32 protein-coding genes, 2 pseudogenes and 1 riboswitch are annotated in these 47,643 nt (G+C 74.6%); of the genes and pseudogenes, 8 read left to right on the top strand and 26 right to left on the bottom strand.

Going from position 1 to position 47,643, the window contains the following annotated elements; all coding sequences use genetic code 11:
* Positions 1-75 precede the first annotated feature (75 nt).
* Positions 76-2,634 carry an ABC transporter permease gene (locus tag SM793_RS29365; protein ID WP_320441333.1) on the top strand — a complete coding sequence of 853 codons (2,559 nt, stop codon included), beginning with the start codon at positions 76-78 and terminating at the stop codon, positions 2,632-2,634.
* 381 nt (positions 2,635-3,015) lie between these two features.
* Here the strand turns inward: SM793_RS29365 and SM793_RS29370 are convergent, their stop codons facing one another.
* From SM793_RS29370 to SM793_RS29400, 7 genes and pseudogenes are all read right to left on the bottom strand, one after another.
* On the bottom strand, positions 3,016-4,392 hold the full coding sequence (locus tag SM793_RS29370; RefSeq protein WP_320441334.1) for an NAD(P)/FAD-dependent oxidoreductase: 1,377 nt from the start codon (positions 4,390-4,392) through the stop codon (positions 3,016-3,018).
* Positions 4,393-4,820: 428 nt separating this feature from the next.
* A complete protein-coding gene (locus SM793_RS29375; RefSeq protein ID WP_320441335.1) occupies positions 4,821-5,762 on the bottom strand; it encodes a Ppx/GppA phosphatase family protein in 942 nt (313 codons plus the stop codon).
* Positions 5,763-5,905: 143 nt separating this feature from the next.
* Positions 5,906-6,439: pseudogene (locus tag SM793_RS29380) on the bottom strand (DUF501 domain-containing protein); the annotation flags it as partial.
* Positions 6,411-6,923, bottom strand: a complete 513-nt coding sequence (locus tag SM793_RS29385) for a septum formation initiator family protein (protein WP_320441336.1) — start codon at positions 6,921-6,923, stop codon at positions 6,411-6,413. The pseudogene SM793_RS29380 and the gene SM793_RS29385, both read right to left, overlap by 29 nt.
* A 126-nt stretch (positions 6,924-7,049) precedes the next feature.
* Positions 7,050-8,336 carry a phosphopyruvate hydratase gene (eno, locus tag SM793_RS29390; protein ID WP_030398007.1) on the bottom strand — a complete coding sequence of 429 codons (1,287 nt, stop codon included), beginning with the start codon at positions 8,334-8,336 and terminating at the stop codon, positions 7,050-7,052.
* Between the two features lie 313 nt (positions 8,337-8,649).
* Entirely contained in the window at positions 8,650-9,483 is an 834-nt protein-coding gene (locus SM793_RS29395) for a transglycosylase family protein (RefSeq protein ID WP_320441337.1), read from the bottom strand.
* 5 nt (positions 9,484-9,488) lie between these two features.
* A riboswitch (cyclic di-AMP (ydaO/yuaA leader) is annotated at positions 9,489-9,637 on the bottom strand.
* A 232-nt stretch (positions 9,638-9,869) separates the two neighbouring features.
* Positions 9,870-11,156, bottom strand: coding sequence for a cytochrome P450 (locus tag SM793_RS29400; protein ID WP_320441338.1), 1,287 nt, complete (start codon positions 11,154-11,156; stop codon positions 9,870-9,872).
* A gap of 261 nt (positions 11,157-11,417) precedes the next feature.
* On the opposite strand from SM793_RS29400, the gene SM793_RS29405 reads away from it, so the two are divergent.
* Positions 11,418-11,840 carry an SDR family NAD(P)-dependent oxidoreductase gene (locus tag SM793_RS29405; protein WP_320441339.1) on the top strand — a complete coding sequence of 141 codons (423 nt, stop codon included), beginning with the start codon at positions 11,418-11,420 and terminating at the stop codon, positions 11,838-11,840.
* A 70-nt stretch (positions 11,841-11,910) separates the two neighbouring features.
* Here SM793_RS29405 and SM793_RS29410 read toward each other — a convergent pair whose 3' ends face one another.
* Positions 11,911-12,990, bottom strand: a complete 1,080-nt coding sequence (locus SM793_RS29410; protein WP_320441340.1) for a MazG family protein — start codon at positions 12,988-12,990, stop codon at positions 11,911-11,913.
* A gap of 131 nt (positions 12,991-13,121) precedes the next feature.
* Positions 13,122-13,772, bottom strand: coding sequence for a hypothetical protein (locus SM793_RS29415; protein WP_320441341.1), 651 nt, complete (start codon positions 13,770-13,772; stop codon positions 13,122-13,124).
* 302 nt (positions 13,773-14,074) lie between these two features.
* On the opposite strand from SM793_RS29415, the pseudogene SM793_RS29420 reads away from it, so the two are divergent.
* A pseudogene (locus SM793_RS29420) lies at positions 14,075-14,638 on the top strand (phosphatase PAP2 family protein); the annotation flags it as partial.
* A 132-nt stretch (positions 14,639-14,770) separates the two neighbouring features.
* On the opposite strand, the gene SM793_RS29425 reads toward SM793_RS29420, so the two are convergent.
* The 5 genes from SM793_RS29425 to SM793_RS29445 form a co-directional block, all read right to left on the bottom strand.
* Entirely contained in the window at positions 14,771-15,499 is a 729-nt protein-coding gene (locus SM793_RS29425; RefSeq protein ID WP_320441342.1) for a response regulator transcription factor, read from the bottom strand.
* Positions 15,500-15,506: 7 nt separating this feature from the next.
* Positions 15,507-16,937: a sensor histidine kinase gene (locus SM793_RS29430; protein ID WP_320441343.1), complete on the bottom strand. Its 1,431-nt coding sequence runs from the start codon at positions 16,935-16,937 to the stop codon at positions 15,507-15,509.
* A 110-nt stretch (positions 16,938-17,047) separates the two neighbouring features.
* The gene (locus tag SM793_RS29435; RefSeq protein ID WP_320441344.1) at positions 17,048-18,724 is read right to left on the bottom strand and encodes a protein kinase domain-containing protein; all 1,677 of its coding nucleotides are present in this window, start codon (positions 18,722-18,724) and stop codon (positions 17,048-17,050) included.
* Entirely contained in the window at positions 18,721-19,548 is an 828-nt protein-coding gene (locus tag SM793_RS29440; protein WP_320441345.1) for a hypothetical protein, read from the bottom strand. Before SM793_RS29440 ends, SM793_RS29435 begins: the two co-directional genes overlap by 4 nt.
* A 227-nt stretch (positions 19,549-19,775) precedes the next feature.
* Complete coding sequence (locus SM793_RS29445) at positions 19,776-21,986, bottom strand: N-6 DNA methylase (protein WP_320441346.1); 2,211 nt, start codon at positions 21,984-21,986, stop codon at positions 19,776-19,778.
* 215 nt (positions 21,987-22,201) lie between these two features.
* On the opposite strand from SM793_RS29445, the gene SM793_RS29450 reads away from it, so the two are divergent.
* Complete coding sequence (locus SM793_RS29450) at positions 22,202-22,891, top strand: DUF4352 domain-containing protein (RefSeq protein WP_320441347.1); 690 nt, start codon at positions 22,202-22,204, stop codon at positions 22,889-22,891.
* A gap of 187 nt (positions 22,892-23,078) precedes the next feature.
* On the opposite strand, the gene mfd is transcribed toward SM793_RS29450, so the two are convergent.
* Positions 23,079-26,708 (bottom strand): transcription-repair coupling factor, encoded by a 3,630-nt coding sequence (mfd, locus tag SM793_RS29455; protein ID WP_320441348.1) that lies wholly within the window; start codon positions 26,706-26,708, stop codon positions 23,079-23,081.
* 715 nt (positions 26,709-27,423) lie between these two features.
* Between mfd and SM793_RS29460 the strand changes: the two genes are divergently transcribed.
* Complete coding sequence (locus tag SM793_RS29460) at positions 27,424-28,740, top strand: nucleotide sugar dehydrogenase (RefSeq protein WP_320441349.1); 1,317 nt, start codon at positions 27,424-27,426, stop codon at positions 28,738-28,740.
* 142 nt (positions 28,741-28,882) lie between these two features.
* Here the strand turns inward: SM793_RS29460 and SM793_RS29465 are convergent, their stop codons facing one another.
* From SM793_RS29465 to SM793_RS29495, 7 genes are all read right to left on the bottom strand, one after another.
* Complete coding sequence (locus tag SM793_RS29465; RefSeq protein ID WP_320441350.1) at positions 28,883-30,343, bottom strand: hypothetical protein; 1,461 nt, start codon at positions 30,341-30,343, stop codon at positions 28,883-28,885.
* A 266-nt stretch (positions 30,344-30,609) separates the two neighbouring features.
* Positions 30,610-33,297: an SUKH-4 family immunity protein gene (locus SM793_RS29470; RefSeq protein ID WP_413816057.1), complete on the bottom strand. Its 2,688-nt coding sequence runs from the start codon at positions 33,295-33,297 to the stop codon at positions 30,610-30,612.
* A gap of 102 nt (positions 33,298-33,399) precedes the next feature.
* Positions 33,400-34,401 carry an SMI1/KNR4 family protein gene (locus tag SM793_RS29475; protein WP_320441352.1) on the bottom strand — a complete coding sequence of 334 codons (1,002 nt, stop codon included), beginning with the start codon at positions 34,399-34,401 and terminating at the stop codon, positions 33,400-33,402.
* 220 nt (positions 34,402-34,621) lie between these two features.
* Complete coding sequence (locus tag SM793_RS29480; RefSeq protein WP_320441353.1) at positions 34,622-35,737, bottom strand: DegT/DnrJ/EryC1/StrS family aminotransferase; 1,116 nt, start codon at positions 35,735-35,737, stop codon at positions 34,622-34,624.
* 148 nt (positions 35,738-35,885) lie between these two features.
* Positions 35,886-36,998, bottom strand: coding sequence for a DegT/DnrJ/EryC1/StrS family aminotransferase (locus tag SM793_RS29485; protein ID WP_320441354.1), 1,113 nt, complete (start codon positions 36,996-36,998; stop codon positions 35,886-35,888).
* A gap of 149 nt (positions 36,999-37,147) precedes the next feature.
* A complete protein-coding gene (locus tag SM793_RS29490; protein WP_320441355.1) occupies positions 37,148-38,128 on the bottom strand; it encodes an NAD-dependent epimerase/dehydratase family protein in 981 nt (326 codons plus the stop codon).
* Positions 38,125-39,393, bottom strand: coding sequence for a Gfo/Idh/MocA family oxidoreductase (locus SM793_RS29495; RefSeq protein WP_320441356.1), 1,269 nt, complete (start codon positions 39,391-39,393; stop codon positions 38,125-38,127). The genes SM793_RS29490 and SM793_RS29495 overlap by 4 nt, the downstream gene beginning before the upstream one ends.
* A gap of 428 nt (positions 39,394-39,821) precedes the next feature.
* Between SM793_RS29495 and SM793_RS29500 the strand changes: the two genes are divergently transcribed.
* Both SM793_RS29500 and SM793_RS29505 read left to right on the top strand, forming a co-directional pair.
* A complete protein-coding gene (locus SM793_RS29500; RefSeq protein WP_320441357.1) occupies positions 39,822-40,286 on the top strand; it encodes a YwqJ-related putative deaminase in 465 nt (154 codons plus the stop codon).
* 82 nt (positions 40,287-40,368) lie between these two features.
* A complete protein-coding gene (locus SM793_RS29505; RefSeq protein WP_320441364.1) occupies positions 40,369-40,920 on the top strand; it encodes an SUKH-3 domain-containing protein in 552 nt (183 codons plus the stop codon).
* A gap of 82 nt (positions 40,921-41,002) precedes the next feature.
* Here SM793_RS29505 and SM793_RS29510 read toward each other — a convergent pair whose 3' ends face one another.
* A complete protein-coding gene (locus SM793_RS29510; protein WP_320441358.1) occupies positions 41,003-42,274 on the bottom strand; it encodes a histidine kinase in 1,272 nt (423 codons plus the stop codon).
* A gap of 370 nt (positions 42,275-42,644) precedes the next feature.
* On the opposite strand from SM793_RS29510, the gene ppc reads away from it, so the two are divergent.
* Positions 42,645-45,443, top strand: a complete 2,799-nt coding sequence (ppc, locus tag SM793_RS29515; RefSeq protein WP_320441359.1) for a phosphoenolpyruvate carboxylase — start codon at positions 42,645-42,647, stop codon at positions 45,441-45,443.
* 109 nt (positions 45,444-45,552) lie between these two features.
* Here ppc and SM793_RS29520 read toward each other — a convergent pair whose 3' ends face one another.
* The 3 genes from SM793_RS29520 to SM793_RS29530 all read right to left on the bottom strand — a co-directional run bounded on the left by SM793_RS29520 (position 45,553) and on the right by SM793_RS29530 (position 47,375).
* Positions 45,553-45,849 carry a hypothetical protein gene (locus SM793_RS29520; RefSeq protein WP_320441360.1) on the bottom strand — a complete coding sequence of 99 codons (297 nt, stop codon included), beginning with the start codon at positions 45,847-45,849 and terminating at the stop codon, positions 45,553-45,555.
* 246 nt (positions 45,850-46,095) lie between these two features.
* On the bottom strand, positions 46,096-46,677 hold the full coding sequence (gene pth, locus SM793_RS29525; protein ID WP_320441361.1) for an aminoacyl-tRNA hydrolase: 582 nt from the start codon (positions 46,675-46,677) through the stop codon (positions 46,096-46,098).
* A gap of 107 nt (positions 46,678-46,784) precedes the next feature.
* The gene (locus SM793_RS29530) at positions 46,785-47,375 is read right to left on the bottom strand and encodes a 50S ribosomal protein L25/general stress protein Ctc (protein WP_320441362.1); all 591 of its coding nucleotides are present in this window, start codon (positions 47,373-47,375) and stop codon (positions 46,785-46,787) included.
* Positions 47,376-47,643: the final 268 nt, after the last annotated feature.

Genomic DNA, 47,643 nt, shown 5'->3' on the forward strand with positions numbered 1-47,643 from the left:
GCCAAGGGCCGCACCAGCTGACGCACCACGCGCCGCCGCCCGTCCCTTCGCAGACCCCAGGACCCAGGAAACCCCATGTATCGCACCGCACTGCGCAATGTGCTGGCCCACAAGGGCCGACTGCTGATGACGGCGCTGGCCGTCATGCTGGGCACCGCCTTCGTGGCCGGCACCATGGTCTTCTCCGACACCTTCGGCAAGGCCATGCGGGAGAACAACTCCAAGAGCTACTCCGACGTGTCGGTCCAGGTCGTCGACTCCTCCGCCGGCGCCACCGCGTCCCTCCGGGAGAAGAGCGACAAGAACGCGGTCACCCTGACCGACACCACCCTCCAGCAGCTCGCCGCGCTGCCCGGCGCCGCGAGCGTCCGCGGCGTGGTCAGCGGCTTCACCGGGGTGGGCGACAAGAAGGGCGAGCTGATCGGCCAGGCCTGGACGGCCAAGGGCGCCAACTTCGCGCCCGGCCCGGACGGCAAGGACGCCCGCTACCCGATGGCCGAGGGCCAGGGTCCGAAGAACGGCAAGGAGATCGCCCTCGACCGGAAGACCGCCGAGGAGGGCGGCTACAAGGTCGGCGACACCGTCCGGATCGGCTCCAACGGCCCGGTCGTCGAGGCGAAGCTCACCGGCGTCTTCACCACCGACGACCCGGTGGTGAACAGCGGCGGCACGCTCACCCTGTTCGACCGCGCGACCGCGCAGCAGATCCTGCTGGAGCCCGGCCGCTACAGCAGCATCGTGCTCGCCGCCAAGCCCGGCACCAGCCAGGACGCCCTGCTCGCCGAGGTGAACCAGAAGCTCCGGCCGGAGCAGCAGATCGAGACCCGCACCGGGGCCGAGCTCAAGGCCGAGGAAGAGCGGATGATCACCGCCGGCACCGACAGCCTGCGCACGATGCTGCTCGCGTTCGCCGGTATCTCGCTCTTCGTCGGCATCTTCATCATCGCCAACACCTTCACCATGCTGGTCGCCCAGCGCACCAAGGAACTCGCCCTGCTCCGGGCGGTCGGCGCCAGCCGCAGGCAGGTGACCCGCTCGGTGCTGATCGAGGCGTTCGCCATCGGCGCCGTCGCGGCCTCGGCCGGCCTGCTCGCCGGCCTCGGCATCGGCGCGGGCCTGCAGTCCCTGATCGCCTCGCTGAACGACAGCCTCCCGACCGGCCCGCTGGTGGTCAAGCCGCTGACCGTGGTGGTCACCCTGGTGGTCGGCGTCCTGGTGACGGTGCTCTCCGCGCTGCTGCCCGCCGTCCGCGCCGCCCGGATCGCCCCGGTGGCCGCGATGAGCAGCGGCGACCAGCCCGCCACCCAGAAGTCCCTGGTGGTCCGGAACGTACTCGGCTCGCTGGTGGCCGCCGCCGGCATCGCCCTGGTCGCCTTCGGCGCCTCGAAGGGCAACGCGGACGGGCGGATGCCGGTCGCGCTGGGCGCCGTGCTCGCCGTCCTGGGCGTGTTCGTCCTGCTGCCGCTGCTCTCCCGCCCGGTGATCGCCCTGGTCGGACCGGCCCTCGGCAAGCTGTTCGGCATGCCCGGCAAGCTGGCCCGGCAGAACGCCGTGCGCAACCCGCGCCGCACCGCCGCCACCGCCGCCGCGATCACCATCGGCCTCACCCTGGTCAGCGGCCTGACGGTGATCGGCGCCTCGGTGTCCGACACCGTGGACCGGGCCATCACCAGCGCGATGAAGGCCGACTACCTGGTCTCCGCGGCGAACGGGATGAGCCTGTCCGACAAGGTCCCCGCCGAGGTCGCGAAGGCCGCCGGGGTGGCGGCCTCCTCGCCGCTGGCGCAGGTCGAGTGGGACCTCAACGGCAAGTCCCGGGAGATCACCGGCCTGAACGCGGACAGCCTGGACAAGCTGCTCACGGTGAAGATGAAGAGCGGTTCCTCGGCCTCGTTCGGCCAGGGCAAGCTGCTGCTCGGCGATGACCTGGCGAAGAAGCTCGGGGTCGACACCGGCTCCACCGTCGAGGTGGGCTACCCCGGCGACGCCAAGGGCACCCTGACCGTCGGCGGCGTGTACGAGACGAACGACCTGCTCGGCGGGGCCATGCTGGCCAACAGCGAGATCCTCAAGCACGACCCCCAGCCCTACCTGGACAGCGTCCTGGTCAAGGGCACCGGCGGGGAGACCGAGGCGCTGCGGAAGGCGCTCAAGGACTCCACCGGCGCCAACCCGGTGATCGAGGTCAAGTCGCGCCAGGACGTCCGGGACGGCTTCAGCCAGAACATCACCTTCGCGCTGAACATGATGTACGGGCTGCTGGCGATGTCGGTGGTGGTCGCCGTCCTCGGGGTGATCAACACCCTGGCGATGTCGGTCTTCGAGCGCAAGCGCGAGATCGGCATGCTGCGGGCGATCGGCCTGGACCGCTCCGGCATCAAGCGGATGGTCCGGCTGGAGTCCGTGGTGATCTCGGTGTTCGGCGCCGGCATCGGTATCCTGCTCGGCTGCTTCACGGCCTGGGCGATCAACGGCACCCTCAAGGCCAGCCTGCCCAGTATGACCACGGTGCTCCCGTTCGGCCAGCTGCTGCTCTTCCTGGCCCTGGCCGCCCTGGTCGGTGTGGTGGCCGCCTTCTGGCCGGCCCGCCGGGCCGCCGGGCTGGACATCCTGGACAGCATCAAGACCGCCTGACGCCAACGAGGCGAGCGGGCGACCCGCCCCTTCGGTTTCGGAGGCGAGCGGGCGACCCGCCCCCTCGGTTCGGAGGCGAGCGGGCGACCCGCCCCGAGCCGAAGGGGCGCGCCGGTGCCGAAAGGGAGAAGCGAGGACGCCACGAGGTACGAGTGGCGTTGGAGCGCCGACCGTCGGCACCGGAGCGGAGCGCCCCGGAGGCGAGCGGGCGAATAAACGCGAAGACCCCTGCCGGAGGGTTCGGCAGGGGTCTTCTGCTACTTCTGTACTCCGCCCGACTCGCACAGCCGGCTGAGCACCACGGAGGTCGTGGTCCGGCAAAGGTGCCGGGCGGAGGGCCTCCGACTCATACCCGGTGCTCCCACACCGGGTCCGTAGTCGCTACTTGCTGGTGGCCAGCTCCTTGTCGGCGGCCGGCTTCGCGGCCTCGACGGCGGGGCGCTTGGTGGGCGCCGTGACCTCCTGGATCGGCTGGTACGGATTCTCCATCTGGGAGAGGCCGACCATCTCGCGCTTCAGGAAGACGGCGAGGGTCCAGTCGGTGAAGACGCGGACCTTGCGGTTGAAGGTGGGGACCATGGCGCCGTGGTACAGGCGGTGGAACCACCAGGCCGGACGGCCCTTCAGCTTGTACTTGCCGAAGAGGATCGCGACACCCTTGTGCAGGCCGAGGCCGGCGACCGCGCCCAGGTTCTTGTGCTTGTACTCCTGCTGAGGGAAGCCGCGCATGCCGGAGATCACGTTGTCACCGAGGACGGCGGCCTGGCGCACGGCGTGCTGCGCGTTCGGCGGGCACCAGGCGCCCTCGCCCGCGGCGAGGTCCGGCACCTGGGCGTTGTCGCCGGCGGCCCAGACGTAGTCGAAGCCCTGGACCTGGAGGCTCGGCGCGGTGTCGACGTGGCCGCGCGGGCCCAGCGGCAGGCCGAACTGGGCCAGCACCGGGTTCGGCTTCACGCCGGCCGTCCACACGATGGTGGAGGCGTCCGTCTCCATGCCGTTCTTCAGCACGACGTGGCCGTCGACGCAGGAGTCCATCGAGGTCTCGATGTAGACCTCGATGTTGCGCTCTTCGAGCTTCTCCTTGGTCCACAGACCGAGGTCCGGGCCCATCTCGGGGAGGATCCGGTTGGCGGCCTCGACCACGATGAAGCGCATGTCGTCGCGGCTGACCGTCTTGTAGATCTTGGCGGCGTCGCGCGCCATGTCCTCGACCTCGGCGATCGTCTCGACGCCGGCGAAGCCGCCGCCGATGATCACGAAGGTCAGCGCCTTGCGGCGGATGGCCTCGTCCGTGGTGGACTCGGCCTTGTCCAGCTGCGCCATGACGTGGTTGCGGAGGGCGATGGCCTCCTCCACGGTCTTCATGCCGATGCCGTGCTCGGCCAGACCCGGGATCGGGAAGGTGCGGGAGACCGACCCGGTCGCGACGACGAGGTAGTCGAAGGGCAGCTCGTACGAGTCGCCGGCCGAGGGCTGGATGGTCGCGATCTTGCGCTCGTGGTCCACACCGGTGACCGCACCGGTGAGCACCTCCGCGTTCTTCAGCGCGGTGCGCAGGGGCGCGACGAGGTTGCGGGGCGCGACGTTGCCGCCGGCCGCCTCGGGGAGGAAGGGCAGGTACGTCATGTACGACCGCGGGTCCACGACCGTGACGGTCGCTTCGCCGTAGCGCATCTTCTTGAGGATGCGCATCGCGGCATACAGGCCGACGTAACCACCGCCGACAATGAGGATGCGAGGACGCTCCGTGGTGCTCATATCCGAAAGTATCCAGCACCGTTCGGAGCAGCCTTCGTGAGCCCGCTCACAAGCGGACGGACCCCCTCTGCTACACTTCGCGCCCCCGTTTCGACCCCCCGGCCGACATCTCGTGGCCATTCCGGCCCCCCGGCGGACACCCCCGGGACGACGGCCCCGCTGAGCAGCAACGATCCATGACGGGGCCTGGTTCCCGTACGGGATTTCGAATTTCAAACCTCTGAGGGCCCAGAACCTACGATCCAGCGGTTATCACGCCGAGCGAGCCTTCGGTCCCACATATCGGACGGACCGGACCGCCCGACGCGGCGAACGGGCGGATCTCCATGTGAAGAAATTCACGAACTTTTCCGTACGGCCCCGGGCGCGCCCCGGCCCCGGGGCCCCGGACGGGCCTCCGGGGCCGGAGCGGTAAGCCCCGTGCCTGGTCAGCGGGCGATACTCCAGGCGATGCCGTCCAGGATGTCGTGCTCGCTGACGACCACCTCGGCGGCGCCCGTCCGCGCCATGATCTCCAGCAGCTCCAGCGCGCCGGCCGCGATCACGTCCACCCGGCCCGGGTGCATCGACGGGATCGCCGCCCGCTCCGCGTGGGTCGCGCGCAGCAGCCGGTCCGCGATCTCGGCGACCCGCTCGCGGGAGATCCGCGAGTGGTGGATCGCCTCCGAGTCGTACCGCGGCAGGTCCTGGGCGATCGCCGAGATGGTGGTGACCGTCCCGGCCAGGCCGACCAGGGTCCCCGCACCGGTCAGCGGGACGGCCTCCTCGGCCCGGTCCAGCTCCGCCCGCACATGCGCCCGCGCCTCGGCGATCTGCTCGTCCGAGGGGAGCTCGGCGCCGCCGAAGTGCCGCTCGGTCAGCCGGACGCAGCCGATGTCCACCGAGCGGGCCGCCTCGACGTCCTCGGCCCCGAGCACGAACTCGGTCGAGCCGCCGCCCAGGTCGAAGACCAGGTACGGGGTGGCGAAGGTGCCGCCGGTGAGTTCCTTGGTGGCACCCACGAAGGAGAGGTGCGCCTCCTCCTCGCCGCTGACCACCTGGGGCTCGACACCGAGGGCCGCCCGCACGCCGTCGACGTACTCGGCGCTGTTCTCGGCGTCCCGGGAGGCGCTGGTGGCGACGAAGCGGATCCGCTCCGGGCCGACGCCGAAGCCGGAGATCACCTCGGCGTACTCCCGGCAGGCCGCGAAGGTGCGCGCCAGCGCGTCCGGGTGCAGCCGGCCGGTGCGGTCCACGCCCTGGCCCAGCCGGTTGATGATCATCCGCCGGTCCAGGTCGGTGATCTCCCCGGTCTCCGGGTCCAGATCCGCGACCAGCAGCCGGATCGAGTTGGTCCCGCAGTCGATCGCGGCCACCCTGGTCGTGCTCATGCCTCGGCCTCCCCTGCCTCGTCCGCCCCGTCCGCCTCCTGCGCCGCCCGCTTGGCGGCGCGTTCGGCGGTCTTCTGCTCCTTGGCCGCGATCACGGCCTCGTGGTCCTGCGCCTTGGCCCGGTTGCGGAGCACCCGCCCACCGGCCGCCTCGACCTCCGCCGGGGACACGCACGGGCCCTTGGCCCACCAGTCCTCCAGCATGCCGATCGCCTCGTCGCCCAGCGGGTTGACGCCCTCGCCGGCCGCCAGCGAGTGGCCGACCAGCACGTGCAGGCACTTGACCCGGTCCGGCATACCGCCGGCGCTCGGGAAGCCCTCCAGCACCTCGATGGCGTCCCGGCGGGCGATGTAGTCCTCGTGCGCCTTCTGGTACGCCGAGGCCAGCTCCGGGTCCTCGGCGAGCCGGGCGCTCTGCTCCTTCATCACGCCGTCCGCCTCCAGGGTGCCGATCAGCGAGGCGGCCTTGGGGCAGGTCAGGTAGTACAGCGTCGGGAACGGCGTACCGTCCGGCAGTCGGGGAGCCGTCTCCACGACGTCCGGATTGCCGCACGGGCAGCGGTGGGCGACGCCGCGCAGACCGCGCGGGACCCGGCCGAGCTGTGCGGCGATGGCCGCGACGTCCTGGTCGGAGACGGTGGGGTGGTTCTCAGTGGTCATGGGAGGGGCTGTCTCCAGCGGGGGCGGGGGCGGGTGGTGAGGAAGGGGCGGGCTGCGCCGGGGCAGCGGGGGTCACGGGAGCGGCGGGAGGTGCGGGAGCGGCGGCGGCGTCCACGGAGTCCCAGACACTGGCGTACCAGGGCCGGGCGGCCTTGACCGTCCCGACCGCCGGGCCCGGCGCGGGCGGCGGCGCGCCCAGCGAGGACTTCGCCGGGTCCTGGGCCGCCGGGTCCACCGCGATGTACGGGGTCTCCCCCGGCATCGCGTAGTGCAGCCGGGACCTGGCCTGCGCCTTGACGTACTCCGGGTCCTGCCAGCGGGCCTTCTCCCGGCGCAGCTCCTCGACCTGCTGCCGGGCGTGCTCGGCCCGGGCACGCTGCGCCGTGATCTCGGAGCGCTGCGAGATGAACTGCCGGGTCGGGTAGGCCAGGATCGCCACCAGGGAGCAGAGCACGAGGACCAGGACGGTCGCCCGGCTCGTGAACCGAGGCCGGGCCGCCAAGCCCGGGATCCTCCAGCCTGCCATCTCCGGTGTCCCCTCCTGGTCGCGACGGTGCCCCGCCGTCCACCCTACGGGGTGAACGGCGGGGCACCGGTCAGGCGTGCGCCACTCGGGCGCCCGGGCGGGTCAGCCCTCGTGCTTGAACCGCGGGAAGGCGCCGCGGCCGGCGTACTCGGCGGCGTCGTCGAGGATCTCCTCGATGCGCAGCAGCTGGTTGTACTTGGCGACGCGCTCGGAGCGGGCCGGGGCACCGGTCTTGATCTGGCCGCAGTTGGTGGCGACGGCCAGGTCGGCGATGGTGACGTCCTCGGTCTCGCCGGAGCGGTGGGACATCATGCAGCGGTAGCCGTTGCGCTGGGCCAGCTCGACGGCGTCCAGGGTCTCGGTCAGCGAACCGATCTGGTTGACCTTCACCAGCAGCGCGTTGGCGGTGCCGGTCTCGATGCCGCGGGCCAGGCGGGCCGGGTTGGTGACGAACAGGTCGTCACCGACCAGCTGGACCTTGTCGCCCAGCTTCTCGGTCATGGCCTTCCAGCCGTCCCAGTCCGACTCGTCCAGCGGGTCCTCGATCGAGACCAGCGGGTAGGCGGCGACCAGGCCGGCGTAGTACTCGATGAGCTCGGCGGAGGTGAGCCCCTTGCCCTCGAACTGGTAGGCGTCGTCCTCGTAGAACTCGGAGGCGGCGACGTCCAGGGCCAGCGCGATGTCCTTGCCCGGCACGTAGCCGGCCTTCTGGATGGCCTCGACGATGAGGTCGAGGGCCTCGCGGTTGGAGTCCAGGTTCGGGGCGAAGCCGCCCTCGTCGCCCAGGCCGGTGGAGAGGCCGCGCTCCTTCAGCACGCCCTTGAGCGTGTGGTAGACCTCGACGCCCCAGCGGACGGCCTCGGAGAAGGACTCCGCGCCGATCGGAGCGATCATGAACTCCTGGATGTCGACGTTGGAGTCCGCGTGCGAGCCACCGTTGAGGATGTTCATCATCGGGACCGGCAGGACGTGCGCGTTCGGGCCGCCCAGGTAGCGGAACAGCGGCAGGTCGCTGGCCTCGGAGGCGGCGTGCGCGACGGCCAGCGAGACGCCCAGGATGGCGTTGGCGCCGAGCGAGGACTTGTCCGGGGTGGCGTCCAGGTCGAGCATGGCCTGGTCGATCAGGCGCTGCTCGGTGGCGTCGTAGCCGACCAGCTCCGGGCCGATCTGCTCGATGACGGCCAGGACGGCCTTCTCCACGCCCTTGCCGAAGTAGCGGTTCTTGTCGCCGTCGCGGAGCTCCAGGGCCTCGAAGGCACCGGTGGAGGCACCCGACGGGACAGCGGCACGGCCGGTGCTGCCGTCGTCGAGGCCGACCTCGACCTCGACCGTGGGGTTGCCGCGCGAGTCGAGAATCTCACGGGCTACGACGACATCGATGGACGGCACGAGGCATCTCCTAGCGGAAGCAGGTGCGGCTGACAGTGGGGTGCCGTCGGCCGGACGATTGCGGAGTCGTTACGACCAGAGCCTAACCGCACCGGCTGTCCGGGCCACGTCGGCCTCGGCTCCGTCTCAGCGTGTGGCCGTGCTACCCACCGGTAGTTCACCTGGTTGCCCGGCCCCGGACGCCCCGGGGTGTCCGGCTGCGTCCAGGGGCGGCGGAACGGGCCGAAGCGGGCGCACCTGCCGGCCCGCCCGCCCGCTCACCCGGTGACGGGCAGGCGGGCGGCGGGCGGCGGGCGGCGGGGGTGCGGGAGCGTCAGCCGAGGGTGAGGACCTGGCCGGGGACGATCAGGTCCGGGTCGCCGCCGACGGTGCCGCGGTTGCCGTCGTACAGGGCCTGCCAGCCGCCCTGGACGCCCTGCGTGGCGGCGATCCCGGCCAGCGTGTCGCCGGAGCGGACGGTGTAACCCTGGCCGTCCGGCGCCTGCTGGGTCTGCTCGGTCTGCTGCGCCTGCTGGGTCTGCTGGACCTGCGGGGCGGCCTGCTTGGCGTGCTTCGGCGTGTACTGCGGGGTCCGCTGGGCCTGCGGGGCCTCCGACTTGGGCGCGACGGGCTTCGGGGCGGCGTGCTTCGGCGCGGCCTTCGGGGCCTGCTGCTCGACCTGCGCCTGCGGGGCCTGCTGCGCCTTCGGGGCCTGCTGGGACGGCTGCGCCTGCGGCTTCGGGGCGGCCGGCGCGGCGTCCGTCGAGGTGTCGACCGCCGCCGGGGCGCCGCCCTTGCTCAGACCGGCCTTCTTGGAGCACACCGGCCAGGCGCCCGGGCCCTGCGAGGCCAGCACCTTCTCGGCGACGGTGATCTGCGCCGCCTTCGAGGCCTGGTTGGCCTGCGACGCATAGGCGGTGCCGCCGAACGCCTTCCAGGTGCTGGAGGTGAACTGCAGGCCACCGTAGAAGCCGTTGCCGGTGTTGATGCCCCAGTTGCCCCCGCTCTCGCACTGGGCGACCGCGTCCCAGGCCGAGGCCGGGGCGGCCGAGGCGCCGGTGGCGGTGAGGAGCGGCATCGCCAGTCCGACGCCGGCGACTCCGGCGACGGCGATGGCCTTCTCGGTCTGGGTGCGACGACGGTGACGGCCGGTTCCGACGAACAGCATGAAGGAGTCCCTCTCCGCACGCCTGCGAGGTGAGCTGTCGGGTTCGGACCGGGAGGTGGCCCGGCCGCGCGGAGGCGGCTTCACCCCAAGCCGTGGGAGACGGCGCAAGACCTGGTTCCCCCGCCCCTGCCCAGGGTTCTGGTCGGTTTCCGGTGACGCGGCGGGCAGGACTCGGCGTTCCGCGCACGGGACCCGCTTCCGCGGGCTCCCCGGAGAGTAGACAGATCTTCAGAGCAATCACAAGCTCATATCGCTGCTATCACACGGAAATCACGTCACGTGATGGATTGCCTACCAACCGAAGCGATATGTCCGCATTGATGGAGCTTCACACCTTATGCAGCCGCCCTGCGGAGAGTCCGCGTCAGCGTGTCGCGAGTCGCCCCTCAGTGAACTGCCGAGGGGTCGGCGGAGGTTGCCGCCGATCCCGCTTCCGGCGTGAATTCGACCGGAAGTTCACGAAGTCCACGCATGATCAGACCACCGCGCCAGCGCAGTTCCTCCGGGTCCGCGGCGAGCCGGAGGTCCGGCAGCCGGGACAGCAGGGTGGTCAGCGCGGCCCGCCCCTCCAGGCGCGCCAGCGGGGCGCCGATGCAGTAGTGGATGCCGTGCCCGAAGCCCAGGTGCGGGTTGTCCGCCCGGGCCAGGTCGAGGGTGTTCTCGTCCGCGAACCGCGCCGGGTCCCGGTCCGCCGCCGCGAGCACCACCAGCACCGGATCGCCGACCGGGATCTCCACCCCGCCGATGGTCAGCGGACTCGTCGCGAACCGCCAGGTGGCCAGCTCCACCGGGCCGTCGTAGCGCAGGAGTTCCTCGATCCCGGTCTCCAGCAGCGCGCTCTCGCCGCGCCCGATCGACTCCTGGAGCAGGGCCCGCTGCCCCGGGTTGCGCAGCAGCGCGTAGACGCCGTTGCCGATCAGGTTGACCGTCGTCTCGAAGCCCGCGAAGAGCAGGATGAAGGCCATCGCCGCGGCCTCGTTCTCGGTGAGGTGCTCACCGTGGTCGCCGGCCCGGATCAGCCCCGAGATGAGATCGTCCCCGAGGTCCGCGCGCTTGCGGTGGATCAGCTCCGCGAGGTAGGCCCGCATCCGCTTCACCGCCCGCCCCACGCCGCCGCGTTGGCCGCCGCCGTGCCGGATCATCATCCCGGCCCAGTCCCGGAAGTCGTCCTGGTCCTCGGCGGGCACCCCGAGCAGGTCGCAGATCGCGTAGATGGGGAGCGGGAAGGCGAACTCGTGGATGAGGTCGGCCGATCCGCGCGCCGCGAAGCCGTCGATCAGCCGGTCCGTCAGCTGCTGCACCTGGGGCTCGAAGGCGGCCACCCGGCGCGGGGTGAAGGCCTTCGACACCAGGCGGCGCAGCCGGGTGTGGTCGGGCGGGTCGATGTTCAGCAGGTGCGTCATCAGGTCGGCCTGGCGCTCGCCCGGAATGCCGACCCGGCCCGTGCGGTGGGCCTGCCCGCTGTGGTGCGCCGGGTTCTTGGAGAGCCGACTGTCCGCGAGCGCCTGGCGGGCGTCCGCGTACCGGGTGACCAGCCAGGCGTCCACCCCGCTGGGCAGGGTGGTCCGGTGCACCGGCTCATGCTCGCGCAGCCACGCGTACGCCGGATACGGGTCGGCGGCGAACTCCCAGGTGAACAGGGGCGGACGGGCGGAAGCGGGCTGAGCTGGCATGGGTCGACGGTATCCCGGGTGCGTCCCCGGCACCGCACCGTGGGCGCCGCCGATCCCGCCCCCTCCCCCGGCCCGTCCCGCCGCTGATCCCGCCGCCGCCGATCCTTTCGGTGATCGTTCCGGTGATGGTGGGCGGGAGCAGGCGTGAGTCTGGTCACCTGAGGGGTAATTCCTGTTGCGGAGGATCCGGTCGTGCCTACGATCCTCCGCAAGATGTCCGTGGGCGCCGGTGCGGAGCCGCCCACAGGGAGGAGCAGGGCCATGCGGGTCATCGGTGCGGTCATCGTGATCGCGGTACTCGACGGCGGGTCGGGGGCGGACCTCGCCCGCCGGTTCGCCGCGGCGGGAGCCGCCGGAATGCTGATCGCCGACCAGCGGGGCGGGGTCGCCGAGGACCTCGCCACCGAACTCGACCGGCCGGGCTGCCCGGTCGTCGGGGTGTGCGGCGACGTCCGCCGCCCCAGTGATGTCGCCGCGCTGGTCGACACCGCCGAGAAGCACCTGGGCCCGATCGACCTGTTCTGCGTGGCCGGGCCGGACGGCGAGCGGATCGTCTCCCTCTCCGACCTGCCCGACCACCTCGACCTGGAGCGGCTCGCCGAACTCGTCGCGCTGGTCGGCGAGGCGATCGGCGAGGTCGTTCCGCCGCAGCGCCATCCGGTGGAGGACGTCGCCGCGGTCTGAGGGCCCGGGGGCGGCTGCGGCTGCTTCGGGGCTGCGCCGACCGGTCGGTCGCTCAGGGCTGCCTGGTCGCTCAGGGCAGCTCGGGCTCCTCGGACTGCTCGGGCCGCTCGGGCCGCTCGGCGGGCTTCAGGCCCTCGGCGGCGCGCACCGCGTCGCGGTACTCCCGCGCCGCCGCCCGCAGCGCGGCGTCCACGTCGAGCCCGGCATCGTGCCCGCGCTGCGCCACCGCGAGCAGCAGCCGGCCCGCGGACTCCGCGGTGAGCTCGGCGGGCAGCTCGTACGGCTCGTCCGGCACGCCCGCGAACCCGGACCGGCGCACCCGCGACACCAGCTTCGCCGCGTAGGCCAGCGAGGGCAGTCCGGCCGGGACGCCGTCCAGCACCGATTCGCGGTCCGACTTCTCGGCCGCCTTGAGCGCCTCCCAGTTGGCCTCCACCTCGGCCGTGCCGTCCGCCTCGGTGTCCCCGAACACGTGCGGATGCCGGTACATCAGCTTCTCGACGATGTCGCCCGCCACGTCGTCGATCGAGAACGCCCCGGTGGGGTGCTCCTCGGCGATCCGGGAGTGGAAGAAGACCTGGAGCAGCACGTCGCCGAGCTCCTCGCGGAGGGTGTCGCGGTCGCCCTCCTCGATCGCCTCGACCAGCTCGAAAGCCTCCTCGACCAGGTACTTCACCAGGCTGGCGTGGGTCTGCTCGGCATCCCACGGGCAGCCGCCGGGCGAGCGGAGGCGGTCCATCACGGACACCAGGTCCAGCAGCCGGGAGCCCGGCAGGTCGTACGAGCCCGGCAGCACCTCGATCTCCGGCACCTCGCCGGCGTGCTCGACCGCGATCCGGGCCAGCGCGTCGGTCAGCCCCGGGTCGCCGTCCGGGCCGCCCAGCCAGACCGTCGTCCCGGCTCCGGCGGCGCCGTCCGCCGGAGCCCCGGTCAGCAGCCGGGCCAGCGCGGGGGCGGAGCCCGGCGCCACGACCTCCACCTCGACACCCGCCTGCCGCAGGGCGGGCAGCTGCGGGTGACCGGCATCGCCGGCAAGCACCCGCCCGGCCGAGCGCAGAGCCTCCCAGGCCGGCCAGGACAGCAGGCCGGGGGCCACCCGGTGGGTCGTGATGAGGAGGATCAGCTTCGCGCCCGGAGGATTCGTCGTCACCCCTCGAACCTACCCGTCCGCCCGACGCGCCCGCCGCCGGGTTTCTGTCCTGGCGGCGCGGGTGAGGGTGCTTCCGCGCTCCCGCGCTCCCGTGCTTCCTTGTTCTTGCCGGGCCGGGGCGGCGTCCGGACTCAGCCGGTGGGCCGGGAGCGGGCGGCCGGGGCGAGGGCGGCGCGGTCCGGGTCCCAGGTGCCGTAGCGGGGGTTCACCCGCAGGTGCAGGGCGGCGGCCGTGGCGGCCAGGATCCGGCGGACGGCGGCATCGCCCGCCGGGGTGTCGGCGTCCGCCCCGGCGGTCGCGGCGAGCCGGCGGATCCCCAGCTCGCGCCCGAGGCGGTCGTCGATCCCCTCGGGCGGAACGCCCTGTTCCGCCAGGGCCCGGGCCAGCCGCCCGGCGCCGCCGAGGCGCCGTTCCTCCTCCGCCCGGGCGGCCGCCACCTCGGCGTCCGCGACCACCGGCCCCCGGTCCGCGACCGCGCGGGCCACCACCGCGTCGAGCACCAGCTCGGTGACCGCCCGCCGGGCGGGGCCCTCCGCCTCCCACCGGGCGTCCGCCGACACCCCGCCCGGGGCCTGCCGGAGCGCCGCCACCCTGGCCTCCACCGCGTCCACCGGAATCCGCCGACCGTCCAGCACCGCCGCCGTGCCCGGCGTCAGCCCGTCCCCGCCGCATCCGGCCAGCACCGGGACGGCGAACAGGACGCCGAGGACGGCGGCGACGGTGGTGGGGGCCGACGTGGTTGTGGTCGTGGTGGCGGTCGTGGTGGTCCGGCGACGGTGCATGGCGGGCTCCGGAGGCGGGCGGACGCGGGGCGGTGGGAGCCGCGGCGGGGGCCGGGGCGGCAGGGATCCCCCGAGCGTAGGGCGGGGCACCCGGGGCGGTGCGGACCGTCCCCCGAACGGCTCATCCGGGGCGGGCCCCGGCACGGCACCGGGCTCAGGTCAACCCTGACGATCGTCAAGGTCGGCCCCTGCCTTTCGGGTCGGGTCCGGAGCCACCCCCGACCCCTACCGTCCGTGCCATGACGAACACGATCAGGAACAGAGCAGTCCTCGCGGTGGCGCTCGTCGGTGCCGGCACCGGGATGGTCGGGTGGCTGGCTCCGGCGGGCGGTGGTGCGGCCGGGGCGGGTCCGCCGGCCCGTGGCTGGTCGACCGCCGGCTACCGCCGGGTCACCGAGGCCGTCGCCGACGGCCCGCCCCGCCTCGCCTCCCTGCTGGAGCCCGCTACCGAGGCCGGTCTGGTGGTGCTGGGCCTGCTGCTGGCGCTGGTCTGGTGGACGGCCCGCGGGCGGCGGGCCGCCGACGCCGTCGCGGGTGTCGCGCTGACCGGCCTCGGCACCGTGCTCGCGTACGGTGCGAGCGAGGCATTGAAACTCGTGCTGGACGAGGAACGCCCCTGCCGGGCCCTGGCCGGGCTGCCGTCCACCGCGCTCACCGACTGCCCACCGCCGGGCGATTGGTCGTTCCCCAGCAACCACGCCACCCTCGCCGTCGCCATGGCCACCGGTCTGGTCCTGCTACGACCGCGGTGGGCGTGGCTGGTCGTCCCGGCCGGCCTCGGCACGGCCGGCCTCCGGGTGGCCGCAGGCGTGCACTACCCGCACGACGTGGCCGCCGGGGCTGTGCTGGGCGGGGCGGTCACGGCCGCTGTGGTGGTGGCACTGCTGCCCTCGGCCACGGCGGTGGTCCGCGCGACGGGCCGGGTACGGCTGCTCGGCCCGGTGCTGCTGGCTCCCTCGGCCGCGGCACCGCCTGCGGCCCCGGTCCCGGCGCCGGTTTCAGCCGGCCGGGCCCACAGCCAGGCCGGCCTCGTGGGCGAGGACGGCGGCGGCCGCCCGGTTGGCCACTCCCAGCCGGGCCAGGACGGAGCTGACATGCGCCTTCACGGTGCCCTCCACCACACCGATCCGGCGGGCAATCTGACCGTTGGACAGCCCGGCGGCGACCAGCGTCAGCACATCGCGCTCACGGGCGGTCAGCCCGGCCACCTGCCGCTGGGCCGCGGCCCGGCGGTCGGCCGGACCACCGGACCGGGTGGCGGCGAGATGGGCCACCACCCGGGCGGCCACCTTGGGTGACAGATAGGCCGCCCCGTCGGCCACCGCACGCACACCGGCGATCAGCTCCTCCGGCTCGCCGGACTTGATCAGGAATCCGTTGGCGCCCCCGCTCAGGGCGCGCAGGATGTAGTCGTCCTCACCGAAGGTGGTCAGCATGACGATCCCAGGAGCCGCTCCGGTCCTGGTGGTGACGCCCGCCCGCCGGATCTCGGCGGCGGCGGTGATGCCGTCCGTGCCCGGCATCCGGATGTCCAGCACCGCGACGTCCGGCCGGTGGCGGCGGAGCAGCTCGACCGCCTCCCGCCCGTCCCCGGTCTCCGCGACGATCTCGATGCCCGGGTCGGTGGCGAGCACGGCGCGCACCCCGGCCCTGACCATCGGTTCGTCGTCCGCGACCAGTACCCGGATCCGCGCCCGGGCGCCGTTCTCGCGCTCCCTCTCGCTCATCGGGCGCTCACTGGACCAGGGCGTCCAGGGAGATCAGCACACCGCCCCGGAAGCAGAGCCGGTACGCGTCCCCCGAGCGGTCGTTGTTGAACGCCTCGGCCGTCATCGCGTAGTACTCGCACGTCACGCCCTCTCCACCGGGTGGCGGGTTGCCCACGGACGGATGGTACGGAAACTGATGCTCCGGCAGAAATCGCTGAACGGTGGACCGGTCCTGGCCGACCCGCAGTTCGGCGTAGTCGGCAGGGTCGAGCACGGACCGCCCGGCGCTGTGGATCGTCCACCCCCGCAGCACGGTGGTCAGCGCCACCGCGACGGAGAGCGGCACCAGGACGATCGCGACCACCATGCGGCCCACCCGGCGGCGGGCCAGGCGCAGTTCACGGGTCGGCGACACCGCGACCGGCGCCGCTGGGGCCGCGGCCGGGGCGCCCGTCCGCGGCAGCTGGGCGCTCACCTCGAAGCCGGCGCCGTCGGCCCGGGGCCCGTAGTGGAAGGTGCCGCCCGCCAGCCGGACCCGCTCGGCCAACCCGAGCAGACCGTGACCGCCCGTGCCCGGTGCGCCGGTTCCCGCCGCGGCTCGGGCGGGCGGCCCGCCCGCCGATCGGGGGCCGTCGAGCACCCGGACGCGAGCGCCGTCCGCCGTGTACGCCACCAGCACCGTGACCGGTGCCCCCGGGGCGTGCTTGGCGGCGTTGGTCAGCGCCTCCTGGACCACCCGGTACACGGCGTGCTCGGCAGCCCTCGGCAGCCCGTCCGGCTGACCGTCGACGGTCAGCCGGACGTCAAGACCCGCCGCGGCGGCCTCCCCCACCAGGTGCGGGACGCCCGCGTCCACCGGGCCCCTGGCGGTGTGGGGGTCCGTGTCGTCCCGCAGGATGCCGATCACCTCACCGAGGCGTTCGACGGCGGCGGCCGCGCCCGCCCGGATCTCCTGGGCCGCCTCCCGGTGCGGCGGGGCCAGATCGGGCGCCAGCTTGAGCGCACCGGCGCGCAGGGCGATCAGGCTCAGGTCGTGCCCCAGCGCGTCGTGCATGTCCTGGGCGATCCGGGCGCGTTCGCGCAGGCGCGCCCGCTCGGCCACCAGCCGCTGCTCGTGCTCGGCCCGTTCGGCCCGCTCCCACCCGGCCCGCACCAGTTCCTGCGACTGCCGCCAGAACCGGCCCACCATCCACGGGGCCATTCCGGCGCAGACCAGGACCGAGACGACCGACGTCGCCTGCACCGCCAGGTCCGGGGCGACCACCGCCACCAGCGCCCCGGCCGTGACCAGCGCCGCGAGCAGGGCGACCGCCTCCCGCACCCGCTCCATCCGCACCCCGGCCGCGAACGCCGCCCCGATGCCCGGCACCGTCCACCAGAGGGACACCGGGCTCAGCCCGAACGCCCCGGCCGCCAGCACCAGCAGCCCCCGGTCCCACCACGTTCTCGTCCACATCCGCCCGACCCTACGGACCTCACCGGTGCCGCGGATCTGTCGAAAGTCATGCTCGTCGGCGAGCGGCCGTCGGCTCGCGGGCCGGGTCGACACGGTCGCCGGTCAGCCGGTCAGGCGTGCGGGGGCCAGGGGGTGGCGTTGGTGCGGTGCGGTTGGAGGGTGTCGAGGGTCTGCCGCAGGCGGCGGACCGCCGGGTGGTGCGGGCCGTCGCGGCGTTCGCGGTCGAAGAGCAGCTGGAGCAGCCACGACCAGGCCGCTTCCGTCTCGCCGAGCGAGGCCAGCAGCACGCCGACCCGTTCCCGGAGGTCGAGCAGCCGCTCCGGTTCGGCCTCCGGCCACACCGCGAGCAGGGCCTGGTACTCGGTGAGCGCTTCCGCGCCCCGGCCCAGCTGTTCGAGGCACTCGGCCACCCGGTGGCGCGGTTCGAGCGCCCGTCGGCCGTGCGGGCCGCCCTCGGCGGTGGCGGCGAGCGCCCGGTACTCGGCCAGGGCCTCGTGGTGGCGCCGCTCCTGGAGGAGCGTACGGGCGTAGATGGTCCGGACGGTGCGGACCATCCCCGCGCCGTCGCCGAGTTCGGACCGCCCGCGCGCCAGCAGCCGGGCGGCGAGGTCGAGCACCTCGGGGCGCCGGCCAGCGTCCACCAGGTCGGAGAGCCTGGCGCAGGCCGCCGCGAAGTCCTCCTCCGCCGGGGCGGGCGGGGCGGGTGCCAGCGGCGGCGCCTGCGGTACCGCCGGGGTGGGCGGGTTCGGCACGGCGGCGATCAGGAACGGCGGCGGTTCGGCCCGGGGCGGCGCCACCGGGGCGACGCCCTCCGGACGCGGCTGCGGCTGGAGCGGGTACCGGTAGGGCCGGGCCGGGTCCGGCAGCGGCCCGAACCGGGGCTGCGGCACCGCGACGGCGGCGGGCAGCAGCGGCAGCAACCGCCGGTAGACCTCCTGGGCGTCGGCCGGCCGGTCCCCGGGGCGCTTGGCGAGCAGGTCGAGGACGACCCGCTCCAGCGCGGCCGGCACCTCGGACCGCAAATCGCGCAGCGGCACCGGCGGGTCGTCGACGTGCCGCCGCAGGAGCCCCAGCGCGGTGGGCGCCCGGAACGGCCCTTCGCCGGCCAGCATCTCGTGCAGCAGGCAGCCGAGCGCGTACAGGTCGCTGCGCGGGTCGACGGCGGCGGACAGCGCCTGTTCCGGCGCCATGTAGGACGGGCTGCCGATCGGGACGCCGGTGAGGGTCAACCGGGTGGCCCCGGGGTCGAGCGCGGTGGCGATGCCGAGGTCCAGCAGGACGGTCCGGCCGTCCTCCCGGACCATCACATTGCTGGGCTTGAGGTCGCGGTGGACGACCCCCACCGTGTGGACGGCGGCCAGCGCGGCACAGAGCTGGGCGGCCACGGCGACCGCGCGCTCGACCGGGAACGGCGCGTCCTCGGCGATGAGGTCGGCCAGGCTGACGCCGGGGACGCGCTGCATCACCAGGTACAGCTCGCCGCCCTCCTCACCGGCCTCCTCACCGGCGTCGAAGACGGTGACCAGGCCCGGGTGGTCGAGGGCGGCGGTGGTGCGGCACTCGCGGAGGAAGCGGCGGCGCAGGTCGTCGCCGTGCCGGAGCCGGTCGGTGGTGGTCGGCTCGGTGCCGCCGGCGGCGGCGAGAAGGAGGAGGTCGGTGCGCAGCAGCTTGACGGCGACCGGGCGGGCGAGCCGCTCGTCGTGGCCGGCCCAGACCTGGCCCATGCCGCCGTGGCCGATCTTCTCGGTGAGGTGGTACCGGCCGCCGATCACCCGGGCGAGGGTCACGGGCGGTCCTCGCGGGCCTGACGGCGCAGCAGTTCGCCGAGTTCGCGCAGCTCGTCGGAGGTGTCGGGACCGGCGTCGGAGGCCCCCTGGCCCACGGCCCGGGGCGGCGAGGAGGACCGGTACGGGGGCTGTTCGGCCTGCCCTGCCTGCCCTGCGTGCGGATACGGGGCCGGGGCCGGGGTCCCGTACGGCTGAGCGGCGCCGTACGGCTGAGCGGCGCCGTAGGTCGGGGCGGCACCGTAGGTCGGGGCTGGGGCGTACGGCTGCGGCGTCCCGTACGGCTGGGCCGACGGATAGGGCTGCGCGGCGCCGTACGGCTGGGCGGACGGGTAGCCGTACCCGGCCGGCTGCGGGTGCCCGCCGAGGCCGGCCGGAGCGGCCGAGCGGCCCGCCGACCAGACCACCTGGCGGTCCATCAGCAGGAAGTGCACCGGCGGGGTGAACCACATCAGCAGCATCATCGTGGTGCCGACCGCGTCGGCGACCGGCGCCTCGCCCTTGCGGAAGCTGCCGGCCACCCCGATGCAGATGAAGAAGGCGAGGAAGATCCCGGCGTACACCACCGCGCCCAGGATGTCGTACGCCCGGCGGCGGCGGACGGCCAGCAGCAGCGACGGCACCATGCCGAGCAGGCCGACGGTCAGCAGCGGCGCGAGGACCACCAGGACGCGGCCGGGCACGCCGTACGGGCCGACCGGTCGGCCGGGGCCCGGGGGCCGGGCGACCAGGGTCCGGCCGTAGGGCTGCGGCGCGGTGCCGGGTATGCCACCGGCGGGCGCGCCACCGGGCGGCGGGCCGAACTGCCCGGGGTACTGCCCTGACATGCGCGCTCCTGAGCGGGTGAGGACGACGGCTGTCCGGATCACGGGACCGGTCCCGCACACCGTACCGCCAGCACCGGTCGGGCCGGAGTCCTTCCGATGTGCCCGCAACGCTCCGGCGGCACCGGACGGGAGTGGGAAGTCGGCCGGTCCGACGTCCGACGCCGGTCGGCGACGGGCGTCGGCAGACTCCGCAGGCCGTCAGGGGACTCGGAGGACATCAGGGGCCGTCAGGGGGCGGCCGGGGGTTCGGCGGTACCGGCGGCGAGGGCGTCGGTGGCGGCCTGGGCGAGGGCGCGGCCGAGGGCGGCGGCCTGCTGCAGCGTCGCGTCGAAGGCGGCGAGCCGGGCGAAGGCCGCGCCGAGGCGGCGCTGTTCGGCGATCGGCAGCCGCGGCAGCTCGACCCGGCGGATGTCCAGCCGGGTGGTCGTCGAGGCGTGGCTGGCGGCCCGCCGGGCGGCGGCCGTGGAGCGCAGGTGACCGGCCAGGAAGTCCGGGTCGAGGGCGGCCTGGTCGGGGCGCAGCAGGTGCAGTTGGCGACCGAGGGCGGCGCCGACGGGCGGGCCGCCCGGGCCGACCACCCGGGCGACGCCCCCGCCGAGGGCGGGGACGAGCACGTCGCCGGGCCGGGTCAGCGGGATCCCTCCGGCGACGTCGCGGTCGAGGACCGCGCCGGGCGCGGCGCCGGTGACCAGGTCCTGGTCCGTCAGCACGGGGGTGCCGGCCGGGTCGTTGCCGGCCGGGTCGGTGCCGGCGGGCCGGGTCGGGGCGCCGGCCCCGGAGGAGTGCACCTCCAGGAGTCCGGAGCGGACCAGCTCGCCCAGGGTGACGACCGGGCCCGCGCCGCCGCCCGCCTCCCGCTCCGGGTCGGCCGCCGGTCCGGGCAGCAGCGTGCCGGGGTCGGCGAGTCCGTCCAGCAGCTCGGTCAGCCGGCCGCCGAGGTGGGAGAGTCCGGCGGCGCCGCCGGGCGGGGCGGCCGGCGGGACGTGCCGGGCGGGCGAGAGGTCGGTCTCGTCGTCGAGCAGGTCGATCGCCGCCACGGTCCGGTACCGGCCGGGCCGGTCCTCGGGGAGCGGGAGGCCCTCGCGGGCGGCGAGGTCGAAGGCACGCCAGGCGTCCAGGACGGTGCGGCGCAGCTCGGGCCAGCGGACCTTGTCGCGGCCGCCCTCGGCGAGTTCGGCGGAGCCGGGTGAGGTGGCGGCGGCGTCCAGCATGAGCACCTGGCGGAAGTCGTCGCCGGGGCGGGGGGCGCGCAGCACCCAGAGGTGGAGCGGCACCCCGTAGGGGGGTGCGGCGCCGGCCGGGAGGGCGACGACGGCCCGCAGTGCGCCGGAACGCAGCAGTTCGGCTCGGACCCGGCGGCCGGCCCGGCGGGTGGCGACGGTCGGCGGGAGCAGCAGGGCGGTGAGCCCGCCGGGACGGGTGTGGGCGAGGCAGTGCAGCACCCAGGCGAGTTCGGATTCGCCGCGCGGGGGGACGAGGCCACCGGGCCAGCGCCGGTCGAACTGCAGCTCGTCATGGCCCCAGTCCCGCTCGTTGTAGGGGGGCTGGCAGAGCACCGCGTCGAAGGTGTGCCCGGTGTAGGCGTCGGCGCGCAGGGCGTCGCCGGGGCGGAGGTCGACCGGGAGCGGGGCGGGGTCCTCGGCGGGCGCGTGCAGGGCGAGCCTGAGCCGGGCGAGCGCGGCGGTGGCCGGGTCGGCGTCCTGGCCGTAGCGGTCGGTGCTGGACGGCAGGGCGAGCAGCAGGGCGCCGAGTCCGGTGGCGGGGTCCAGCACGGTGGCGGGGACGCCCGCGACGGCGGCGAGCAGTTCGGCGGCCTCCGACGGGGTCGGGCTGAGCTGGCGGGCGTTGGCCTCGGCGTACCGGGCGAGGAGCTGTTCGTAGGCGGCGGCCGGGCCGGCCTCGGCGGCCAGCCGGGCGAGCAGCCGGGCGAGGTCGAGCTTGGTGGACCCGAACAGGCCGGGCCGCCCGAGGCCGGCGGCACCGTCCGAGCCGTCAGCCCCGGCACCGGCACCGCCGGCGGCGGCAGCAGCAGCAGCGGGGCCGAACACGGTGCGGGCGGTATCGGCGAGGGCGCGCGGCAGGGCGGTGGCGAGCCTGGTGTCCGGCTGGTCCGCGAGGGCGGCCCAGCGCTCCGGTTCGCGGTGGTGCAGCAGCAGGACGGCGCCGGCCAGGACCAGTGGGGCGGCCGGGCGGCCGGCCGGGTCGCGCAGGGTCTCGACGATCCGCCAGACCCGCTCCAGCAAGGGCAGTTCGGCGATCTTGCCCTGGGACCGGAGCCAGGCCTCCACCTCGGTGAGCGCGAAGGCCGGGCTGCTGTCGGTGCCGCCGACCGGGCGGGGGAAGTCGGGGTGGCGGCGGCGCCAGTTGCTGACGGCGGCGCGGCCCACCCCGGCGAGGCGGGCGATCTCGACCGCGGTCACCTCGGGACGGTCCGGCATGGGGCTCCTTCGTCGGCGACGGCAGTGGTGTGGCCACACAGCATAGTCAGTGACACCGTTCTGAACGTTCACACGTGAACAGAGAGGTTTCATTAAAGCTCGTTGACATCGTTCACAGCAGATGATGTGATCTGTCCCGTCGACAGCACCTCGGGTCGACACCGCAGAGGACGAGAAGCGCCGGCCCGTACCCGGCGACACGACAGGAGACTCCGATGTCCGCGACCACCCGCCGCACCCGCCGCACCCGCCGCACCGCCGCCCTGCTGCTGGGCGCCACGCTCGTCACCCTCACCGCGACAGCCTGCGACTCGACCGGCGGCCCGTCCGTCTCCACCGAGGCCAAGCAGACCGCCGCCACCTCCGCCCCGGCGGCCGGCGCCGGCGGCAGCGCCCCGGCCAAGCCGGCCGACGGCAAGCCCGCCGAGAGCAAGCCGGCAGAGACCAAGCCGACGGAGAGCAAGCCCGCCGAGGCGGCCAAGGCCCCGGCGAAGGTCGGCGACACCATCGCCCTCAGGAGCACGCTGGAGAAGGGCAACACCGCCGACGTCGCCGCGGTGAAGGTGGTCGACCCGGCCCAGAGCACCAACGAGTACCTGACCGCGGCGGACGGCAAGCACTACGTCGCCGTGCAGTTCCAGATCAAGCCGACCGGCGCCAAGGCCTACAGCGAGGCCCCGTGGAGCGCCGCCAAGGTGATCGACGACCAGGGCCAGGCGTACGGGCCGACGCTCGCCGACACCAAGGCCGGTCCGTCCTTCCAGACCCCGACCAACATCGCCTCCGGGGAGACGGGCAAGGGCTTCGTCGTCTTCGAGGTGCCCAACGGCACCAAGCTCGACAAGGTCCAGTTCTCCCTGGACAACGGCTTCGCCGACCAGGTCGGCCAGTGGAAGCTCGGCTGACGACGGTGGCGCCCCTGCCACCGCTCCCGCCACCCCGCACGAGAACACGAACGGGAACGGGAACGGGAACGGGAACGCGCACCACCACCGCCCCCGGCAACACGAACGGCGGCCTCGGGCAGCACCGCCCGAGACCGCCGTACCCGTCGAGGACCCCTCCGGGGGCCCTCGACCGCTGCGGGATCCGCTACTTCCTCGCGCCCGCCAGGTCGTCGAACATCGACGCCAGGAACTCCCTGGACCACGCCAGCAGCTCCCGCCCGACCAGCGGCTTGCCGCCGATCCGCCCGGTGGACGGCCGCGGCACCAGCAGCTGGTTGGTCGCCGCCTTCACCTGGCTGCGCGGGTAGAGCCGGTTCAGCCGCAGCTGCTGCGACTCCCTCAGCTCCACCGGGCCGAAGCGCACATTGGCGCCCTGCAGCGTGATGTCCGCGATGCCGCACCGCCGCGCGTACAGCCGCAGCGCCGCCACCATCAGCAGGTTCTCCACCGGCTCGGGCAGCTTGCCGTACCGGTCGGCCAGCTCGTCCCGGACCTGGACGATGTCCTCCTCCGAGTTGACCGCCGCGATCGAGCGGTAGGCCTGGAGCCGCAGCCGCTCCCCCGGCGCGTAGTCGTGCGGCACATGGGCGTCGACCGGCAGCTCGATCTTCACCTCCAGCGGCTCCTCCTCCGGCTCGCCGCCGCCCGCCAGCGACTCCCGGAACTCGGCCACCGCCTCGCCGACCATCCGCATGTAGAGGTCGAAGCCGACGCCCGCGATGTGCCCGGACTGCTCGCCGCCGAGCAGGTTGCCCGCGCCGCGGATCTCCAGGTCCTTCATCGCGACGTACATGCCGGCGCCCATCTCGGTGTGCTGGGCGATGGTGGCCAGCCGCTCGTGCGCCGTCTCGGTCAGCGGCTTCTCCGGCGGGTACAGCATGTAGGCGTACCCGCGCTCCCGGCCCCGGCCCACCCGGCCGCGCAGCTGGTGCAGCTGGGAGAGGCCGAAGGTGTCGCCGCGCTCGACGATCAGGGTGTTGGCGTTGGAGATGTCGATGCCGGACTCGACGATCGTGGTCGACACCAGGACGTCGAACTCCTTCTCCCAGAAGTCGACGACCACCTTCTCCAACAGGGTCTCGCCCATCTGCCCGTGCGCGGTGGCGATCCGCGCCTCCGGCACCAGGTCCTTGAGCCGGGCGGCCGCCCGGTCGATCGACTCGACCCGGTTGTGGATGTAGAAAACCTGGCCCTCGCGCAGGAGTTCACGACGGATAGCGGCCGAGATCTGCTTCTCGTCGTACGGGCCGACGAAGGTCAGCACCGGGTGCCGCTCCTCCGGCGGGGTGGTGATGGTGGACATCTCGCGGATCCCGGTGACCGCCATCTCCAGGGTGCGCGGGATCGGGGTCGCGGACATGGTGAGCACGTCCACGTTGGCCCGCAGCTTCTTCAGCTGCTCCTTGTGCTCGACGCCGAAACGCTGCTCCTCGTCGACGATGACCAGGCCGAGGTCCTTGAAGCGGGTCTCCGAGGAGAACAGCCGGTGGGTGCCGATGACGACGTCCACCGAGCCCTCGAACAGCCCCTCCAGCACCGCCTTGGCCTCGCTGTCGCTCTGGAACCTGGACAGCGCCTTCACGGTCACCGGGAAGTTGGCGTACCGCTCGGCGAAGGTCGAGAAGTGCTGCTGCACCAGCAGCGTGGTCGGCACCAGCACCGCGACCTGCTTGCCGTCCTGCACCGCCTTGAAGGCCGCCCGCACCGCGATCTCGGTCTTGCCGTAGCCGACGTCGCCGCAGATCAGCCGGTCCATCGGGACGGACTTCTCCATGTCGGCCTTGACCTCGGCGATGGTGGTCAGCTGGTCGGGCGTCTCCGCGTAGGGGAAGGCGTCCTCCAGCTCGCGCTGCCACGGGGTGTCCGGGCCGAAGGTGTGGCCGGGGGCCGCCATCCGGGCCGAGTACAGCTTGATCAGGTCGGCGGCGATCTCCCTGACCGCCTTCTTGGCCCGCTGCTTGGTCTTCGCCCAGTCCGCGCCGCCGAGCCGGTGCAACGTCGGGGCCTCACCGCCGACGTACTTGGTGACCTGGTCGAGCTGGTCGGTCGGCACGAACAGCCGGTCGCCGGGGTGGCCCCGCTTGGCCGGCGCGTACTCCAGCACCAGGTACTCGCGGGTGGCGGCCTGCACGGTGCGCTGCACCATCTCCACATACCGGCCGACGCCGTGCGCCTCGTGCACCACGTAGTCGCCGGGCACCAGCGCCAGCGGGTCGATCGCGTTGCGGCGCCGGGACGGCATCCGCCGCATGTCCTTGGTGGAGGACCGCTGGCCGGACAGGTCGGTCTCGGTGATCACGGTCAGCTTGAGCGTCTCGTCGACGAAGCCGTGCTCGATCGAGCCGCAGGAGACGTGCACGACGTCCCGGGTGGGGGCCTCGGACAGGTCGGCGACCAGCCGGGCCGCGATGCCCTCGTTGCCGAGCACCTCGGCGAGCCGGGAGGCCGGCCCGTGGCCCTCGGTCACCATGACCACCCGCCAGTCGGCGGCCAGCCGCTCCTTGGCGTCGGCGATCGCCCGGGCGGTGTCGCCCCGGTACGCCTCGACCGCGTGCATACCGAGGGTCAGGGTGTTGGTGTCGAACTCCAGCAGGCCGCTCACCGAGGCGTCACTGGTCGCGAACGGACTGACCGACCACCACGGCAGGCCGATCTCGGCGGCGTGCTCGCGCACCTCGGCGAGCGAGCGCAGCGAGGCGGCCGAGACGTCGATCGTCTCCAGGTCGATGGGCCGGTCGCCCCCGGAGGCGGCGGCCACCCAGGAGGCGTGCAGGAACTCCTGACTGGTCGCCACCAGGTCGGTGGCGCGGGTGCGGACCCGCTCGGGGTCGCAGACCACGGCGACCGAGCCCAGCGGCAGTACGTCGACCAGCAGCTCCATGTCGTCGACCAGGACGGGCGCCAGCGACTCCATGCCCTCGACCGCGATACCCTCGGCGATCTTGTCCAGGATCTCGGCCAGGCCCGGGTGCTCGGCGGCCAGCCGGGCGGCCCGCGCCCGCACCTCGTCGGTCAGCAGCAGCTCCCGACAGGGCGGCGCCCACAGGCCGTGCTCGGCGATCTCCAGCGAGCGCTGGTCGGCCACCTTGAAGAACCGGACCTCCTCGACCTCGTCGCCCCAGAACTCCACCCGCAGCGGGTGCTCCTCGGTCGGCGGGAAGACGTCCAGGATGCCGCCGCGCACCGCGAACTCGCCGCGCTTCTCGACGAGTTCGACCCGGGCGTAGGCGGCTGCGGCGAGCCGCCGGGCGATGTCCTCCAGATCGTGCGACTCGCCCCGCAGGACGGCCACCGGCTCCAGTTCGGCCAGCCCCTTCACCTGCGGCTGCAGCACCGAGCGGACCGGCGCGACGATCACCTGCACCGGGCCGGCCGCCGGGTCGTCGACCCGCGGGTGGACGATCCGGCGCAGCACCGCGAGCCGGCGGCCGACGGTGTCCGACCGGGGCGAGAGCCGCTCGTGCGGCAGTGTCTCCCAGGCCGGGAACTCGGCGACCGCGTCCGGCGGCAGCAGTGAGCGGAGCGAGGCGGCGAGGTCCTCGGCCTCCCGGCCGGTGGCGGTGACGGCCAGCACCGGACGGCCCCGCTCCCCGGCCGCCTGCCCGGCCAGCGCGCGGGCCAGCGCGGCGATCGCGAACGGCCTGGCGGCGGGCGGGCCGACCAGGTCGAGATGGCGGCGGCCCCCGGCCGCCGCACCGGTGGCGGTCGCGGCCTCGATCGCCTCGGCGAGGGCCGCGTCCCGCGCGACGACATCGAGCAGTCCGGTCAAGCTCATCTGGAGTCTCTTCTTCGTCCCGAGGAAGGTGCTGCCCAGGGGCCCTGGGCCCGTTGGCGCAACGCGAACGGCCCGGCACGCCGTGCGGCCGGGGGTCTCCAGCCTACGCCGCGAGGCTGACGCGCACGCGGCACACGGCCGGGGCGGGGCGGCGCGCGACCGGCGCACGGACCGCACACGGACCGCACTCGGTCCACGGGGGATCCGGCGCGGACGAACCACCGCCCGCACGCTGCCGGTCCCGGCGTTCCGCCGGACCGTTTCCCCATCGTCGCGTTCCGCCACGATCTGGACATACTCCTGTCACTGCCCGTCCATGGAGATCGCGCACCATGGTGAATGTGCCCGCCGCACCCAACCGTGGGGGATGGCTGCGAGGGGCACGGTCGCACACCCGATGGGGGTCGGGAGTGCGAGGCCGGGCGGCCCTGGGTGGGGGCGCCCGCCCACACGCCGGGAACCGTGGCGTCCTTTCCTGGAGGACGCCACGGGTCTCGGCCTCATTCTTTTCCCCGCCCGCCCTTCGCGTCCACACACCCGGTGTCACGATCGCGTGCCGCCTGCCCCGATCGCGGCGCCGCGTCCCTTTCCGGCCCCTTTCGGCGCGATCCGGGGAAAGCCCGCGCCGCCCGGCCCCGCTCCCTACCCTGTGGTGAAGACCGTGTGGAGACGCCCGGAGGGGCCAGTGGCGTCGCGATGGAGGGGGTTCTTCGTCATGCGCGTTGTCATCGCAGGCCAGGGCTACGTGGGACTGCCGCTCGCGGTCCGCGCGGCCGAGGTCGGGCACCGGGTGGTCGGCTACGACGTGGACGAGCGCCGGATCAAACGGCTGGCCGTCGGCGAGTCCTACGTCGAGGACATCCCGGCCGAGCGGCTGCGGCCGCTGCTGGAGAACGGCAGCTACCTGCCCTCCGCCGAGCCGTCCGACGTCGCGGAGTTCGACGTCGCGGTGATCACCGTGCCGACGCCGCTGCGCGACGGCGTGCCCGACCTGTCGTACATCGAGGCCTCGGCCGCCCTGCTCGCCCAGCACCTGCGGCCGGGGGCGACCGTCGTCCTGGAGTCCACCACCTACCCCGGCACCACCGAGGAACTGCTCGCGCCGCTGCTGGAGCAGGGGTCGGGACTGACCGTCGGGCGGGACTTCCACCTCGGCTACAGCCCCGAGCGGATCGACCCGGGCAACCCGACCTGGCGGCTGGAGAACACCCCGAAGGTGGTCTCCGGGATCGACCCGGCCTCCCTGGCCGCGGTCGAGGGCTTCTACGGCGGGCTGATCGACCGGACGGTCCCGGTCTCCTCCTGCAAGGAGGCCGAGCTGACCAAGCTGCTGGAGAACACCTTCCGCCATGTGAACATCGCCCTGGTCAACGAGCTGGCGATGTTCGCCCACGATCTCGGGATCGACGTCTGGGAGGCCATCGACGCCGCCTCCACCAAGCCGTTCGGCTATCTGCGCTTCACCCCCGGGCCGGGGGTGGGCGGGCACTGCCTGCCGATCGACCCGTCCTACCTGTCCTGGCGGGTGGAGCGGGCGCTCGGCCAGTCGTTCCGCTTCGTCGAGCTGGCCAACGACGTCAACAGCCACATGCCCGACTACGTGGTCCGGCGGCTCGCCGAGGCGCTGAACGAGCGGCAGCGCTCGGTCAAGGGCTCCCGGGTGCTGCTGCTGGGGCTGGCGTACAAGAAGAACACCGGCGACGCCCGGGAGACACCGGCCGCCCGGGTCGCCGAGCTGCTGGTCCGGATGGGCGCCGAGGTCCGCGCCGCCGATCCGCACGTGGTGGTCGGGGTGCACGTGCCCGAGCCGGTGATCCCCGGCCAGCGGGCGGCCGAGCACGACCCGCACGGCGACCCCTTCGCCGCCGTCCACCGGGTGGAGGTGAGCCCGCGGGAGCTGGCGGCGGCGGACGCGGTCGTGCTGCTGGCCGACCACGACGACTTCGACTACGGGGCGATCACCGCCCACGCCCGGTACGTGCTGGACTGCCGGCGCCGGTTGGCGGGCGGCGCCGCGGTCGAGGTGCTCTGAGCCTTCCCGCCGGGACAGCCGGCCCGCTGCCCGGCCGGATCCGCTGCCCGGCCGGGTCCGCCGTCCGGCCGGGTCTGCCGACACGCCGGGCCCCGAACGCGTCTCGGCGTTCGGGGCCCGGTACGTGCGGGACCGCGGGCGGTCAGCGCCGGCGGCGGTAGGCGACCGTGTTCGGGGTGCCGTACTCGGCGCCGTCGTCCACGATCACGATCTTCGGGATGATCGCGGTCTCCTCCTCGGCCGGGCGCGCGGCTCCGGCCGCCTCGCCGCCGTCCGCCGACGGAACCGGCGCCGCCTCCGGAACCGGCACCGGGGGCGTGGCCGGCCTCGGGGGAACCGGACCGGTGGCGACGGCCGGGGCGACCCGCCCGGGGGTGACCCGGAGCATCGCGGTGGCCGCCTCGCCCGCGCCGGGAGCCGGGCCGGCGGGCCGGGACGGGACGGGCTCCTTGTGGAGGACGGCCCGCGGGTCGGCGGCCGCGGGCACCGGGACGGACACGGCGGCGGGCAGGGCGGCGGGGACAGTGGCGGGGACGGCGACGGGCAGCGGGATCTCCCCGGTGTCCGCCTCCGAGTCCACCGGCGGCGCGTCCGAGGGCGCCGCGTCGGCCGGGGCCGCGTCGACGGGCGCGGCGTCCGCCGGGGCGTCCGCCGGGGCGTCGGCGGCCCGGGCCCCGTCCACCGGAGTCCCGGCCGCCGGGGCCGGCAGCGGCAGCGGCTCGATCGCGCCCACCGCGGCACCCGTGAGCGAGGCCAGCGTCGCCTTGATGTGGTCGAGGTGCTGCTGCACCGTCTCCAGCCTGGCGGTGAACTCGCGGTGCTCGCGCTCGGTCGTCGCGTTGATCCGCTCGGCCTCGCGCCGGGCCTGCTCGATCAGTTCGTCGGCCCTGGCCTGCGCCTCGGCGTCGCTCTGCTTGATCCGGCCGAGCACCGCCTCGCGGAACTGCTCGGCCTCCTTGACCCGCCGCTCGGCGGTGGCGGAGATCGCCGCGTCCTCGGTGTCGGCCCTGGCCTGCGCCTCGGCGAAGGTCTCGTCGGCCTTGCGGCGCAGCTCGGCCAGCTTGGCCTCGGCCCGCTCGGAGGCCTCGGCCGCCGCGACCCGGACCTTGGCCGCGTGCGCGGTGGCCGCGTCCCGGACGGACCGGACCTCGCGGTCGGTGTCGGCCCGGATCTTCTCGGCCTCGGCCCGGGTGCGCTCCTCGGTGCGGCGCGCGGCCGCGTCGGCCTCGGTACGGGTGACGGCCGCGTACTCCTTGGCGGCCCGGTCGGCCGCCTGGCCGGCCTCGTAGACCTCGTCGCGGAGGTCCTCGGCCGCTCGCTCGGCCTTGTCACGGACGGCGCGGGCCTCGTTCTCGGCCGTCCGGGCCAGCCCGGCGGCCTGCTCACTGAGCACCTCGTAGTCCGGTTCCGGGGCATCGGCGGCGGCCTTCCGGACCTCGGCCAGCCGGCGTTCCATCTCCCGGATTCCGGACCCGAGCACGCTCAGCCGCTCCCACGCCTCGTCCCGCTGCGCGGTGAAGGCGGTCAGGGCTCGGTCGACCTGGTCGGGCGCGTAACCGCGCCGGGCAACGGTGAAGCCGTGCTGGGGGACGGCGTCGCTCATGGGCTCTTCCCCTCGTGTCGCGGGCTGCGGAGCCCATGATCGGACGGATCGGTCCGCTCGGGAACCGGGTCGGTGAACCCGGTCAGGGTTCGAACGTCGAACGGATCGAAACATGTCGAGGATGGACGATTGCGACCATCCTCTTGACCTATTTTGCGCAGATCATGGCGAAACCCCAATGAGGCACCGCCGCACCGGTACGCCGAAGGGGCCGTTCCGGACACCGGAACGACCCCCGGCCACCTGCGTGGATCCGGGGCCGCTCGCTAGAGCAGGCCGTCCCAGAACTGCTCCAGCAGCACGGCCCACCAGGTGTCCGCGGACTGGAGCGCCGCCGGGTCGATCGCGGCCAACTGGGCCTGGAAGTCGGTCGTCCAGCGACCGGCCTGGTCCGGGGCCAGCCCGTACCGCAGCCGCCACATCCGGCCCAGCAGGGCCAGCGCGCGGACGAACTCCGGTACACCCGTGTTGACGAAGCGGGGCGGCTCCCCGGTTCCTTCGAGATCCATCGCGACCACGTGCGCCGTGCCGTACTGCACACACAGCTGCCGGCCGTAGTCGTTGCCCAGCACCAGGTAGCCGCCGAAGTCGGTGCTGCCCGCCAGGCCCCGTTCGGCCGCCAGCTCGGCGAGCGTCGGGATCGGCCGGCCCTCCTGGGCCTGCGCCCAGAAGAACGGTCCGAACTCGCGCGGCAGGCCCGCCCACATCAGCGTCTGCGCCACCGGCTCGGGAACGCCCTGCCGGGCCACCGCGCGCTGCTCGAAGCGGAACACGTTCGCCCCGAAGGCCTGGCCGAGTTCCTGGCCGAGCTGCTGCGGCGGGACCGGCTGCGGTGCCGGGACGGTGCCCGGGGCCGGCAGCGGCACCCGGAACGGCCGGACCCGCTGCGGACCGGAGGCCAGCTGGTGCAGCTCGTCCAGGTGGTCCAGCAGCTGGGCCATGCCGGCCTGCCGGGAGTGGTGCTCCCGGCCGTAGTCGGCGGTGTGGGTCAGCCGGACGTTCGGCCAGGAGGCGGCGATCATCCGGTGGCAGTAGCCGCCGGGCAGGTCGCAGGACTCCAGCTCGGTGTAGAGCTCCAGCACCTGCTCCGGCGGCACGTTCAGCCGCCGCAGGTCCTGGAGGATCTTCCACTCCGGGTGCGGGGTGCCGGGCTCGCTGCGGTGCAGCAGCTTCTGCTCCGACCCGTCCGGGCCCCGGTAGCTGAGCGCGGCGAAGTAGCCCGGGCCGACCGCCGGCACGCCGGGCGGCACCGGGGCGCCCTGCGGCGGTCCGGGGACGGGCGCCGGCGGGACGGGCGCGGCGACCGGCGCCGGGGCAGGCGCCGGGGCGGCGGGCGCGGGCCCGGCCGGGTAGCCGTAGCCGGCCATGGGTGCGACGGACGCGCCGGCGCCGGGCGGCGGCGGGACGGCGGGGCCGCCGGACGGCGGGGTGCCCGGGTCGGCCGGGGCCCCGCCCAGCAGCGCCGGGTCGACCGCGCCCGCCAGCTGGGTGCGCTCGTACGCCACCCCGCCGGACGCGGCGGGTGCGGCGGGCGGTGCGGCCGGGGCGTCCGCGGGGCGCAGACCGGGCGGCGGCGGGGGCGGCGGGGTGCTGGAGGCGCCGCGGCCACCGGAACCGGCGGAGGCCGCCGGGGCGGAGCCACCGCGCAGCCCGGCGGGCGGAGGCGGCGGCGGGGCCGAGCCCGGAGCGCGGCCGAGCGCGACGGGCGCCGGGCCCGCACCGGGACCGGCCGCTCCGCCGCGCAGAGCGGCGGGCGGGGGTGGCGGCGGGGCGGAGCCCGGGGCGCGGCCGAGTCCGCCGGGCGGCGCGGACTCGGCGGGCGGGCCGACCGGCGGCGGGACCGGGGCCCCGGGCGCGCCCGGCAGGCCCGCGAGACCCGGCAGGCTGTCGGGCGAGGCCAGCATGGTGGCGGCGTGCTCGACCCCCGGTCCGGCGGGCGGCGGGACGGGCGTCCCCGGGGCGGGCGTGCCGGGACCGCCCGGCGCGCCCGGCAGACCAGCGAGGCCAGGCAGGCCGTCCGGCGGCGCCAGCAACGTCGGCGCGGGCTCCACCATCGGCGGAAGCGACGGCGGCACCGGCGTGCCCGGCACCGGCGTCCCCGGACCACCCGGTGCGCCCGGCAGGCCCGCGAGACCAGGCAGGCCGCCCTCGGGCAGCAGCACGGTGGCCGCCTCGGAGCCGGCCCGCGGCTCGCCGGACAGCCCGGCGCCGTTGGTGCGCAGCCCGTCGGGCAGCAGAACCGTCGCCGCCTCGACACCCGCGCCGTGCGCGGGCGGACCGGCCGGCTCGTCGTGGCCGGGCGGCGGGGCGAGCATGGTCGGCGCGTCCCCGGCGGGGCGCTCGGAGACCGGCGGTGTGGTCAGCACTGCGGGCCCGGGCGTGTCGGCACGCCCGAAGCGAACCCCCGGGGCCGACGGCACGGCGGGTGCCGGATCGAGCGGCGGGGCGGGCGGGGCCACCGGCTCGGCCACCGGCTGGGCAGCCGGAGCGGCCGGAGCGGCGGATTCGGCGCCGGCCACCGGCACCCCCGACGCCGGCGTCCCGGCAGCCGCCGGTGCGCCCAGCCGCTCCGCCTCGGCGGCGAGCGCCGCCTGCCCGGCCTCCTGCAGCCACTGCGGCGGGCTCAGCAGGAAGGACGTCGCCTCCACCGGCCCCGGCGCGGGCCGGGCCGCCCCGGCCGGGTTGGCCGCGACCGGCCGTCCGTACGTCTCCTCGTACTGCCGGACCACCTCGTTGACGGGCAGCGCGGGCCAGAGGGTACTCGCGCCGGAGTCCCGGGCGATCACCAGCCGGGCCTCCCCCTCGGCCTCGGTCCCGCCCTCGGCGGACTGCACCGCCCAGCAGACGAAGCCCAGGTCGAACTCCCGGACCCGCACCTCGCGCTGCCGCTCCCGGGACACCCCGCCGTTGATCCACTCCTCGGCGAGCTCCTGCGCCTGCGCGTACGTCACCACGCCCGGTTCACCCCTGTCCCCATCGTCCCCGCTCGTTCCACACCGTCGACGACCGGCCGGTCCGTCTCCCGGCCCGTCCTGCGCTCCACCACGAACGCCACGTCAGCCCACCGGAACGGCCCGGGCGAACCCGCCGTTCACCATCAGCTCGGCGACCGTCTCCAGCTCCGGCGGACTCCCGGCCAGCCGCAGCAGGAAGTCGTCGAAGTCGTCCCCGCAGGGCAGCAGCAGCCGCTCGACCCGGTCCTCGGGGGACTCCGGGGCGCCGGTGTCGCGGGCGTCGTCGTAGAGGCAGAGCCAGACCGAGCCGATCCGGTCGCCCCGCACCTTCAGCGCCAGGATGCCGCCCTGGGCGTAGGCGATGCCCAGGTAGTCCTTGGTGAAGTGGTCCCGCAGGCACTTGTTGGCGTAGACGACGTCCTCGGTGCCGTACTCCTCGGTGAGCGTCAGGAACGGCTGGTCGATCAGCAGCCCGAGGTCCGGGTCGAGCGCCACCCCGGCGGGGACCCGGCCGCCGCCGAGCTTCAGGAAGGTCCGGTAGGCGCCGGGCAGCCGGTAGCCCAACCGCTGCTCGGCCCGCTGCACGAGGTCCTCGGGGACGCCGATCGGGTCGCTGCCGTCCAGGGCGAGCGGGAAGTGCGCCGCCCGCTTCTCCTGCAGCGGGCGGGTGCCGCGCCGGCCGTGGTCGGCGGAGGAGGTGGCCAGTCCGCCGTGGTGCCGCAGCAGCGCCTTGACCTCGACCGGGACGAGTTCCATCCGCCGCCAGCCGGGCGCGGCCCGGCCGGCCACGTGGTGCCAGGTCCAGCCGGGCGGGGTGGCGACGGCGGTGTCCAGGTCGGCCCAGAGCGGGTGGCCCTGGGTGAACAGCGCGGCGTTGGCCGAGACGTAGTCGGTCAGCCGCAGCTCGTCGACCCCGAAACCGGCCGGCGGGTCGGCGACCTCGGCCGCCGCGGCGGCGTACGGGCCGAAGTCCGGGTGGCCGTGCTCGTCCACCCGGACCCCGGCGGGGTGCCGCTCGGCGCGGACCGGATCCGGGAACTGCACCACCTGACCTGCGTACGCCGCGTTCGGTGCGGCGGCGACGCCGGGCCGACCTGTCGTCATCTGGGAGCCCCCACTGGCTGCTGCAAATTCTCGGTGCGCTTGTTGGGAACCAGCGTAGGGGGTACGCCCGCGGCCCTTCCCCCCGCCCGGTGGGACCGGACACGGACCGGCACCGACCGGACACGGGACGGCCACCGGCAGGGCACGGGGCGGCCACCGGCGGGGCAGGAAGGCGGGCCCGGGAGCGGAAGTGGAAGGGGGGCCGGCGGGGCGCCGCGGCTCAGGCCGCCAGTGCCTTGGCCAGTGCCTCCACCACCCGCTCCTGCTGCCCGGCGGTGATCTGCGGGAACAGCGGCAGGGTCAGCAGCTCCGCCGCCGCCCGTTCGGCGACCGGGAACGCCCCCTCTCCGTGGCCGAGGTGCCGGAAGGCCGGCTGCAGGTGGACCGGCACCGGGTAGTGCGCGCCCGCCCCGATCCCGGCCGCGTTCAGCGCCGCCAGCAGCGCGTCCCGGCGCGCGCCGCCCGCGCCGACCCGGACCGCGTACAGGTGCCAGACGTGCTCGTTGCCGGGCGCGGTGCGCGGCGGGGTGATGCCGTCCAGACCGGCCAGCAGCCCGTCGTAGCGGGCGGCGGCGGCCCGGCGGGCCTCGTTCCAGGCGGGCAGCCGGCGCAGCTTGGCGCGCAGTACGACGGCCTGGAGCGCGTCCATCCGGGAGTTGAAGCCGAACCGCTCGTGGATGTACTTGCGGGCCGAGCCGTGGTCCCCGATCAGCCGGACGGCGGCGGCCAGGTCGTCGTCGTCGGTCACCACGGCCCCCGCGTCGCCGTAGGCGCCGAGGTTCTTGCCGGGGTAGAAGCTGGTGGCGGAGATCCGGCCGTGGCGGGCACGGCCGTCCTGCCGGGCTCCCTGGGACTGCGCGGCGTCCTCCACCACGGGGCGGTCGCCGGCCAGGTCGAGCAGCGCGGCCATCGGGGCGAGCTGGCCGTTGAGGTGGACGGGCAGCAGCGCGACCGCGTCCGCCAGCACCTCGGCGACCCGGGCCGGGTCGATCAGCAGGTGGTCGGGGTCGGCGTCGACCAGGACCGGGCGCAGACCGGCCCGCTGGACGGCCTCCGCGGTGGCGACGAAGGTGTTGGCGGGCAGCACCACGCCACCGCCGGGCGGCAGGCCGAGGGCGCGCAGGGCCAGTTCGAGGGCGTCGGTGCCGTTGGCCGCGCCGACGCAGTGCCGGGCGTCGGAGAAGGCCGCGTACTCCTCCTCGAAGCCGGCCACCTCCGGCCCCTTGATGTAGCCGCCGCTCGCGAGCACCCGGTCGAAGCCGGCCCTGACCTCCGCCTCGACCTCCGCGTGCGCGGCGGCGAGGTCGACGAGCGGAACGGGCTGGTCGGTGGTCATCCTGTGGTCTCCCTGGGCCGGTCGGAACCTGTCTGTACGGAACCTGTCTGTACGGAACCTGTCCGCACGGAACCTGTCCACACGGAACCTGCGGGTCGGCGGAGCGGGCTAGCAGCGGAACAGGCAGGCAGCTGAACGGGTGGCGAGCTCAGCCGAGCGCGGACCGCAGGGCGGCCACCACCCGGTCCTGCTGCTCCTCGGTCAGCGCGTGGTGCAGCGGGAGGATCAGCGAACGCCGGGTGAGCAGCTCGGTGGCGGGCAGCGGGACCCGGGCGGTCCCCTGGTAGGGGGCCTCCAGATGGGCGGCCATGATGCCGCGCCGGGCGGAGACGCCGGCCTCGGCGAGCCGGGCCAGCAGCTCGGCCCGGTCGGGGGCGCCGTCCGGCGGCAGCACCCAGCAGGACTGGAAGTTGGTGGTGCCGTGCGGCGGGTCGTCGACCAGCCGGACGCCGGTGCCGGCGAGCAGCTCCCGGTAGCGGCCGGCGAGTTCGCGCCGGCGGGCGACCATGGTGGGCAGCTTGCGCAGCTGCACCAGGCCGATGGCGGCCTGGATGTCGGTCATCCGGTAGTTGAAGCCGATCTCGTCGTAGGTCTCCAGCACGCCCGCGCCGCCGGCCCCCGCGTGCCGGTCGGCCGCCGAGACGCTCATCCCGTGCTCGCGCAGCCGCCGCAGCCGGGCCGCGAGTCCGCCGTCCCGGCAGGTGACCATGCCGCCCTCGCCGGTGGTGAGCAGCTTGCGCGGGTGGAAGGAGTACGCGGCGAGTTCGGCCCCCGCGCCGACCGGGCGGCCCCGGTACACGGAGCCGGCGCCGCAGGCGGCGTCCTCGACGACGGTGATGCCGCGCGGCCCGGCGGCGGCCCGGATGCCGTCCAGGTCGACCGGTACCCCGCCCTGGTCGACCGCGATCACGGCCCTGGTCCGCCCGGTGAACAGTGGTTCGACGGTGGCGGCGGTGAGGTTGCCGGTGGCCGGGTCGACGTCCGCGAACACCGGTACCGCGCCGACGTAGGTGACGGCGTTGGCGGTGGCGACGAAGGAGAGCGAGGGGACGACCACCTCGTCCCCCGGGCCGACGCCCGCGCCGATCAGCGCGAGGTGCAACGCGGTGGTGCAGGAGGAGACCGCGACGGCGTGCTCGACGCCGAGGTGCTCGGCAAAGGCCCGCTCGAAGGCGGCGACCCGGGGGCCCTGGGCCACCCAGCCGGAGCGGACCGCCTCGGCGGCGGCCTCGGCCTCCTCCTCGCCGAGCCAGGGGATCATGACGGGGATGCTGGACACAGGAGGGCTCCGAACGTGGCGCGGACGTGATCGGTGGACGGGACACCCGGCCGGGCGCGAACGCGAGCCGGGAGCGGCGGCGAGCCGGGAGCGGCGGCGAGCCGGGAGCGGCGGCGAGCCGGGAGCGGCGGCTACTGCTCGCGCCACCAGGCGACCAGCCGGCGCAGCCCCTCGTCGAGGCCCAGTTCGGGCTTCCAGCCGAGGTCGCGCTCGGCCGCACCGATGTCCGCGAGGCGCCGCACCACGCCGCCGGCGGTCCCCCGCGCCGGGCCGTGCTCGACGTCCAGGTCGCTCCGGTCCATGGCGGTGAGCAGGGCGTCGGCCAGGCCCCGCAGCGAGACCTCGCCGGCGCTGGCGATGTTGTAGACCTGGTCGGTGACGGGCGCGGCGGCGGCCAGCAGGTTGGCCCGGGCGATGTCCTCGGTGTAGACGAAGTCCATCGTCTGGGCCCCGTCGCCGAAGATCAGCGGCGGCTGTCCGGCGGCGATCCGCTCCATCCAGCGGATGAACACCTCGGTGTACCGGCCGTGCACGTCCATCCGGGGGCCGTACACGTTGAAGTAGCGCAGCGCGACGTAGTCCAGGCCGGACATGGCGTGGAAGGAGCGCAGCAGGCCCTCGTTGAAGACCTTGGCCGCCCCGTACAGGGTGTCGTTGTTGTAGGGGTGGTGGTTCTCGGGCGTCGGGAAGACCTCGGCGAGGCCGTAGACGGAGGCGGTGGACGAGGCGACCACCTTGCCGACGCCGACCTCGGCGGCGGCCTCGACCACGTCGAAGGTACCGTCCACCATGACCTCCAGCGCGAGCCGGGGCTCGGTGGCGCACTGGGTGATCCGGATCGCGGCCAGGTGGAAGAGCAGGTCGGTGCCCGGGTCGAGGAGTTCGCGCAGCAGGGCCCGGTCGCGGATGTCGCCGTCCACCACCCGCAGCTGGCCGGGGGCGGCGGTCCCGCGGGCGTACGCGAGGTTGGCCTCCCGGCCCCGGACGAAGTTGTCGAGCACGACCACCTCGCGGGCGCCGCCCTCGATCAGCTGGTCCACCACGGTCGAGCCGATGGTGCCGGCCCCGCCGGTCACCAGGCAGCGGGAGCCCTCGATCTGTACAGCGTTCACCGCGTGGCGGCCCTTTCCTGAGCTTCGGACATGGCGGACGTGCCGGGCAGGTCACGCCCGGCGGGCAGGTCGTGGCGCGCGGGCAGGTCGTGCCCCGCGGACGGCACGCGCGGCTCGGACGGCCCGGACGACCCGGGGTCGACGCCGACGCCGACGCCGACCGGGACGGTGGCGCCGCCGAGTTCGAGGCTGAGCGAGGCCGCCTCCAGCAGCTGGAGCACCCGCAGGCCGGACCGGCCGTCGGTGAGCGGGGCCCGGCCCTCGGTGATGGCGGCGGCGAACTCGGCCATCACATTGCGCAGCGCCTCCTGCTCGACCAGGGCGGGGGCGACCATCGAGCCGACCCGGTAGGAGATCAGGGTCCGGTGGCGGATCGCGTCGGTCAGCTCGTCCGGCGGGGTGAGGTCCACGCCCCGGTCGTGGACCGCCAGCCGGGCCTGCGGGTTGAGGTCGTCCCAGACCAGGGTGCGCCGCGAGCCGCCGATCAGGGTGGTGCGGACCTTGGTCGGCGAGAGCCAGTTGACGTGGCAGTGCGCCAGCGCGCCGTTGCTCAGCCGGACGGTCAGGTAGGCGACGCAGGCCCGGCCGGCGCCGATCGGGTCGGCGCCCTGGGCGGAGACGCCGACCGGCTCCACGCCCGGCGGCAGGACGAAGTCGAGGATCGACAGATCGTGCGGGGCGAGGTCCCAGAGCACGTCGACGTCCGGCTGGACCAGCCCGAGGTTGATCCGCACCGAGTCGAAGAACTGGACGTCGCCGATCTCCCCGCCGTGCACGAGTTCGCGGATCCGGCGCACCACCGGGGTGTAGCAGAAGGTGTGGTCGCACATCAGGACCCGGCCGCGCTCCTCGGCGAGCGCCACCAGTTCGGCGGCCTCCGCGGCCGAGGTGGTGATCGGCTTCTCCACCAGGACGTGCTTGCCGGCCTCCAGCGCCGCCCTGACCAGCCGGTAGTGCGCGGCGGCCGGAGTGGCGACCGCGACCGCGGCGACCCGCTCGTCCGCCAGCACCTCCTCGAAGGAGGTGGTGGACCGGACGGTGCTGTACTCGCCGAGCACCCGGCGGGACTTCGCCGCGTCCAGGTCGCAGAGCCAGTGCAGGCGCAGCGCCGGCGTCTGCTGCGCGTTGCGGACCAGGTTCGGGCCCCAGTAGCCGGCCCCGACCACCGCGATCCCGATCCGGTGCTCCGGTGCGGGCTGCGGTGGCACACCGGGTGTGGGTACGTGCTCGCCGGGCGCCTCGTTGGCGGTTTCCGTGTCAGTCATCGCAAGACCCCCCTTGCTGTGTGGAGCCGGGGACCCGCTCACCGGCGCCCGGCCCGGGCCCCCCAGCCCCTCCGACCACAACGACCTTGGCAGGCACAGGAGTTGCTACGTCCACCGGCGACCCCGACCGGACCGTCCGTCCCCTCGGCCCGCCTGCTGGAACGCTACCGGCCGCCGCAGTCGCCCGGGGGCGGATTCGGGAAACCCGGGGACGAGTCGTGACGATGCCGTGCGGATCCGGCCAACGTCGCGTGACCGTCCACCGCCGGGCCCCCGGACCTGGTCCGACCCGCCTTGCCCCGCACCCCGGTTGTGCGGTTGTCAGTGTCGTTTGACAGGCTGACCCCTGTCGGCCCCTGCACCACGCGGAGGGCGAGCGGGAGAACGTACGGGAACGCCGGCGGGAAGACGAGGAGGAGAACGACGCCATGAGCACGGGGCAACCGGCCGGACCGCCACTACTGCGCCACCACCGCGACAGCCTGCTGCCCGCCGTCGCCGCCGCGCTCTCGCTGAAGGGCGGCGAGGTGCACACCCTGGCCGGCGCCAAGTCGGACCGCGGCCCCGCCCTGCACCCGCTGGTCGGCGAGTTCCTCGGCGCGCTGCCGCTGGAGCAGCGCGAGCGCTTCACCGGGCGCTGCCCCGAGGCCGTCCTGCTCTCCCAGTACCTGGCCGCGGTGGACGGCCGGCGCTCCAAGCGCGCGGCCCGCAAGCCGATGAGCCTGCAAGAGGCCCGCAAGGCGCTCAAGGGCGCCCGGCTGACCACGGTCCGGATCCGCGAGGAGCACGATCCCGCCCACGGCACCCACGCTCCGCCGTGCCGCTCCTGCGCACCGCTGCTGGAGCACTTCACCGTCCAGAGCGTCGCGGTCGGCCCGGCCGCCGCCGGCTGAGCCGCCGGCCGCCGCGCCCCGGCCCGCACCGGCCGCCCGGCGCGCCCGACCGTCCCCCGTCCCCGAACCACCGGAGCCCGTCCTGAATCCGCCCAGCCCGCCCCCGCCCCCGCCGCCGGCCACCCTCGCCGCGCCCGCGCCGCGGACCCGTCCGCGCTTCCCGGCCGACGTCGCCGCGGAGCTGAAGGCGGCCGGCTGGCACCCCGGGCGCTGGCAGATCCGGCAGGCCGAGGAGTGGGCCGACACGCTGGCCGGCCACGGCGGCCCGACGGGCGTCCCGCACGCGGTGTTCCCGGCGGCGCTGGAGGCCTGGGCCGAGTTCGGCGGCCTCGCCTTCGACCTGGCCGGCCCCGGACGGGAGCTGGCCCGCACCCCGTTCCTGCTCGACCCGCTGTGCGGCCTGCACCAGCCCCGCACCCTGGCCGACCTGGGCCGCGCCCTGGACACCCGGGTCGCCCCGCTGGGCGAGGAGGCGTACGGGCAGGCGCTGCTGGCGATCGACGAGGAGGGCCGGGTCTTCAGCCTGGACCACACCGGCGAGTGGTTCCTCGGCGACAGCGTCGACCGGGCGATCTCCGCCCTGGTCCTGGGCACCGCCCCGGAACGGCTGCGCACCGCCGAGGACGCCGGCTGATCCGACAGGAGCCGGTAGGGGGCCTAGGGCGTGTCTTTCGGATCCCGGCGGCGACCGCCCGGCGTGATCCGAAAGACACGCCCTAGACCAGGCGGTCCTGGCGGACCGCCAGCCGGGACGGCAGGACCGCCTCCACCCGGAAGCCGCCGTCCCGCTCCGGCCCCGCCGAGAAGGTGCCGCCGAGCGCGACCACCCGCTCGCGCATCCCGACCAGCCCGTTCCCGCCGCTGGGCAGCGCGGCCGCGGCCCGCTCGCCGCCGGGGCAGGCGTTCACCACGCTGACCCGCACACCGTTCGGCGCGTACGCGAGCAGCACGGACACCTGGGCCCCGCCCGCGTGCTTGTGCGCGTTGGTCAGCCCCTCCTGCACCACCCGGTAGGCGGTCTGCTCGGCCTCACCGGTGAACTCCTGCCGGCTGCCGCTGACCGTCAGGGTGACGGCCATGCCGGCCGCCCGGGACTGGTCGACCAGCCGCGGCAGCGCGGTCAGCGAGTCCGGCTCGACCGCGCTGTCCTCGGACATCCGCAGCACGCCGAGGATCTCCCGCAGCTCGTTCAGCGCCTGCCGGCCGACCTCGCCCATCAGCTTGGCGCTCTGCGCCGCCCGCTCCGGGTCCTTGGCCACGATCCGCTCCAGCGCCCCGGCGTGCACCACCATCAGCGAGACCCGGTGCGCGACCACGTCGTGCATCTCCCGGGCGATCCGGGTGCGCTCCTCCAGCCGGGCCCGGCGGGCGCGCTCCCTGGCCTGCTCGGCCAGCAGGTCCAGCTCGGTCTCCAGGCCGTGCGCGCGGTCCTTCAGCGACTCGATCAGCCGCCGCCGCGCCCCGACGTAGAGGCCGGTCACCACCGGGGCCACGGTCGCGCCGGCGGCCACCAGCAGCGCCAGCACCAGCTGACCCCAGAACGGCGGCTGCTCGATCGTCGGATCGCCGGGGTCGACCATCGAGAGCAGGATCACCCCGGCGGTCTCGGCGTAGGCGAGCGCGGAGAGCGCCACCACCCGCCGGCGGCGCGAGGGCCACTCCCAGGTCGCGGCCAGCGTGTACATCGCCACCAGCAGCAGCACCATGCCGGGCACCCCGGGCATCACGATCAGCGCCACCACCACCGGCACGGCGGGCCAGCGCCGGCGGACCACCAGGCTGGCGCCGACCATCGCGCCGAACAGCGCGATCCCGAGCTCGGCCGCCAGGCCGAGGTGGACCCGGCCGCCGATGTAGGTGACCGAGCTGGCCGCGCACTCCAGCGCCGCCACGGCGGCGAGTCCGGCGTCCAGGAGGGCGCTGCGCCGCCTCGGCCACCACAAGAAGGACGACCGGCCCCGCGCGCGCTCCCCAGGCGACTTGCTCATGGCGCACAGCCTACGGCGCGCCCCGGCCGCGGCCCCACCGGGTCGCGGCCGGACGCGCCCCGCGGCGGCAGCCCCCTACGCCTCCCCCGACTGCTCCCCCGACCGCCCCCGCACCGCTCCCGACCGCTCCTGCACCGCTCCCCCCGCCGCCTCCCGGCGACCCCGCCCCGGAACGCAAGTGGTCCAGACCACATACGGTACCGGGGCATGGCTGTCCGCCATCCGGCCACTTCGCGGACAGCGCACCTCCCGACACCTATGCTGGTCGCGTCGGACAGCGCGGTCCGCACGCGTCACACCCGCCACACGCGGGACGGCCCTGTGACGATGAGCCGTTGCCGAACAGCCCACCACCCCGAGGGAGCCAGCCGTGACCGCTCCGGTCCCCAGCCCGGCGGACAGCCCGACCCCCGTCGACGCCGACAACGCCGCGCTTCGCGCGGACATCCGTCGCCTCGGCGACCTGCTCGGCGAGACCCTGGTCCGCCAGGAAGGCCCCCAGTTGCTCGGCCTGGTCGAACAGGTCCGACTGCTCAGCCGCACCAACGGCGAGGCCACTGCCGAACTGCTCTCCGACATCGACCTGGAAACCGCCGCCAAGCTGGTCCGGGCCTTCTCCACCTACTTCCACCTCGCCAACGTCACCGAGCAGGTGCACCGCGGCCGCGAGTTCGCCACCCGCCGCGCCCGCGAGGGCTCGCTGCTCGCGCAGACCGCCGACCAGCTGGCCGAGGCCGACCCCAAGCACCTCCAGGACACCCTGGCCCACCTCGCCGTCCGCCCGGTCTTCACCGCGCACCCGACCGAGGCCGCCCGCCGCAGCGTCCTCAACAAGCTCCGCCGGATCGGCGAGCTGCTCGACCGCATCCACCGCGAGGAACTCGCCGCCGGCCTCTCCCACGCCGACCCGGCCCGCACCTCCTCCGCCCGGCGCCAGGCCGACCGCCGCCTCGCCGAGGTGATCGACCTGCTGTGGCAGACCGACGAGCTGCGCATCGCCCGCCCCGAGCCCACCGACGAGGCCCGCAACGCCGTCTACTACCTGGACGAGCTCTACCGCGACGCCGTCCCGCAGGTCCTGGAGGAGCTGCAGGAGGAACTCGCCCGGGTCGGGCTGGAGCTGCCCGAGGGCGTCCGCCCGCTGACCTTCGGCACCTGGATCGGCGGCGACCGCGACGGCAACCCCAACGTCACCCCGCAGGTCACCTGGGACGTCCTCAACCTCCAGCACGAGTACGGCATCAAGGACGCCCTCGCCGCCGTCGACGACCTGCGCGGCACCCTCTCCACCTCGGAGCGGCTGGCCGGCGCCTCCCCCGAGCTGCTCGCCTCGCTCAACGCCGACCTCACGCTGCTGCCCGAGCTGAGCCCCCGCTACAAGCGGATGAACGCCGAGGAGCCGTACCGGCTCAAGGCCACCTGCATCCGGCTCAAGCTGGAGAACACCCGCGAGCGGCTGGCCGGCGGCACCCCGCACGTCGCGGGCCGCGACTACCTGGGCACCCGCGAGCTCGTCGCCGACCTGCGGCTGATCCAGGACTCGCTGCGTGCCCACCGCGGCGAGCTGATCGCCGACGGCCGGCTCGCCCGCGCCATCCGCACCGTCGAGGCGTTCGGCCTGCAGCTCGCGACCATGGACGTCCGCGAGCACGCCGAGGCCCACCACCACGCGCTCGGGCAGCTCTTCGACCGGCTCGGCGAGGAGGCCTGGCGCTACGCCGACATGCCGCGCGAGTACCGCCAGCGGCTGCTCGCCAAGGAGCTGCGCTCGCGCCGCCCGCTCGCCCCCACCCCCGCCCCGCTGGACCCCGCCGGCGCCAAGACGCTCGGTGTCTTCACCACCATCCGCGAGGGCTTCGACCGGTTCGGCGACGAGATCGTCGAGTCCTACATCATCTCGATGTGCCAGGGCGCCGACGACGTCTTCGCCGCCACCGTGCTGGCCCGCGAGGCCGGCCTGATCGACCTGCACGGCGGGATCGCCAAGATCGGCATCGTGCCGCTGCTGGAGACCACCGACGAACTCCAGCAGGCCGACCGGATCCTCGACGAGATGCTGTCCGACCCCTCCTACCGGCTGCTCGTCTCGCTGCGCGGCGACGTCCAGGAGGTCATGCTCGGCTACTCCGACTCCTCCAAGTTCGGCGGCATCACCACCTCCCAGTGGGAGATCCACCGCGCCCAGCGCCGGCTGCGCGACGTCGCCCACCGGTACGGCATCCGGCTGCGGCTCTTCCACGGCCGCGGCGGCACCGTCGGCCGCGGCGGCGGCCCCTCGCACGAGGCCATCCTGGCGCAGCCCTGGGGCACCCTGGAGGGCGAGATCAAGGTCACCGAGCAGGGCGAGGTCATCTCCGACAAGTACCTGCTGCCCTCGCTGGCCCGGGAGAACCTCGAACTCACCATCTCCGCCACGCTGGCCGCCTCCGCGCTGCACACCTCCCCGCGCCAGGCCCCCGAGGAGCTGGCCCGCTGGGACGCCGCCATGGACCGCGTCTCCGAGGCCGCGCACACCTCCTACCGGGCCCTGGTCGAGCAGGAGGACCTGCCGAAGTACTTCTTCGCCGCCACCCCGGTCGACCAGCTCGCCTCGCTGCACCTGGGCTCCCGCCCGTCCCGCCGCCCCGACTCGGGCGCCGGCCTGGACGGCCTGCGGGCCATCCCGTGGGTGTTCGGCTGGACCCAGTCCCGCCAGATCGTCCCCGGCTGGTACGGCGTCGGCGCCGGCCTGGCCGCCGCCCGCGAGGCGGGCCTGGGCGACGTACTGGACGAGATGTACGGCCAGTGGCACTTCTTCCGCAACTTCCTCTCCAACGTCGCCATGACGCTGGCCAAGACGGACCTGCGGATCGCCCGCCACTACGTCGAGCAGCTGGTGCCCGCCGAACTGCACCACGTCTTCGACCAGATCACCGCCGAGCACGAGCTGACCCTGCGCGAGGTGCTCCGCCTCACCGGCGAGAGCGAGCTGCTGGAGCACAACCCGGTGCTGAAGCAGACCTTCACCGTCCGCGACGCCTACCTCGACCCGATCTCCTACCTCCAGGTCGCGCTGCTGCGCCGGCAGCGCGAGGAGGCCGCCACCGGCCGCCAGGAGAACGCGCTGCGCGCCCGCGCGCTGCTGCTGACCGTCAACGGCATCGCCGCCGGTCTGCGCAACACCGGCTGACCGGCCGCGGGGCGACCCGCCGGAACACCGAAGGGCCCCGCGGCGCGCGCCGCGGGGCCCTTCGCCCTCGTGGTCCGGGTGGCCCCGCCAGTGGCGGCACCGCTCTTCGTCACTCCCCCAGGTCGCCCGCGCGCCGGCGCTTGACCCAGAGGGCCGCACCGCCGGCCGCCACGACCAGACCGCCGCCGACGGCCAGCAGGCCCGCGTCGCCGCCGACCGGGCCGCCGATCACGGGGCCGAGATCGAGGTCGAGGTCCAGGTCGAGCTGCGCCGAGACCGGTTCCGGGGACACCACACCCGGTCCGGGTTCGGACACCGGGTCGGCGTGGGCCTGACCGGCCCCGCCCAGCAGCACCCCGGCGGCGCCGAGCGCGCCCGCGGTGCCCAGTGCACCGGCCCTGCCCACCCGTCGTCCGAGCTTCCTCAGCCGTACCGCCCGGATCCGCTGTACCACCCGGATCCGCCGAAGCCGCCGGACCGGCCGCAAACTCCGCATCGAGAACTCCCCAGACCCGTTCGCGTACTGGGCCCGACGCTATCCGATCCGTCCGGACTTCTCACACCTGATCAGGTTTAAACGGCCAGAAGTTGTACGACTGTTGTGCGGCCGGACCGCCCTCCGCCCCGCGCCGGAAGCGTTCATGACCCCGGGTCAGGAGTTGTACGTCGACTGGGCCCGCTCCAGCCCCTCCGTGACCAGGGCCTCCACCGCGTCCGCCGAGCGGTCCACGAACCAGTCCAGTTCCTTGCGCTCGGTGCTGGAGAAGTCCTTGAGCACGAAGTCGGCGACCTCCATCCGGCCCGGCGGCCGGCCGATCCCGCAGCGCACCCGGTAGTACTCCGGGCCCAGCGACTTGGTGATCGACTTCAGCCCGTTGTGGCCGTTGTCGCCGCCGCCGAGCTTCAACCGCAGCGTGGCGTAGTCGATGTCCAGCTCGTCGTGGACGGCCACCACGGCCGAGGCCGGCGCCTTGTAGAAGTCCCGCAGGGCGGTCACCGGGCCGCCCGAGAGGTTCATGAAGGACATCGGCTTGGCCAGGACCACCCGCCGGCCCGACAGCCGCCCCTCGGCCACCTGGGCGCGGCTCTTGTGCGCCTTGAACCTGGCACCCATCCGCTGCGCCAGCAGGTCCGCCACCATGAAGCCGATGTTGTGCCGGTTCCGGGCGTACTGCTCCCCCGGATTGCCCAGCCCGACCACCAGCCAGGGGCCCTCGTACGCGTCCTCGCTCATCGCATCGCTCCTCTTGCTCTCGCTCGTCGACATCATCCCGGACGCGCCGCTGCCCCGGCCGCTCCAGAACGGAGCGGCCGGGGCAGCGGTCGGACGGTGCGGGAGGCTCAGGCCTCGGCGCCGGCCTCGGCGGCCTCGGCGTCGGCGTCGGCCTGCGAGGCCTGGGCGCCGATGACCTGCAGCACGACGGTGTCGGCCTCGACGGCCAGCGTGGTGCCCTTGGGCAGCTCGATGTCACCGGCGGTGATCGAGGCACCGGCCTCCAGGCCCTGGACCGAGACGGTCACGGACTCGGGCAGGTGGGTGGCCTCGGCCTCGATCGGCAGCGCGTTGAGGACGTGCTCCAGCAGGTTGCCGCCCGGGGCCAGCTCGCCCTCGGTGTGGACCGGGATCTCGACGGTGACCTTCTCGCCGCGCTTGACCAGCAGCAGGTCGACGTGCTCGATGGTGCGCTTGATGGCCTCGCGCTGGACGGCCTTCGGCAGCACGTACTCGTCCTTGCCCTCGATCGGCACGACCAGCAGGGCGTTCGGGGTCTTGAGGGCCATCATCAGGTCGTGGCTGGGCAGGTTCAGGTGAACCGGCGCGTGACCGTGGCCGTAGACGACACCGGGGACGAAGCCGGCGCGGCGGGCGCGACGGGCGGCACCCTTGCCGAACTCGTTGCGGGACTCGGCGGCAAGGCGGATCTCGGACACGACTGCACTCCTCGTGAAAAGCTGGCGCGGGGGTGCAGGCAACGCGAAAAAACCGCCGGGACCACACCCTCATAACGGGGGTCACTCGGCGGCGCAACGACTCTGCCGGAAGCCCGGATTACCGGAGCCGGCAGCGCGTCGATCACGGATCGGGCACCCGCGAAGCGGGCGCACGGCATCCCTCGCCGAGCAGTTTCACGAGTCTAACCGCTACCGCGGCCTCTCGCGAAATCGGCGGCGGCCCCCCCCCCCCCCGGGCCCCGGGGGC

This window comes from Kitasatospora purpeofusca, from assembly GCF_034043715.1.
Taxonomy (GTDB): Bacteria; Actinomycetota; Actinomycetes; order Streptomycetales; family Streptomycetaceae; genus Kitasatospora; species Kitasatospora purpeofusca_A.

Excerpts from the sequence above, each read along its gene's own strand:
- SM793_RS29365 (WP_320441333.1), top strand. The coding sequence starts at position 76 with ATGTATCGCACCGCACTGCGCAATGTGCTGGCCCACAAGGGCCGACTG.
- SM793_RS29370 (WP_320441334.1), bottom strand. The coding sequence starts at position 4,392 with ATGAGCACCACGGAGCGTCCTCGCATCCTCATTGTCGGCGGTGGTTAC.
- SM793_RS29375 (WP_320441335.1), bottom strand. The coding sequence starts at position 5,762 with ATGAGCACGACCAGGGTGGCCGCGATCGACTGCGGGACCAACTCGATC.
- SM793_RS29395 (WP_320441337.1), bottom strand. The coding sequence starts at position 9,483 with ATGCTGTTCGTCGGAACCGGCCGTCACCGTCGTCGCACCCAGACCGAG.
- SM793_RS29400 (WP_320441338.1), bottom strand. The coding sequence starts at position 11,156 with ATGCCAGCTCAGCCCGCTTCCGCCCGTCCGCCCCTGTTCACCTGGGAG.
- SM793_RS29405 (WP_320441339.1), top strand. The coding sequence starts at position 11,418 with ATGCGGGTCATCGGTGCGGTCATCGTGATCGCGGTACTCGACGGCGGG.
- SM793_RS29415 (WP_320441341.1), bottom strand. The coding sequence starts at position 13,772 with ATGCACCGTCGCCGGACCACCACGACCGCCACCACGACCACAACCACG.
- SM793_RS29425 (WP_320441342.1), bottom strand. The coding sequence starts at position 15,499 with ATGAGCGAGAGGGAGCGCGAGAACGGCGCCCGGGCGCGGATCCGGGTA.
- SM793_RS29430 (WP_320441343.1), bottom strand. The coding sequence starts at position 16,937 with ATGTGGACGAGAACGTGGTGGGACCGGGGGCTGCTGGTGCTGGCGGCC.
- SM793_RS29440 (WP_320441345.1), bottom strand. The coding sequence starts at position 19,548 with ATGTCAGGGCAGTACCCCGGGCAGTTCGGCCCGCCGCCCGGTGGCGCG.
- SM793_RS29445 (WP_320441346.1), bottom strand. The coding sequence starts at position 21,986 with ATGCCGGACCGTCCCGAGGTGACCGCGGTCGAGATCGCCCGCCTCGCC.
- SM793_RS29450 (WP_320441347.1), top strand. The coding sequence starts at position 22,202 with ATGTCCGCGACCACCCGCCGCACCCGCCGCACCCGCCGCACCGCCGCC.
- mfd (WP_320441348.1), bottom strand. The coding sequence starts at position 26,708 with ATGAGCTTGACCGGACTGCTCGATGTCGTCGCGCGGGACGCGGCCCTC.
- SM793_RS29460 (WP_320441349.1), top strand. The coding sequence starts at position 27,424 with ATGCGCGTTGTCATCGCAGGCCAGGGCTACGTGGGACTGCCGCTCGCG.
- SM793_RS29465 (WP_320441350.1), bottom strand. The coding sequence starts at position 30,343 with ATGAGCGACGCCGTCCCCCAGCACGGCTTCACCGTTGCCCGGCGCGGT.
- SM793_RS29475 (WP_320441352.1), bottom strand. The coding sequence starts at position 34,401 with ATGACGACAGGTCGGCCCGGCGTCGCCGCCGCACCGAACGCGGCGTAC.
- SM793_RS29480 (WP_320441353.1), bottom strand. The coding sequence starts at position 35,737 with ATGACCACCGACCAGCCCGTTCCGCTCGTCGACCTCGCCGCCGCGCAC.
- SM793_RS29485 (WP_320441354.1), bottom strand. The coding sequence starts at position 36,998 with ATGATCCCCTGGCTCGGCGAGGAGGAGGCCGAGGCCGCCGCCGAGGCG.
- SM793_RS29495 (WP_320441356.1), bottom strand. The coding sequence starts at position 39,393 with ATGACTGACACGGAAACCGCCAACGAGGCGCCCGGCGAGCACGTACCC.
- SM793_RS29500 (WP_320441357.1), top strand. The coding sequence starts at position 39,822 with ATGAGCACGGGGCAACCGGCCGGACCGCCACTACTGCGCCACCACCGC.
- SM793_RS29510 (WP_320441358.1), bottom strand. The coding sequence starts at position 42,274 with ATGAGCAAGTCGCCTGGGGAGCGCGCGCGGGGCCGGTCGTCCTTCTTG.
- pth (WP_320441361.1), bottom strand. The coding sequence starts at position 46,677 with ATGAGCGAGGACGCGTACGAGGGCCCCTGGCTGGTGGTCGGGCTGGGC.